The sequence below is a fragment of the Xenorhabdus kozodoii genome, assembly GCF_002632875.1.
In the GTDB taxonomy this organism is placed as follows: domain Bacteria; phylum Pseudomonadota; class Gammaproteobacteria; order Enterobacterales; family Enterobacteriaceae; genus Xenorhabdus; species Xenorhabdus kozodoii.
Map to the genome: position 1 here is coordinate 54,967 of NZ_NJCX01000008.1, position 45,873 is coordinate 100,839.

The window sequence follows — 45,873 nt, forward strand, 5'->3', positions numbered from 1 at the left end:
TAGCCACACGCTATGCCAAAAATAGCGCGTCTTTTCTTGCCGCAGTGCAAATCCGTTGCCTTGTTCTTTGGTTGAAAATTTCATGACGACAGCGCCTAAGTGGCGTTACAGTGCATTCTTTAAATCTAATCTGCTACACCGTTTAAGGGATTTGAACCGTGATCAACTGATCATTTGTGGGGTATATGCTCATATAGGCTGTCTGACGACCGCGATTGATGCTTATTCACATGATATCGAAACCTTCTTTGTATCCGATGCGGTGGCGGATTTTTCAGAGGAAAAACACCATCTGGCGTTGAGGATGGCAGCAGAAATCTGTGCTGTAGTGGCGTCGACGGAGCAAGTCATTACAAATCTGAGAACATAATACGTCAGGGAGATCAAAAAACCTGATAAGACAGATTTTAAGGGGGAATGATGTTGTTGAACGAATTACCACAGGGAGAGTTGCAATCAGAGGATGCGAATAATCTCTTTAGCCATTTAGTGAAGGCGAATAAACCTTTTGCATGTATTTATCGCCCATTATCCGATGCTAAAGACTCTTTTTTATTACTTGAGGGGGAAATAAAATACAGCCGTTCACTTTCAGCGCTAGCACCCGTTTCACTGGAACCCACTCTTTCACTGAAATCAGGCCGTGTCGGTACAGTGGATATAACATCGCCTGAAGAACTGAGCGCTTCTCAATTAATTATCATTCCATTCAATCAGATTGCTGAAAAGGGATTCGCATGCCATAACGACAACGAACCTGTTATTGTGATGAATATCGAAAAACAAGTTCGTTATCAAATAAATAACTGGGGATTTATTAAGAGTGGTAAGCCAATAAAAGCAGCTAATATACATTTCGATATCACAGACAAGGCTTACAGCCTGATAGTGGAACAGGTGATCAACGATGAAATTAGTGCCGGCGAAGGCAGTAATTTTGTTATATCCAGAAGTCTGGAAGGCGATATTGAAGACTTTTCACTGGAAGATGTGCTCTCTCTATTTAATCAATTACTGATAAACGAATGTGGCTCTTATTGGACATGGGTTGTTTATACCGGCGACCGCTATTTTGTCGGTAGCAGCCCGGAGCAACATATCCTGGTGGACGGTAAAGATGTTTCCATGAACCCAATAAGTGGCACGTTAAAATATCCAGAAAAAGAGATAGAACAGGCTTTGTACCACTTTGTTAACGACCAAAAGGAACAGAATGAACTCTTTATGGTCGTTGATGAAGAACTGAAAATGATGAGTCGTATATGTGACAGTGATATTACGGTGATTGGACCTCAATTAAAGATGATGTCTCAGGTTGCACATACGGAATATTTTATCCGAGGTTCAACATCACAGACTATTCAAACTATCCTGAAAGAGTCCTTGTTTGCACCAACCGTTACCGGAAGCCCGGTACAAAATGCGTCTCAGGTCATTAAGCGTAGGGAAAACCGTGGTCGTGGTTATTACAGTGGTGTTATCGGAATGATTGGTGTTAAGAATAACCAACGCTATCTGGATTCCACTATATTAATCCGAGCGGCTGATATTACAAAAAGCGGGCATTTCCGATTGACTTCAGGGGCAACAATTGTTCATGATTCAACGCCGGAAAATGAAGCTGAAGAGACCAAGGCAAAATTGAGTGGTTTAATGAGTTCTTTTTTTGATGAGAAAAAGGACATTAATTTAACCAATAATGCCCAATTACCTGAACATATGTTGAGTAATATCACTGCGATATTACAGCAGCGTAATCATAAAGTTTCGTCTTTCTGGTTAGGAAATTCTCAAAAAAGAGTCTCGGCGCCCCATTTTCTTCCCTCCATTACGCTTATTGATATGGAAGACTCATTTACGGAGATGATTGCCTGCCAGTTACGTTATATTGGCTATCATGTGACGATCGTTTCATGGTCTGAGTCTGGTGCGTGTTTGCCGCAATTAATGGATTCAGGTAAAACAGATATTCTGTTTATTGGTCCGGGACCCGGCGATCCAAATGCTGTAAGTCATGACAAGATGGCAATGGGACGATCGCTGATTACAAATCGTTTAAAACAGAATCTACCACTAATTGGAACCTGTTTGGGGCATCAACTCATTTGTGCTGAATTTGGTTTGCCCATCAAACGGCTTCCGAAAACACGGCAAGGAACGCAATATAAAATAGCCATTGAACAGATAACCAGTCATGTCGGGTTTTATAATAGTTTTGCCGCGATGCACAAATTACCACATTGGTTTACACCAAAATACAATCGATTGGTTTACCTTGAACGATTAGGTAATCACGAAATTATTGCATTGAAATCTAATAATGTGGCATCAATACAGTTTCATAACGAATCTTTTTTAACGACGGATGCATTTCCCATTTATCATTGGATGATTGATAACGCTATGGGATATGCAGATAAAGTATTGTAAAAATTAATATGTTATGGAATAACATATCGTAGAATCTTGTTGGGACAACCGATGTAACCTGTTGAAGAATACACTTGATTGTCCCGCTTAACTAATTTGGCTCTTTATTTTTGCTGGTTTTATTTAGTGACATGCTGACGCAAATAATCAGCGGTTAATGAGTTACCCTCTTCAAACATGGCTTGTGGTGTGCCGTTGAACATCACCCGGCCACCCTCCGTCCCTGCGCCTTCACCTAAATCAATAATCCAGTCCGCTTCTGCAATCACTTCTATATTGTGTTCAATGATCACGACAGAGTTTCCCTGTTCGACAAGGCGGCGAAACAACCTAATAAGTACCGCCACATCAGAAGGATGAAGCCCGGTTGTCGGTTCGTCAAAGACATATACGTCACCTTTATTGTTAAGATAAGATGCCAGTTTCAGTCTTTGGCACTCCCCGCCGGACAAGTGATCAAGCGATTCACCGAGGCGCATATAACCTAACCCGACATGCCGAATATTCTCTAATGTGGGCTGGATCTGGGGGTCTCCCGCAAAAAAGTTTGCCGCTTGGGTAATACTCATATTCATGAGATCAACAATCGTTTTTCCTTTATATTTATAATTTAAGGCTTTTTGATTGAATTTTTGCCCCTGACACGCTTCACAAGGCAAAGATATCGAATCCATAAAAGCCAAATCGGTTTCAATCACGCCTAACCCTTTACACTCAGGACATCCTCCCTTCGCATTTGGCGAAAACCACGATTTATCCACATCATTAGCCAGCGCAAAGCGCTCCCGGATGTGATCAAAAACACCGCTCCACGATGCAATATGCGAGCGTTTCGAGGTATGGATGGGTTTTTGGTCGATAACAACAGCATTGGTACATTGAGGGACAACCTCTCCCATAATTAAGGAACTTTTTCCGGAGCCGGCTACGCCACTGACAGTAAGCATGATTCCCAGTGGGATATCGATAGAGATATCTTTCAGATTATGCAGTGTTGCGTTCCTGACAGGGATATATCCAAGCGGTTTTTTGGGATTTCGATTAAGGCGGGTTGTTTGGGACAGGTATTTTCCTGTTAAGGTTTCCGAAGCGCGTAACCCATTCAGATCGCCCTGATAAGTAATCGTCCCACCGTTATCGCCTGCGCAGGGACCTAAATCAATGACATGATCTGCGATTTTAATGACATCCAGGTCATGTTCGACCATCAAGATAGTGTTGCCCTTGTCACGTAATTGCTGGATCAGTGTATTAAGTTTGGCAATATCGGCCGGATGTAACCCGGTGCTGGGTTCATCAATGATATACGTCATCCCGGTGAGACTGCTGCCTAAGTGCCGCACCATTTTTAATCGTTGTGACTCTCCACCGGATAATGTCGTCGTTGAGCGGTTAAGATTTAGATACCCTAAACCGACAGAGCACATTGATGTTAAACGTTCTTTTAAGGCATCAATGAGCGTGCTCACTGACGGATCAGACAGTGTAGTTATAAACTGGCTCAGTTCTATAATCGGCATATCGACACAATCGCCGATACTTTTGCCCTGAATTAAGCATGACAGGATCTGTTTGTTAAGCCTTTGTCCATGGCAGACGGAACACTGTTTCATTGAAACAATATCCTGAAATTCTTCACTTTTGTACTCTTTATGGTCTTTCACAAGATAACTGCGCGTGAATCTGGGAATGATCCCTTCAAATCGAGCTGATTTAGGCCAGTCGGGTGATGGCGCCGCCGGCGCGATATTATCCGCGTAAAGTAAAAGCTGGCGTTCTTCTGCCGAGTAATCAGCGATTTTCTTATTATTATCAAATAAACCAGAATGTACATACCGGCGCCACCGCCAGGTTCCTGGCGCAAATGAGGGATAGGCAATTGCCCCTTCATTCAGAGACTTGTCTTCATGCAGAAGTTTTTTGACATCTATCGTACTGGCAATGCCCAGCCCTTGACAATTGGGACACATACCTGATGGGTGGTTGAAGGAGAAGACGTTGGAATACCCAACAAAGGGTTTACCGATCCGGGAAAACAGCAGGCGCAACAAAGTGTAAATATCTGATGCCGTCCCCACCGTTGAGCGTACATTTTCCCCAATCCGTTTTTGGTTAATAATAATGGCGGTGGTAAGGTTATTTATCTCATCGACATCAGGCCGGCCATAGTACGGCAGCCGATGCCGGATATAAGGCGGGAAAGTATCATTGAGTTGTCTTTGGGATTCCGCGGCAATTGTACCGAATACAAGAGAGCTTTTACCTGAACCAGAAACACCGGTGAACACAGTGATGACATTCTTAGGAATATGTAAATCAATTCCTTTAAGATTATTTTGCTTCGCACCCCGAATTTCAATCGTGTTTTGTTCATGACTTCTCATTTCATTTATCTCCTTACACGGACTAACATCAGGGATAATAGGGTAACAATCCCACATCCGATTAATACAACAGATATAGGAAACAAAGACACAGATTTGCCAAGACCGGTTAAAAATGCGGTCAAAGAAGCCACACCAAACTGAAGAGCACCGAGGACAGCAGAGCCAGCCCCTCTGACATCAGGAACGGCTGTTAGTGCTAAACTCGCAGCATTGCCAAAAATTAACGCCATCGTAAACATAAGCAGCATGAAAATTACTGTTGTTAACTCAAGCTGATAGATGGTGAGGTAGTTTACAACCAGTAGCAGACAAGATAAGACAAAGGTGGTTACAACACCAATGATGACCAGCGCTTTGGCTCCGATCTTCTCAACCCACCGGGCACTCAGTATGCTGCTGAACATCATAATTCCGGCATTAATCGCAAACACAATGGAAAAAAATCCGGGGGTGAATTTAAACATGGACTGGTAGATAAAAGGGGATGCTGAAATATAGGCAAACAGTGCCCCAAAAGTGGAGGAGAATACGAATGTATATCCCACATAGGCTCTGTTTTTAAACAGTTTTAAAAATGGCTTAACCAAACTGCCCTTACTCCTACCCGATGCGGATTGGCTCGGCAAACTTTCCGGCACATAAATGAACGTTAAGATGGTAATGATCAGTGAAGTCACTGCCATAAAGACAAATACAATCGGCCACGGGAAATAAGCGGCAACGCCGCCCATCAATGGCGCAATGATCGGTGCCGCACCTTGTATTGCCAGCATCAGGTTGAAATAGTAGGCGGTTTTATTACCAAAACTGAGGTCGGAAACAATGGCTCGTGTTAGGACGATGCCTGAGGCTCCACCAGCACCTTGAAAAAAGCGGCTAATGATTAACATCTCAATATTTGAAGAGAATGAACAGGCAACTGATGCCACAGTCAGCAAGATCATGCCGCCTAACAGAAGTTTTCTCCTGCCAATGACATCCGACCAAGGACCAATGATTAATTGCCCAATCGCGAGACCCGCCATAAATGAGGTTAAACTCAATTGAATACCCGCCTGAGTTGTGGCGAGTGCGTGTGACATGGCGGGGAACAAAGGGAGGTACATGTCGGTTGAAAGAGCGCCAATAGCACTCAACATGCCCAGGATCAGAACCAGCTTGAATCCGAGTTCACTTTTTTGGTCAGGTGAAACGCCCTGATCTAAGTAACGATTAGTTAGTATATTTTCTGATTTTTTCACTGTTATTCATCCCATAATATAAACATATGATGAAGACTATAACACCACAGAAAAATGATTTCTATTTTGAAATTAATTTCTTTATGTCGCTAAAAAATACCATTCAAAACTGAATTCTAGTTCATTTTTCATGAATAAATATATAGTATAACCAATTATTAATTAATGGTTTTTATTTTTAATGTCATTTTTCTCATATCATAAGAGCTATAACGCTGCAATAAAATGATTTCAATATGGAAATTATTTTTCTCACCGATGACGAATTCCATGTAAAATAATGGGCTTGTCTATAACCCTATCGCAGCGCGTTGAAGGTGAATTCGAAGAAGTTTTACTGAAAAATTCACTAGAGTTTCCAGATCTCTTTCTGTATATTTATACAGTAATTTAGCCTGGGAGAGATCGGATGCGCAAAATTATTCATATTGATATGGACTGCTTTTTTGCCGCCATTGAAATGCGGGATAATCCATCACTGCGCAATATTCCCATTGCTGTTGGGGGAAGTGCTGATCGAAGGGGGGTTATTTGTACCGCAAATTATCCCGCCCGCCGTTTCGGGGTGCATAGTGCGATGTCCACTGCCATGGCATTAAAACTTTGCCCTCAATTGAAAGTTATCCCTGGCAGAATGGCGCATTATAAAGCAGTGTCCCAACATCTCCGCCAAATTTTTTCCCGTTACACTGAATTGATTGAACCGCTTTCTTTCGATGAAGCCTATCTGGATGTGACGGATTGCCATTATTGTCACGGCTCTGCCACATTGATTGCTCAAGAAATTCGTCAGGTCATTTTTGATGAGTTGCAGTTAACGGCCTCTGCGGGGGTGGCACCAGTCAGGTTTTTAGCCAAGATAGCCTCTGATATCAATAAACCCAATGGACAATATGTCATCTCCCCTGAACAGGTTGAAACTTTTGTGAATTCTCTGGTATTACGCAAAATTCCTGGGGTCGGAAAAGTCACGGCTAAGCGTCTGTCGGACATGGGGTTAGAAACCTGCTTTGATGTGCAACATTACGATAAGCTGGCCTTAATAAAACGGTTAGGTAAGTTCGGTTTGACGCTTTGGGAACGTAGCCACGGCATTGACGAACGGCAAATCACGCCAGAGCGCTTGCGTAAATCTGTTGGGGTGGAAAAAACGTTGGCACAGGATATCCATGAATGGCATGAGTGTGTTGAACTGATTGAAAAACTTTATCCTGAGCTGAGAAAACGGCTAGAAAAAGTCAAACCTGATCTCCGTATTGCCCGTCAAGGTATCAAATTAAAATTCGATGATTTCCAATTGACGACACAGGAACATCTCCACCCTATATTGGATAAACGCGATCTGATTCAGGTCGCAAAACAGGCCTGGGAAACACGCAGGGGAGGGCGAGGAGTCAGGCTAGTTGGGCTACATGTGACATTACAAAACCCACAACTGGAACGCCAGCTTTTATTGGAGTGGTAAACTGCAAAGCGCGAAATCTCCCCCACGAACAGATGGCAGGGGAGATTCGGTTATTTTTTCACTGGAATAGCTTTTAGAATTGCAGTGAGGAGTTGCCAATATTGACCGACACTCTTAATGTGAACTTTCTCATCAGGGGAGTGAGCGCCTCGAATGGTTGGGCCGATAGAAACCATGTCCATATCAGGATACGGTTTTTTAAATAGGCCACACTCTAAACCGGCATGGATCACCATGATATTTGGCGTCTTGTCGAAGAGTTGATGATAAGTTTCACGGACTAAATGCATGATGGGAGAATTGGCATCCGGTTGCCAGCCCGGATAGCTACCACTTGCCACCGTTTCTGCCCCAGCAAGTTTTGCCAGGGAATGCAGCATCCCAGCAACATAATCTTTGCCACTTTCGATCAGTGAACGGATCAAGCAAACAATTTCCGCTTTTTCTTCATTCATTGTCACAACGCCTACGTTCAGCGAGGTTTCTACAACCCCTTTGGCAACATCGCTCATACGAATAACGCCATTAGGCATGCTATTGAGCATGGCGATGAAGCGCGTCTGGCAATCCGTTGTTAACGCTTGTGATGAGGTATCGGTTTCATCCAACAAAAGAGTGAGGTTATTTTCAACGACGGCGTATTCGTTTTTTAATGTTTCCAGATAGCCCTCGGTCAATTGATACAGTTTTTCAACTTTATCGGCAGGCACCGCAATCACGGTAGAGCCTTCACGGGGAATGGCATTGCGCAGAGTTCCACCTTGCAAATGAATTAATTTCAGTTCCAATTCATTTGCATATGCAGCCAGGAAACGCGCCAGTAATTTGTTGGCGTTCCCCAATCCCAGATGAATATCGCCCCCTGAGTGACCCCCTTTTAATCCCTTAAGAGTCAGTTGCAGCGTTTTATAGTTAGCGGGCAGAGCTTCACGGGACAGTTGCAAGAGGGTGGAAAAATCAATGCCACCCGCACATCCCATATAAATTTCGCCTTCTTCTTCTGAATCGGTATTGATCAGAATATCGGCTTGTAGCCAGTTGGGTTTCAGGCCGAATGCGCCATCCATTCCGGCTTCTTCAGTCATGGTCAGTAAAACTTCCAGTGGGCCGTGCTTAACGGTTTCGTCCGCTAATACCGCCAGAGCGGAAGCCATGCCAATCCCGTTATCAGCGCCCAACGTTGTACCCTCAGCCGTAATCCAATCGCCGTCGATATAGGGGCGGATAGGATCTTTGGTGAAGTCGTGTTGGGTATCGTTATTTTTTTGTGGAACCATATCAAGGTGTGCTTGAAGGACAACGGCTTGGCGATTTTCCATGCCTTTTGAGGCTGGCTTTCTGATCAAAATGTTGCCCACTTCATCCCGTTCTGCATGGAACTCTTTGCTTTTTGCCCACTCAATGATATGGGATACGAGCGCTTCTTCATGATAGGAAGGATGGGGGATGGAACAGATTTGGGCAAAAATATCCCACAAGGGTTGCGGGGAGAGTGTTGATAATTCGGACACGGCGGATCTCCTGTAACGGTATCTTGATGAGAAGAAAGGGTAGTTAGGGCGTTTTTGTTATCTGATATCCCTGCTATGCTGGAGAATATCATTTTATTGCCAGCCGTGGGCAGTGAGAATGGGGGCTTACCTTGTTTTTACTGGTTTTTGTCGGTTCAAGTCACTATAATCTCGCGCAACCTTTTTTCCGCAAAAAACGCTTTTCTGAAATATTCTTTAGTTTCCAGGATCTAATTTTATGAGTGAAAAATATGTTGTAACGTGGGATATGTTGCAAATACATGCCCGTCAATTGGCGCAACGTTTACTCCCTGTAGAACAGTGGAAAGGCATTATTGCCGTTAGCCGTGGTGGTCTTGTTCCGGGAGCGTTACTGGCTCGTGAATTGGGCATTCGCCATGTCGATACTGTCTGCATTTCCAGCTATGATCATGATAATCAGCGCGAGTTGAACATATTGAAAAAAGCGGAAGGTGACGGTGAAGGGTTCATTGTTGTTGATGATCTGGTTGATACCGGAGGCACGGCTCAGGCAATCCGTGAAATGTATCCGAAAGCCCACTTTGTGACGATTTTTGCCAAACCCGCCGGCCGCCCCCTTGTAGATGATTATGTTATTGATATTCCCCAAAATACATGGATTGAGCAGCCTTGGGATATGGGTGTCATGTTTGTTCCACCTGTTTGCGATAAACGGTAAAATTTTTCTTTTGTTATGACGAAAAAAAACCTTTCAGAATCGTTGTTTAAGCCTCGGGTTAAACATCGTGAAACCTCGACACTGGTGAAATATATTCGCCCACAATCTATCACTGCCAGTGATAGTATGCTTGGTGGGGAGCGCCGCGAGCGTTGGTATCGCATGATCCATTGGCTCGCTTGGATCTGGAGGGGAGTCAATCCGCTTGAAATTCAGGATGTCCTCAGTCGGATTGCCGTCACAGATGCCGAACGCAGTAGCGAACATTTGTTGGATACTGTGGTCGGCTATCGCAAAGGAAACTGGGCATTTGAGTGGTCCCAACAGGCAATGCACTGGCAGCAGCAAGCATTGCATACTGAGGATACAGAAAAAGCCGGTGCATATTGGTTAAAGGCGGCAACACTATACAGCATCGCGGCTTATCCTCATTTACGCGGTGATGAACTGGCAGATCAGGCCATTGCGCTGGCGAATAAAGCCTATGAAAATGCAGCGCGTTTTTCTGATGAGTATGAATTAAGAAAACTGGAGTTTCAGTTGGACGGGGGCAAAAGCGTAACCGGGTTATTGCACCTACCTACCCATGTACAGGGACCTTGTCCGACGATATTAGTTTGCGCCAGCCTTGATAATGTCCAAAGTGATTGCTGGCGGTTATTCCGTGAATACTTCTTACCTCTTGGTTTTGCCATGTTGACGGTGGATATGCCTTCTGTTGGTTATTCCGCCAAATTTACTTTAACGCAGGATACATGCGCACTTCATCAACAAGTTTTACAACAGCTAAATCGCGTGCCGTGGATTGATCATACCCGTGTTGGAGTATTTGGTTTTCGTTTTGGTGCAAATATCGCGGTTCGGCTTGCTTATCTGGAACCCAAACTGATTAAGGGAGTATCGGTACTCGGCCCAATAGTTCATGAATTACTGCATGATGAAAAATTACAGCAGAAAATTCCGTCAATGTATATTGACGTATTGGCCAGTCGCTTGGGTATCTATCACGTTGATGAAAAGAGATTGCGTTCAGAGCTGAATTGTTACTCATTAAAAAAACAAGGGCTATTGGGGCGTCGTTGCGCTGTGCCTATGTTTTCGGTGTATTGGGAAGATGATATTTTCAGCCCAAGGAAAGACTCGAAACTGATTGCCATGTCGTCCATGGACGGTTCATTGCGGGCTATTCCTGCTACCGCGGTTTATAGTGGTTTCAATAAGGCATTACACGAAATAAGTGTATGGTTGAAAGATAAAGTTTTATAAAACAAAATTTATTACTTGATATTTTTTAATCGTTTGATACAAAGGTGTCCTGTATATAAGGAGACCTTTGTATGACTTTACCTGCAAGTTATTCTAAAAATAGGTTGTTGAAGAGTTTTTCTGCATTAGGGCCGTATGTACGTGAATTAAAGTGCCAAAATGGTTATTTTTTCTTTGACTGTTTAGCCGTTTGTGTCAGTGCAAAAGTGGCACCAGAAAAACGTGAATTTTGGGGATGGTGGTTAGAGTTGGAAGAGCAGGAGCAAGGCTTTGTTTATCATTATCAGATAGGCTTATTTGACAAACATGGCGAGTGGCGTGCCATGGGGATCAAAAAAAAGGCCGATCTTGAGCACCTTGAATCAACCTTACAGGCATTCCACAAACGTTTGGTTGGCGCTTTTGAGGCACTGAAACTGACCTTGATCCCATCAGAGAATACTGTCCCCCTTCAAACGCAAGTGATGGCATGATCCTGTTTTTAACCTGCTTTTGTTAAATTTTGCGTTATGTCAGTTGGCATAACGCCTCTCTCCTGTTAAAACTGAACACCATTTTTTTTCAAATTAATTGTAATGGCAGAAATATGATGAATGGCAGCCAAACATTGGTTGTGAAACTGGGGACGAGTGTATTGACTGGTGGCTCTCGTCGTTTGAATCGTGCCCACATCGTGGAACTGGTTCGTCAATGTGCTCAACAGCATGAAAAAGGCCACCGCATTATTATTGTCACTTCTGGTGCAATTGCCGCTGGTCGTGAGCATTTAGGCTATCCTGATCTTCCGGCGACGATTGCATCAAAACAATTGCTGGCCGCCGTTGGGCAAAGCCGTCTGATCCAATTGTGGGAGCAGCTTTTCTCTATTTATGGCATTCATGTTGGGCAAATGCTCCTGACTCGTGCAGATTTGGAAGATCGTGAACGCTTCCTGAATGCCAGAGATACGCTTCAGGCTTTGCTTGATAATCACATTGTTCCCATCATTAATGAAAATGATGCCGTTGCAACCGCCGAGATTAAAGTGGGCGACAATGATAATCTCTCTGCGCTGGCGGCTATTTTGGGCAGCGCAGATAAATTGTTGCTTCTGACCGACATCGAAGGGCTTTATACCGCCGATCCGCGCAGTAACCCAGACGCAAAATTGATCCCTGAAGTGCATGATATCAGTGATGAGCTGAAAATGATGGCCGGGGACAGTATTTCGGGATTGGGGACAGGCGGAATGGCAACCAAACTTCAGGCGGCAGGTGTGGCTGGGCGTGCTGGCATTGATGTCATTGTTGCCGCGGGTAATAGGCCGGATGTTATTGCCGATGTCATGGCAGGAAAATCGGTTGGGACACGTTTTCATGGTCTGGCCAGTCCAATGGAAAACCGCAAGCGTTGGATCTTTGGGGCACCTCCGGCGGGGGAAATCATTGTCGATCAGGGGGCAGAAGCGGCCATTGTAGGGAAAGGCAGTTCGTTGTTACCAAAGGGGATCAAAAACGTTAAAGGTGATTTTTCCCGTGGTGAAGTCATTTGTATTCGTAGCTTATCGGGCAAAGATTTGGCTCATGGCGTGTGCCGTTATAACAGTGATGCTTTACGTCTGATCGCAGGCCATCATTCACAGCAAATTAGCCAGATATTGGGCTATGAATATGGCGCTGTTGCGGTCCACCGTGACGATTTGATCGTAATTTAATGAATTGATCGTGAGTTAAGGATTTACCATGCTAGAGCAGATGGGAAAAGCCGCCAAAGCGGCATCGTGGCAGTTGGCGCAGTTAAGCACTAACCAGAAAAACCAGGCATTGAATCACATTGCTGATTTGCTAGAGGCAGAAATGGCCGTGATCCTGGATGCCAACCAGCAAGACATGCAGCAAGCCCGCGAACAGGGGATGAATGAAGCGCTACTCGATCGGTTATTGCTGACACCAGCACGGTTGAACGCGATTGCCAATGATGTCCGCCAGGTCTGCCGCTTGGCTGATCCTGTGGGGCAAGTCATCGATGGGCAATTATTGGATAACGGATTACGATTAAGCCGTCGCCGGGTTCCTTTAGGCGTGATTGGCGTGATTTATGAAGCTCGCCCCAATGTGACGATTGATGTGGCCTCGTTATGCCTGAAAACCGGCAATGCGGTGATACTGCGTGGTGGCAAAGAGACTCACCATACAAACCAAGCGATGGTTAACGTTATCCAGCAGGCATTGGAACAAACTGGTTTGCCGGCTGCGGCGGTTCAGGCTATCAATAAACCTGATCGTGAGCTGGTGGCTGAGTTGCTGAAAATGGATCGTTATGTCGATATGTTGATCCCTAGGGGCGGGGCGGGGTTACATAAATTGTGCCGGGAACAATCGACGATTCCCGTGATTACTGGCGGTATCGGTGTTTGCCATACCTTTGTGGATGAAACCGTTAATGTTGAAAAAGCGCTGGAAATCATTATTAATGCGAAAGTCCAGCGTCCAAGCGCCTGTAATTCACTGGAAACATTATTAGTACATGAAAAAATAGCCGCCGATTTTCTGCCCGTTTTGAGTCGCAAAATGAAAGAGCAAGGGGTGACATTGCACGCCAGCCGGGCAGCCATGGCATGGCTGAAAGATGGCCCTGCAACGGTACTCGAAGTGACAGAAGAAGATTACTGCGATGAATGGTTATCTTTGGATATGAATGTGGAGATTGTCAGTGATATCGATCGGGCGATTGAGCACATTCGTACTTATGGCACAGCCCATTCCGATGCGATCCTGACAGCGTCTTTGCAGCAAGCTGATGACTTTGTGCGCCTTGTGGATTCGGCCGCGGTATATGTGAATGCCAGCACGCGTTTTACGGATGGCGGACAATTTGGCTTGGGAGCTGAAGTGGCTGTCAGTACCCAGAAATTGCACTCCAGAGGCCCAATGGGGCTTGATGCACTGACAACGTATAAGTGGATTGGTTATGGTGATTATTTGCCGCGCAGTTGACTATATACGACTTAATTAGCGTTTTGTTGAACTATGTCAGGTCACACTTAAGATTAAGTGTGACTTTTTGATCCATCAAAAATACCTTTTTACACGAGTGTAAATATTTAGTTACTATACTTTATATTTCAGACTTAAACTTATATCCTTCAGGAAAACAACGAAATGAAACAAACGCTATTCATCGTAGGTGCACGAGGAGCAGGGAAGACGACAATAGGTAAGTTGCTGTCTGACGCGCTATCGTATAAATTTATTGACACCGATGAAAGTATCCAGGCTATTAGCAAAATGACGATAGCTGATCTTGTTGAACAATATGGCTGGGAACATTTCAGACAATTAGAAAGCCAAACGTTGAAAGCGGTTAGCCAGAGTGAACGTGTCATTTCAACCGGTGGGGGAATGGTGTTGTCACTGGAGAATCGCCAGTATATGCAACAAAATGGCATTGTGATTTATTTACAGGCATCCGCCGAAGTTTTGGGCAAGCGATTATCCCTCAATCCAGAGAATTCACAGCGCCCTAGCCTGACAGGGAAATCCATCATAGAAGAAATGGAAGAAGTATTGGTTGAAAGGGAGCCGTTATACCGCGAGTGCGCCAGTTTTATTGTTGATGCCAACCTCGCAACAGAAGATATCGTATTTCGCGTTAAATCTTACGTTTTAAACCAGAAAAACAGACCAATTTGATATATCAAGGAGGTTTAGGTTTATTTTCTCACTGGCAGGGAAATTTTATATAACAAATTGCCGGTACAACTTATAGTATCATTCTGTTTACTCACTTTAATTTTATTAATTATATTTGAGATATGGATATGCTCTTAAATTTTATTCGATTACTTGTTCGTGTGCTCTTTAGGGTGACAATCGAAGGTGATACCAAACAATTACAACATCCTAAATGCATTATTACGCCCAATCATATTTCGTTTCTGGATGGTCTTTTAATAGGATTGTTCCTGCCGATAAAGCCTGTATTTGCTGTCTATTCCAATATTTCGGCTCGCCGTTTTCTCAGATTTATTAAGCCTTATGCAGATCTTGTGCCTCTCGATCCTACCAACCCAATGGCCGTTAGGACATTGGTTAAAGAAGTGGATAAAGGGCGCCCGATTGTGATTTTCCCCGAAGGAAGGATCACGGTGACTGGCTCCCTGATGAAAATTTATGATGGTGCCGCGTTTATTGCCGCAAAATCGGGGGCAAAAGTCGTGCCAATCCGAATTGATGGGGCAGAACAAACGATTTTTGGCCGGTTAAAAGGGATCATGAAATTGCATTGGTTCCCCAAAATCACGCTCAAGATTTTACCTGCCGTCGATCTGCCCATGCCAGATGCCCCTGATTCAACAACTCGCCGCCGTTTAGCAGGAGAACACCTCCACGCCATCATGATGGAAGTGAGAATGCAAACACGTCCAAAGGAGACATTGTTCAGCGCTTACCTTACTGCGCAAAAACGCTTTGGCCGTTTCAAGCCTTGCATTGAAGATGTGAACTTTAAAGAAGATAGCTATCACTCATTACTGAAAAAAATATTAGGTATGAGTCGGATCTTAGGGCGTTTTACACAAGAAGGTGAACGAATTGGTTTGCTATTGCCAAATGCGACGGTGATGGCGGCGGCCATCTATGGCGCTTCGTTAAAAGGGCGCGTGCCGGCGCTTTTGAACTATACAGCAGGAAGCAGCGGCATTAAGAATGCTATGCAAGCAGCAACCATCAAAACGATCGTAACATCCCGCCAATTCCTGGAAAAAGGGCAATTGACTCATTTGCCAGAACAGGTAACTGAAGCCAATTGGGTCTATCTCGAAGATTTAAAAGAGGCGATTACGCGGGAAGATAAGTTTTGGATATTGTGGCATGTGATTTTCCCTGCCAAAGCCATTTTGGCTTCGCAACAACCGGATGATGATGCATTAATTCTGTTTACATCAGGCTCAGAAGGTGCACCAAAAGGTGTTGTTCACAGCCATACCAGCCTATTGGCAAACGTTGAGCAAATAAAAACGGTGGCTGATTTTACCCCGTTGGATCGCTTTATGTCTTGCTTACCGCTGTTTCATGCCTTTGGCCTGACAGTGGGGTTATTGACGCCGTTAATGACAGGCAGTCGCGTATTCCTTTATCCAAATCCACTACATTATCGTGTCGTGCCTGAACTGGTTTATGACAATAATTGTACCGTTTTGTTCGGAACTTCAACTTTCTTGGGCAATTATGCACGTTTTGCCCATCCTTATGATTTTTCCCGCCTGCGCTATGTGGTATCTGGGGCAGAAAAACTATCGGAAAACACCCAACGTGTCTGGCAGGATAAATTTGGTATCCGTATTCTGGAAGGTTATGGGGTCACGGAGTGTGCGCCGGTAGTGGCAATCAATGTACCGATGTCAGCAAAAACAGGAACCGTTGGCCGGATCTTACCGGGCATAGAAGCCCGTTTGTTGCCGGTGCCAGGCATTGAAGAAGGGGGACGCTTACAGCTACGTGGGCCAAATATCATGAAAGGCTATCTGCGGGTTGAAGCGCCAGATTGTTTGGAACCCCCATCTGCCGAAAACTCAGAAGGGAATAATCAAGCCGGCTGGTACGATACCGGAGATATTGTCTCTATTTGTGAAGAAGGATTCTGTACGATCAAAGGACGGGTAAAACGGTTTGCCAAACTTGCGGGGGAGATGGTTTCCCTTGAAGCGGTAGAACAAATAGCCTCCTCTATTTCTACGGATGCACTGCATGCGGCTACCGCCAGAAGTGACCAAAGCAAAGGCGAAGCGCTGGTATTGTTCACAACAGATGTGAATCTAAATCGAAATGCCATGTTGGGCGTGGCTCGTGAATGGGGCATGCCTGAGTTGTCGGTTCCACGAGACATTCGTTATATGAAGCAACTGCCTTTGCTTGGTAGCGGCAAACCGGATTTTGTCACACTCAGAAGAATGGCTGAACAGGAGTAAAGAAATGGATGTCACTGTCGAGACACAACCGTTACTAAACCGCGGAATGAAAGCCGTATTGTTGTCACAATTTCTCTCCGCATTTGCTGACAATGCGCTATTTTTTGCCATCCTGGCCCAATTGAAGGCAGAGTCTTATCCCGAATGGAGTTGGCCGATCCTGCAAGTTGTTTTTGTCCTGACTTATATCATACTTGCCCCGTTTGTGGGGCAAGTTGCTGATCGGTTTGCAAAAGGGCGTGTCATGCTCTTTTCTAATGGTATTAAATTGCTTGGGGCTATCAGCATTTGTATCGATATGAACCCTTTTCTCGGATATACCTTAGTCGGTATTGGGGCTGCCGCTTATTCTCCCGCTAAGTATGGGATTTTGGGTGAGTTGACCGATGGTGGGCGTTTGGTAAAAGCCAATGGCATGATGGAAGCCTCTACTATTGCCGCTATCCTGATTGGCTCCGTTGCTGGCGGTTTCCTTTCTGATGTGAATCTGGTACTGGCATTAGGGCTTTGTGCCTTACTGTATGGTGTCGCCGTCATCGCTAATTTCTATATACCTCGTCTGGCTGCGGCACGTGAAGGCAAGGGCTGGAAGCCCAAAAGCATGTTGGTGGATTTTATAGCGGTTTGTGCTTCACTTTGGCGTGATCAGGAAACGCGTTTTTCACTGGTGGGCACCAGCCTATTTTGGGGTGCGGGTATCACGCTGCGCTTCCTGTTAGTTGCATGGGTTCCTGTGGTGCTGGGAATTGATGGCAATACGACCCCGACATTGATGAATGCAATCGTTGCGATCGGTATCATTGTTGGAGCAGGTTTGGCTGCGCGATTTATCACATTGAAAACGGTTCGTCTCTGTATGCCTGCGGGGATCTTAATTGGATTCATGGTTATTCTGTTTGCCACTCAGCAATCCATACTATTTTCCTACCTAATTCTGATCATCCTTGGGGTATTTGGCGGGCTTTTTGTCGTTCCATTAAATGCACTATTGCAAGAACATGGCAAGCATGCGATGGGAGCAGGTAAAGCGGTTGCTGTACAAAACTTGGGTGAAAACAGTGCTATGCTGGTCATGCTCGGTCTGTATTCGCTCTCTGTCATGTCGGGGGTTTCGGTCGTTGCTGTTGGCATGGGGTTTGGTATCTCGCTCTCTTTGGCAATTGGGGGGCTGTGGATTTGGGATCTGCTTCGGAAAAATTAATTTCTTATAGAATTGAAGGCCTGTTATGGATGAAAAAATCCTGAATCAGCTTAGTATTGAACTTGGAAAAAGATTAAAACAGAAAAAATTATCCGTGACCTGTGCAGAGTCTTGCACAGGAGGCTGGATAGCTAAAGTGATCACCGATATTGCGGGAAGTTCGGCCTATTTTAATCGGGGTTTCGTTACTTACAGTAATGAGGCTAAACAGGACATGCTGGGCGTTTCGCCTGAATCATTGGCGCAATTTGGTGCGGTAAGTGAGCAGGCCATCAAAGAGATGGCCGCAGGAGCGCTAATCGCTGCTAAGGCAGATGTTTCTGTTGCTGTCAGTGGCATTGCCGGGCCGGAGGGGGGAAGTGAGGAAAAACCGACGGGCACAGTTTGGGTTGGGTTTGCTTTTTACGTTGATAACAACATCCAGACAGTGACATATCGCCAATATTTTTCAGGCGATCGCAATGCTGTGCGCTTACAAGCCGTCATTTTTTCTTTAAAAACGTTGTTGGATGAAATCATAAAAAATTAGCTTGATGCTGTATGATTATACAGTATAATCATATGGCACTTTGGTATCAAAAACAGTTTATCAGCAGTGGGGCAGCCCCTTCATTGCTTGCGAAGGAGTAAACAATGGCTAACGATGAAAACAAACAAAAAGCACTAGCAGCAGCACTGGGCCAGATTGAGAAACAATTTGGTAAAGGTTCTATCATGCGTTTGGGTGAGAACCGTTCAATGGATGTTGAAACCATCTCGACCGGTTCCCTGTCACTGGATATTGCATTGGGAGCGGGTGGTTTGCCAATGGGCCGTATTGTTGAAATATATGGACCAGAATCTTCCGGTAAGACCACACTGACGTTGCAAGTCATTGCCGCCGCCCAGCGTGAAGGCAGAACGTGTGCTTTTATTGATGCCGAACATGCTCTTGATCCGGTTTATGCGAAAAAACTGGGTGTAGATATTGATAATCTGTTGTGTTCTCAGCCTGATACGGGTGAACAGGCATTGGAAATTTGTGACGCCTTGTCACGTTCTGGTGCTGTTGACGTGATTATTGTTGACTCTGTTGCCGCATTGACACCAAAAGCAGAAATTGAAGGTGAAATTGGCGACTCCCATATGGGGCTGGCTGCTCGTATGATGAGCCAGGCGATGCGTAAGTTGGCAGGAAATTTGAAAAACTCAAATACCCTGTTGATCTTCATCAACCAGATCCGCATGAAAATTGGCGTGATGTTTGGTAACCCTGAAACGACCACCGGTGGTAATGCACTGAAATTCTATGCATCTGTCCGTTTGGATATTCGCCGTACGGGTTCGGTGAAAAATGGCGAAGAAGTGGTTGGTAGCGAAACACGCGTGAAAGTGGTCAAAAACAAAGTGGCTGCGCCATTTAAACAGGCCGAGTTCCAAATCCTCTATGGTGAAGGTATTAACACTTTTGGTGAGTTGGTCGATCTGGGCGTTAAACACAAAATGGTGGAAAAAGCAGGCGCATGGTATAGCTACAATGGTGAAAAAATTGGGCAAGGTAAAGCCAATGCCACTATGTATCTGAAAGAACACCCAGAACTTGCATCCGAATTGGATAAGAAACTACGTGACTTACTGTTGAATAATACAGGGGAGTTTAGTAGCGCTGCAACGGATTACGTGACAGATCTTGAAGATAACGGCGAAGAAGTGAAGCACGAAGAGTTTTAATGACTTTTCATTCAGCTTCTATATTCAGTCGTAATACAGATCCAGTTTGATTTTAAAAACCACACCCACATCAGGTGTGGTTTTTGTTTTAATGGAATAAATAAACATCCTTGAAATAGGCATATTGAAACAGGTGTAACGAACAGACTTTCAGAAAATCTTTGGACGAATTACAATGCTGAAAAGCGAATGGATTTACATGGGATTTTACTTCTTATGGAAGACGCTCTATCTTAACCCTACTTTATTTATTCGTGAGTTGAAATGGTGGTGTGGTATACCACCTCAGCCATTCATAAATCTGTTTTTTCAGCTTGATTTCGGGACAATTATGAGCAAAAGCACCGCTGAGATCCGTCAAGCGTTTCTTGACTTTTTTCATACTAAAGGGCACCAGATAGTACCAAGTAGTTCGTTGGTGCCAACCAATGATCCAACATTGTTGTTCACCAATGCAGGGATGAACCAGTTCAAAGATGTCTTTCTAGGATTGGATAATAGAACTTATTCTAGAGCAACAACGGCTCAGCGCTGTGTTCGTGCTGGTGGTAAGCATAACGATTTAGAAAATGTGGGTTATACAGCCCGTCACCACACTTTCTTCGAAATGTTGGGTAACTTCAGTTTTGGTGACTATTTTAAACAAGACGCAATTAAATACGCATGGGAGTTGCTGACCAGCGAAGCGTGGTTTAGTCTGCCAAAAGAAAAACTGTGGGTTACTGTCTATGAGACAGACGATGAGGCTTATGATATTTGGCATAAAGAAGTCGGCGTTCCAGCAGAAAGGATCATTCGTATCGGTGATAACAAAGGGGCTCCCTATGCGTCAGATAATTTCTGGCAGATGGGAGATACTGGACCATGTGGCCCGTGTACGGAAATTTTCTACGACCACGGTGAACATATTTGGGGTGGCCCTCCAGGCAGCCCGGAAGAAGATGGTGACAGATATATTGAAATTTGGAACATCGTTTTCATGCAATTCAACCGTCATGCCGATGGTACGATGGAACCGTTGCCAAAACCTTCAGTTGATACCGGCATGGGACTGGAACGTATCACAGCCGTTTTGCAACACGTTAACTCCAACTACGAGATTGACCTATTCCAAAGCCTAATTGCTTCGGTTGCAGAAGTGACAGGCACAACCGATTTTACCAACAAATCTCTGCGTGTTGTTGCAGATCATATCCGTGCATGTGCGTTCTTGATTTGTGATGGTGTTATTCCATCCAATGAAAACCGTGGATATGTGCTTCGTCGTATTATTCGCCGTGCTGTTCGTCATGGCAACATGTTAGGGGCAAAAGAGGCCTTCTTCTACAAACTAGTTGCACCACTGATCAAATTTATGGGTGCGGCTGGTGAAGAACTAAAACAGCAGCAGGCTTTGGTTGAGCAGGTATTAAAAACCGAAGAAGAACAGTTCGCCCGTACTTTGGAACGTGGTTTGCAGCTCCTGGATGAAGAGCTGGCGACGTTATCGGGTGATACGCTTGATGGTGAGATCGCTTTCCGTTTGTATGATACCTATGGTTTCCCTATTGATTTAACTGCGGATGTTTGTCGCGAACGTAATATCAAAGTTGATGAAACGGGTTTTGATACTGCGATGGAAAACCAACGCCGTCGTGCACGTGAATCCAGCGGCTTTGGTACAGACTACAATGAATTGATCAAAGTTGATGGACGCAGTGATTTTTGTGGATATGAACATCATTCACAGCAAGCGACTATTATCGCTATCTTCCGCAATGGTCAGGCTGTTGAACAAATTCAAGCTGGTGAAGAAGCGATTGTTATACTTGATAAAACTGCTTTCTATGCTGAATCAGGTGGACAAGTTGGTGATACAGGTAACTTGTTGAACGATAATGGTATATTTGAAGTTATTGATACACAAAAATATGCTCAGGCAGTTGGTCACATTGGTAAATTGGCAAGTGGTCGTTTGAGCGTCAATCATACCGTTAATGCTGAAATTGATGTGGTACGCAGAGACGCCATCCGTTTAAACCATTCGGCAACCCATTTGTTACACGCGGCATTACGTCAAATTTTGGGAGAACACGTTGCCCAGAAGGGTTCTTTGGTCAATGATAAATATCTGCGCTTTGACTTCTCTCATTTTGAGGCCATGAAGCCAGAACAGATCCGTCAAGTCGAGAATTTGGTGAATGAAGAGATTCGCAAAAATTCACCGATTGTTACAGAATTAATGGAGCTGGAAGAAGCAAAAGCCAAAGGTGCTATGGCATTGTTTGGTGAGAAGTATGATGAAAAGGTACGTGTACTTAGCATGGGAAGCTTCTCTACCGAGCTATGCGGTGGTACTCATGCGAGTCGCACAGGTGATATCGGGTTGTTCCGTATATCCAGTGAATCAGGTACAGCAGCCGGAATTCGCCGTATTGAAGCCATTACGGGTCAAACTGCGTTAAATTCTATCTACCAGCAGGCTGATTTACTGCAAAACATTGCTCATCTGGTGAAAGGTGACATCAGTAACCTGGATGAAAAAGTGAAAGCGACATTGGACAGAACGAAACAACTGGAAAAAGAGTTGCAACAGTTGAAATCTCAGCAAGCAGCTCAAGAAAGTTCCTCTTTGGCGAATCAAGCCAAGGAAATTCAGGGCGTTCGTCTACTGGTGACACAATTAGGTGATATAGAACCGAAAATGCTCAGAACGATGGTTGATGATCTCAAAAATCAGTTAGGATCAGCAATTATTGTGCTTTCTACCGTGACTGGTGATAAAGTCAGCCTAATTGTTGGTATAACGAAGGATTTGACTGCTAGAATAAAAGCAGGCGATTTAATCTCTTTTGTTGCCCAACAGGTTGGAGGTAAAGGAGGAGGACGTCCTGATCTGGCTCAGGCTGGCGGAACTGATGTCGCAGCTCTTCCTTCCGCATTGGCTAGTGTAGAAGAGTGGGTAACATTGCGGTTATAGTTGGTATTGCCGTGACAACCGCGGCACCATGAAAGCGTTTTTTATGGTGCCGGATATTTTTTGTTGTGAAATTGTTGAAATGTTGGGCACATACTTATATTTTAGCTATCCTATAGATATAGGAAATGTGTTCAAAACTGCTTATACTTTAAGTAGATATCATTGCTTTACGTTTTCACGGTGTTTGATGGATAATAGCGGGGAAACCTAGAGACCCGACTCTTTTAAATTTTCAAGGAGCAAAGAATGCTTATTCTGACTCGTCGAGTTGGTGAAACACTCATGATAGGCGATGAGGTAACAGTCACAGTACTGGGAGTTAAAGGCAACCAAGTTCGCATTGGTGTAAATGCGCCCAAAGAAGTTTCTGTTCACCGTGAAGAAATTTATCAACGGATTCAGGCGGAGAAGTCTCAGCCTACAACTTTTTAATTCAAGAATGGCGTCCACGCTTTTTTAAGACTTGGGCGCTACTCTGCTTCCTTTCACTTCTTCCTTCCTCCCCATTTTTTGTAAAACTATCACTCTTATCGCTTTTTGATACCTTAATGCTATTTTCTCATGCCTTTTTATTTTCTATCTGTCGAAAAAGCATCGTTCATGAGTCTATAGAAGTGAATAATCATTTTCGTAAATTTTGACGGTTCTTAGACAATTTCATTGTTGATAAAACAGTCCTTTAGATGCTAAACCAAGCATTCTGCGTGTTAAGTATCCAAATAGAAAAAAGTTGCGAAAAATTGTTTGACTTATCAGGCAGGGAAAGTAATATGTGCGCCATCGCAGCGACGAAGAGCTTGAAGAAAAGCTTCTGAGTAAATGTCAGAAGTAAAGATTCTAAAAGTTAAGAAGTGAAAACTTCTAAGTCGCAGGTTTTAAAAATGGTGAGGTGGCCGAGAGGCTGAAGGCGCTCCCCTGCTAAGGGAGTATGTGGTTAAGAGCTGCATCGAGGGTTCGAATCCCTCCCTCACCGCCATTAAATAATGCATCCATAGCTCAGCTGGATAGAGTACTCGGCTACGAACCGAGCGGTCGGAGGTTCGAATCCTCCTGGATGCACCATTTTAAACGCCGCGATTTTTTAGGTATCTCAATTCTGAACAGTTAGGCAATCATTAGCGCCTGAACAGAAATAGAAAACCGACAATGCATCCATAGCTCAGCTGGATAGAGTACTCGGCTACGAACCGAGCGGTCGGAGGTTCGAATCCTCCTGGATGCACCATTTTAGATTTCCCGATTTTTTGGGGATCTCAATTCTATAAAGTCAGGCAATCAGTAGCGCCTGGGCAGAAATAGAAAATCGACAATGCATCCATAGCTCAGCTGGATAGAGTACTCGGCTACGAACCGAGCGGTCGGAGGTTCGAATCCTCCTGGATGCACCATTTTGGATTTCCCGATTTTTTAGGGATCAAAATTTCATACGGTCAGGCAATCTGTAGTGCCTGGGCGAAAAAGAAAATCGACAATGCATCCATAGCTCAGCTGGATAGAGTACTCGGCTACGAACCGAGCGGTCGGAGGTTCGAATCCTCCTGGATGCACCAGTTTAAAACCCCTGCCTTATTAAGGCAGGGGTTTTCTTTTTTTATTTCTATTTAAACGTAACATTTGATTTATTATTTTTGTTTATAATTTAATCGGTAGTGCGTTGCCATCTCTATGTAATCAGCGACAACTTGGCTTGTTTCATATAAAGTAAACTCTTAGTAATCATCTTTTAAACTCCACGGGAGGACAAATTGATCCCGGATGTATCAAAAGCATTGTCATGGTTAGAGGCAAACCCTACTGTACTAAATGGTATTTGTCGTGGCATTGAACGTGAAACATTGCGTGTTACTCCAGACGGTCATTTAGCTAAGACGGAGCATCCAAAATCACTTGGTGCTTCTTTAACGCATAAATGGATTACAACTGATTTTGCTGAATCTCTATTGGAGTTTATTACCCCTGTTGACAACGATATAGATAGAACTATTGCTTTCCTGAAAGATTTGCATATCTATACTGCACGGAATCTGGACAATGAAAAAATGTGGCCTCTGAGTATGCCATGTTTTATCGACGAAGAAGAAAATATCACTTTAGCTCAGTATGGCACATCGAACTTGGGTCGTTTTAAGACCTTATACCGCGAAGGATTAAAAAGCCGTTATGGCGCATTAATGCAAACAATTTCTGGTGTGCATTATAACTTTTCTTTGCCAATGAGTTTCTGGCAAGCATGGCTAGGTATTAATGATGCCGAAACAGGAAAAGAGCAAATTTCAGATGGCTACCTTCGTTTGATCCGCAATTATTACCGCTTTGGCTGGGTGATCCCCTATTTATTTGGTGCATCACCGGCAATTTGTTCTTCATTCTTACGTGGGCGAAATACCGCATTATCTTTTGAGAAAACAGAAAGAGGGACTTGTTACCTGCCTTATGCCACTTCATTGAGGATGAGTGATCTGGGGTATACCAATAAATCACAAAGTGATCTGAATATTACTTTTAATAACCTTCATACTTATATAGAGGGGCTTAAGAAAGCAATCCATAAGCCATCTGAAGAATTTGCGGAAATCGGTATTAAAAGAGAAGATAAATACCTACAGCTCAATACTAATGTTCTTCAAATTGAAAATGAGTTGTACGCGCCAATACGTCCAAAACGAGTCACGGAAGAGGGGGAATCACCTTCAGATGCCTTATTGAGAGGGGGTATCGAGTATATTGAAGTGCGCTCTTTGGATATCAATCCTTTTTCTTCTATTGGGGTTGATGAGACACAAATTCGTTTTCTTGACTTATTCTTGATATGGTGTGCTCTGGCGGATGCTCCTGAAATGGGAAGTGAAGAGCTTGCGTGTTGTCGTGGAAATTGGAATAAAGTTATCTTAGAAGGGCGCAAGCCTGGGTTGTCTATTGGTTTTGGTTGTGGGATTGAACAACAACCGCTTAACGTCGTGGGACAGAAATTATTCAGGGACTTAGAGCGAGTTGCTGAAGTCTTGGATGCTTGTTCAGGATCTCAATATCAATCAGTCTGTAAAGAACTGGTTAGCATGTTTGAAGATCCATCACTCACGTTTTCAGCGCGTGTTCTGGACAAGATGAAATCCCAGGGGATAGTTGGTTTTGGGGTAGAGTTAGCATACCAGTACCATAGCGACTTGATTGAAGAGCATTATTCAATTTTGACTGATGAAAATTTTTCTATTGAGCGTGAAGATTCTGTATCGCGTCAGCATAGCCTTGAGCAGCAAGATAACATGAGTTTTGAAGAATATTTAAAACTTCATGCAGGGAGTTGAAAAAGAAAAGGCCACAATGGTGGCCAAATAAGATATCTTAGAGAATAGGGATGATAACAATTTTGCGCGTCTTCATATCTTATGACCAGCCGCAAATGAAAAGGTTTCATCTATCTGAAAAAATCTTTGTAAAAAATCTAATACCTTGGGAGGTAGTATTATGCCTTTGTTGGATAGTTTTACAGTTGACCATACTCGTATGGCAGCACCTGCTGTTAGAGTTGCCAAGACAATGAAAACGCCTCACGGCGATACTATCACAGTATTTGATTTACGTTTCTGTGCTCCTAATAAAGCAGTGATGCCAGAAAGAGGTATTCACACACTTGAGCATTTGTTTGCGGGTTTTATGCGTAATCATTTGAATGGTGATGGTGTTGAAATCATTGACATCTCCCCCATGGGTTGCCGAACGGGTTTTTATATGAGCTTGATTGGTGTTCCGGAAGAATTGAGAGTGGCTGAGGCCTGGAAAGCGGCAATGGAAGATGTGCTGAAAGTTCAGGATCAGAGCCAGATCCCAGAATTGAACATTTATCAGTGCGGTACTTATGAAATGCACTCATTGAAAGAAGCTCAAGATATTGCTCAGCGTATCCTTGATTCTGGTGTTCGTGTCAATTATAACGATGAATTGGCATTGCCTGAGGAAAAACTGGTAGAACTTCAAGTTTAGATCCGCTTTATGTGATTGAAGGGCTAGCTTATTCTGCTAGCCCTGTATTGGTGTTCTTTTTTGATAGGCGTATTAGCATATTTATTTCCTGATCAGTGAATTAGCCATAAATTACTCCCCTCTCTTTTTCAACACATTACGATGAACCTGTTTAGGACAATATTAACCAACTCCTTGATTTTTTATTCAATTTTATAGAGAAAAACGATATATACCAGTCGCCTTTCAAGATGCGTCTTATATCTCCCCGCGCAGCGGGGAGATATAAGCACTTCCATTGGTTTGCAAACTGCAATTTGAAGTTGGATTGGTATAGATGGTTTCAATTTATTGGTGGAAATTGAAAGTAATATTCATGTTTACCCCAGTAACAGTATCAATAGAATAATTACTCATTCTTTTTTACATGCTTTTATGAGAAAGTCATGTAAATCAGCATTGGATTGGCTTCATGTGGAATTAAATAAATTAAATTCACCCATTAAGGGAGTGAAATTTGTTACAAATTATTTAGATAAGGGTAGGCAATATAACCAAATTAACATATTGGGGAATGTAGGGGCTTATGACATCAATAAATCTTATTCTGATATAGGTTATTCTTACTATCCAATCACATTCTCAGAATTTAATTATTTAAAATCTAATCAAGAATTATTTGAGAGTCCAAATATAGAAAAATTGGAGGTTAAGATGATGATCAATGAGGATGATAATAATAGAAGAAAGCGATTTCATTGTGATATCTTGTAACATGAATTTTAAAAATAGAATTTAACCCAAATTCTGTTTAAGTAGAATTTGGGTTAAATCTGTATGTTCTCCACTATAAATATATGGTTATTCTATTACTTAACCTTTCGTTATACATTAGGAAAATAGGGTTAGGTATTAGTGCATTATGATAGTTGGGTTATTTACTCGATTTTATGCTTTGCCCTGTACTTTTGTTCATTGGTGCTACACGAACCTGCTTGATAACATTATCGTGTACTGCAAGAACCTCGAAATTGTAATCATTGATCTGCACTTGAGCGTTAAATTCAGGAATTTCACCTAATTCTTCCAGGATCATTCCATTCATTGTCCTTGGGCCATCTTCAGGAAGCGCCCAACCGAAGGCCTTATTTAATTCACGGATATTGGCCGTACCATCAACCAGCACAGTGCCGTCACTTTGCGGAAGGACTTCTTCTGCCAAAGTCGGGGACATAGAAGTGGTAAAATCGCCAACAATTTCTTCCAAAATATCCTCAACAGTCACTAGCCCTTGAATATCGCCATATTCATCAACGATCAGGCCAGCCTTCTGTTTATTACGTTGGAAATTAATAAGTTGGATATTTAATGGTGTGCTAACGGGGATGAAGTAGATTTTATCTGCGGCTTTGATCAAATTTCTTTTTGTAAATTCCTTTTTCTCCATCATCAGCCGATAGGCTTCACGCACCCGGAGCATACCGATAGCATCATCGAGGGAATCTCGGTATAACACAATACGTCCATGTGGAGAGTGTGTTAGTTGCCTGATAACGGATTTCCAGTCATCGTTAATATCAATACCGACAATTTCATTACGAGGGATCATAATGTCACCAACGGTGACTTTCTCAAGATCTAATATTGAGATCAACATGTCCTGATTGCGGCGTGATAGGTTGGTGTTTGATTCATTTACAATTGTGCGTAGCTCATCTTTGCTGACTGCATCATTGCGGATATTAGCGGTTTTGATACCCAAACAACGCATAAACAGTAAACTGATCCGATTAAATGCCCAAACAAGAGGCAGCATAATTTTTTCTAAGGGGCGTAACAGAAAGCTACTTGGGAAGGCTACCTTTTCAGGGTAAAGGGCTGCGATGGTCTTTGGCATTACTTCTGAAAAAATGAGAATAATAAACGTGAGTACCCCTGTTGCAATGGCAACACCGACATCACCATAGAGTCGCATACCAACAATAGTAGCCAGGGAGGAAGCTAGGATATTGACAAGATTATTACCGATAAGGATAAGGCTAATAAGTCTATCCGGATGACGCAGCAGAGATTCAACCCTGCGTGCGGGATGGCTTCCTTGCTTAGCTAAATGACGTAAGCGATATCGGTTGATTGTCATCATGCTAGTTTCTGAGGCAGAAAAATAGGCTGAAACAATAACCATGGCAACAAGAATGATAATCAGTGTACTTGTTGAGATGTTCTCCAAAACAGAATTCCTTCCTAATATTTATACAAATTGGCTTTAATAATAATTTAACTTATTAATAAACCATCATTTCCTGTAATAGCCTGCTGCCGAAAAAAGCAAGTGTCAGAATAAATGCCCCAATCAAATTGAACCAAATAACGCGCTTGCCGCGCCACCCTTCATGATAATGTCCCCAAAGCAAAATAACGTAAACAAACCATGCAATGATAGATAAAACAGATTTATGGATATTTTCTTTACTGAAAATATCATCCATGTACATGATGCCAGTGCATAGCGTCAATGTTAGTAAAATGACACCAACTTGGGTAATGTGAAACATTTTTCGCTCAATTGCCATCAATGGCGGGATGCCAGAAGCAAAGGTGAGTTTTTTCTTTTTAAGCTGGTGATCCAACCAACCAAGTTGCAATGCATAAAGCGCGGCGATGAGTAAAGTGGCATAGCCAAGTAATGCCAGCCCGATATGAACAAATAATTCGACGCTATTTTCAAGATGTGTAATGAATTCTCCAGGCATCATGCTAGTCAATATCAAATTGATCATGGCAAAGCTGTAAACAATTGGCAGTAAAAACCATGCACGACCTCGGAACGCGACGACTGTCATGATGATACACATAAGCAAGCTGACAATTGAACCTAAATTCAATAGGGTGAGATTTTGCCCGCTGCTGACATGAAAAACTTGGTATTTCAATGCAATTGCGTGAGCGGCTAACGCGACAATTGCGAAAGAAAGTGCCAGTTTTTGATAACTGTTTTGTTGGCGCAATAAACCTGGCACGATGAGCGTCAGGCTAATGAGATAGGCAAATAAAGCAATAATTGAAAATATCAGCATAACGTTTATCGTTTTCGCAATAGTGTTTAATAGTATATCCTCTACCTTTCAAGCTGCCGTTTTGTTGGCTGTACTTAATCCTTTCTGGTCACATATTCTTTTAATTATATGTTTTGGGGATTACATAGTTAATTATGTGATTATGAATGATTTCCCTTACCGTTTTAGTGCAACTTGAAATCCATTGGGTATGGATTGAACCTGAAATTTAAGTATACCGCTAGCAGGAGCAGCCTCCAACCGTTGTTAATCATACTTGGGAATCTCTTTGCAGAGATCACATGATCATCGTGCTATAATTCGCAAAATTTGCCTTACAGGTAGACCCACTTGTAGATATCTGAGCTGAGACAATGTTTGATAATTTAACTGACAGACTATCGCGCACATTGCGCAATATCAGTGGTCGTGGACGGCTGACTGAAGATAATATTAAAGATACGCTGCGTGAAGTTCGTATGGCTTTGCTCGAAGCGGATGTTGCATTGCCTGTCGTGCGTGATTTTATTGCACGAGTCAAAGAAAGCGCGGTGGGGCATGAGGTTAACAAAAGCCTGACACCCGGTCAGGAATTCGTCAAAATCGTTCAGAATGAATTGGTTAAGGCGATGGGAGAGGTTAACAGTGAACTTAACCTTTCTACACAGCCTCCCGCTGTGGTTCTTATGGCTGGTTTACAAGGTGCCGGTAAAACGACCAGCGTTGCTAAATTAGGTAAGTTGCTAAAAGAGAAAAACAAGAAAAAAGTCTTGGTTGTTTCTGCTGACGTATACCGCCCAGCGGCGATCAAACAGCTTGAAACCTTGTCTGAAACGGTTGGAATTGACTTTTTCCCATCCAATCCACAGGAAAAACCGGTTGATATTGTCAATAAAGCACTCCAACATGCTAAGCTGAAATTCTATGATGTGCTGTTAGTCGATACAGCCGGCCGTCTGCATGTTGATGAAGCCATGATGGATGAAATCAAAGCGGTTCATGCAGCGATCAATCCAATCGAAACCCTGTTTGTTGTCGATGCAATGACAGGTCAAGATGCGGCAAATACAGCAAAAGCATTCAATGAGGCATTGCCATTAACCGGTGTTGTTTTGACCAAAGTCGATGGTGATGCGCGTGGCGGGGCAGCTCTTTCTATCCGCCATATCACGGGTAAGCCCATTAAATTCCTTGGTGTTGGCGAAAAAACCGAGGCACTAGAACCTTTCCATCCTGATCGCATTGCATCCCGCATTTTGGGTATGGGAGACATGCTTTCACTGATCGAAGAAATTGAAAGCAAAGTTGACCGTACCCAAGCGGAAAAATTAGCGTCTAAACTGAAAAAAGGCGATGGATTTGATTTAAGTGATTTTCTTGAACAGCTTAAGCAGATGCGTAACATGGGCGGAATGACTAGCATGCTGAGCAAAATGCCAGGAATGTCGCAGATCCCTGATACAGTCAAATCCCAAATGGATGACAAAGTTCTGGTTAAAATGGAAGCCATTATTAATTCCATGACGCGTAAAGAGCGTGAAAAACCAGAAATTATTAAAGGTTCTCGTAAGCGTCGTATTGCGATGGGTTCGGGTACACAGGTACAGGATGTCAACCGCTTGCTGAAACAGTTTGATGAAATGCAGCGTATGATGAAAAAAATGAAGAAAGGTGGCTTGGCAAAAATGATGCGAGGCATGAAAGGTATGCTGCCACCGGGAATTATGGGGCGATAATCAACAAAGTTGCGAAAGAAAATGTTCTTTGGATTGCTTTTTGCGCCAAAGTGAGTAAAATTTTCGGGCTTTTTAATGGACAGCCGGACTCCGTTCCTCGATGGAGTCTGGTTGTTTTGCTAACTAATGAGGATGTTATGGTAACAATTCGTTTAGCTCGTGGCGGCGCAAAAAAGCGTCCGTTTTATCAAGTAGTCGTGACCGATAGCCGCAATGCGCGTGATGGTCGTTTTATTGAGCGTGTTGGTTTCTTCAACCCAATCGCTTCAGGACAAGCAGAAGCTCTGCGTTTAGATCTGGACCGTATCGAACACTGGGTTGGTCTGGGTGCATCTGTGTCTGATCGTGTTGCTGCACTGATCAAAGACGCTAAGAAAGCAGCTTAATCTGTCGCGGTGGTAACAATGAGCAAACAATCTGGCCTTAAGCACCCTGTTGAGCCAATTGTATTGGGGAAATTGGGGTCTGCGTATGGCATTCGTGGTTGGCTCAGAGTTTTTTCTTCCACCGAACATGCCGAAGACATTTTTGAATATCAACCGTGGTTTATTCAACGCTCAGGCCAATGGCAGCACATTGAGCTGGAGGCGTGGAAATACCACAATCAGGATATTATCGTCAAAATCAAAGGGTTTGACGATCGGGATGCGGTGAATTTACTCACTAACTGTGAAGTTATGGTGGATTCTAGCCAATTACCAGAACTGGAAGAGGGTGATTATTACTGGAAAGACCTTGTTGGTTGCCAAGTGGTAAACACCGTCGGTTATCACCTTGGAACCATTCATGACATGATGGAAACAGGGTCTAACGATGTGATGGTCATAAAAGCAAACCTGAAAGATGCATTCGGTATCAAGGAGCGGCTGGTTCCGTTTCTTGATGGGCAGGTTATCAAGAAAGTCGATCTTTCTACCAGAATCATTGAGGTAGACTGGGATCCTAGTTTTTAATCTCCGGTAAAAACGGTTCAAATGAGTGGGACGCAGTATGTGGATTGGGGTTATTAGCCTGTTTCCTGAAATGTTCCGCGCAATAACCGATTACGGGGTAACTGGTCGGGCAGTAAAAAATGGCCTGCTGAGCATCGAATGCTGGAATCCACGGGATTTTACCTACGACCGGCATCGTACTGTTGATGATCGCCCTTATGGCGGTGGTCCAGGCATGCTGATGATGGTTCAACCATTACGCGAAGCCATTCATGCAGCTAAAGCTTCGGCGGGTGATGGTGCAAAGGTGATTTATCTTTCACCTCAGGGGCGCAAACTCGAACAACAGGGAGTTTGTGAACTAGCCGCAAATGAGAAGTTAATTCTGGTTTGCGGGCGTTATGAAGGTATTGATGAGCGTATTATCCAAACCGAAATTGACGAAGAATGGTCTGTCGGTGATTACGTTCTTAGCGGGGGAGAGCTTCCTGCAATGACGATGATTGACTCAATATCGCGGTTTATTCCGGGAGTATTGGGGCGTCAAGCATCGGCAGAAGAAGACTCGTTCGCTGATGGATTGTTGGATTGCCCTCATTATACTCGCCCTGAGATGTTAGATGGTATGGAGGTTCCGCCAGTTTTGCTGTCGGGAAACCATGCTGAAATTAATCGCTGGCGAATGAAACAGTCGCTTGGCCGAACTTGGTTGAGAAGGCCCGAACTTCTAGAAAGCCTAGCTCTGACTGACGAGCAAAGGATGTTGCTATCTGAATTCCAACGGGAATATCAAGAACAGGCAACGAATTAATCCAGACATATCCTGTGAAGGGATGTCTTTGATATATCAGTTTACCTAGGGTAAGAGAGTTATTATGAGCAACATTATTAAACAAATTGAACAAGAGCAGATGAAGCAAGACGTACCTTCATTCCGTCCGGGTGATACTGTGGAAGTTAAGGTATGGGTCGTTGAAGGTTCTAAAAAGCGTCTGCAGACATTCGAGGGCGTGGTTATTGCGATTCGTAACCGCGGTCTGCACTCTGCATTCACTGTTCGTAAGATTTCTAACGGCGAAGGTGTTGAGCGTGTATTCCAGACTCACTCCCCAGTCGTAGACAGCATCAACGTTAAACGTCGTGGTGCTGTTCGCAGAGCTAAACTGTACTACCTGCGCGAGCGTTCTGGTAAGGCTGCTCGTATTAAAGAGCGTCTGAACGCAAAATAATACGCTTTTGCTACATCCGAAAGTTATAGTTAAAGGCCAGCGTATATGCTGGCCTTTTTACATTCTAAATCAAGGTAGTTATCTGTTTCAGTTGAGGGTTACAGTAAATTACATAAAAGTACTGACTAAAATATACCCTACCGCACAGGCACTACTGACACCAATCAGCCCAGGTAAAATAAAGCTGTGGTTGATAATGAATTTCCCGATTTTTGTTGTACCTGAACGGTCAAAACCAATACAAGCCAGATCGCTTGGATAAGTAGGCAAAACAAAATAGCCATAAGCAGCAGGGAAGAAAGCAATCAGAAGTTTAGGATCAACCCCAAGTTGCAACCCCATCGGTGCAATAGCTGTTAAGGCTGCGGCTTGGCTGTTAACCAGTTTTGATACCAAAAACAACACAAGGGCATAAGTCCATGGTTGTGCCTGGACAACATCTTCTAAGACCAGCTTTAATTCACCTAAATGTGAGTGAAAGAAAGTATCACTCATCCATGCCACACCAAAGACAGAAAAAATCGCAACCATACCCGCTTTAAACACGGCACCATTGGCGATTTCACTGGTTTTGACTTTACAGGTCATCAGTATGATAGAGCCTGCAATTAGCATCATCATCTGGATCACCAGGTTCATGGAAAGGGGTTTTAATACGCCTTTTACTTCAAAAGAAGGGCGTAAATTAGTAAATGCACCGAACAAGACGACGACGGCAATGGCGGCAAAGAAAATCCAAGTCGCCCAATAAGCCTGTTTAGGAAAAACTTGATCTAACAGGGTGTCTGAACCACCATAAATAAACTCACGTTGTTTGGGATCTTTGATTTTCGTTTGGAATTCTTCATCCAGATCAAGATCTTTTCCCCGACGTAAACTCCATAATGCCGCAAGCATTACCCCAGTGAGTGACGCAGGTATTGAAACAACCAAAATTTCCAGCATCCCGTATGCCTGGCCAATACCATGACTGGCAGCAATAATTGACACCAAAGAAACAACGGCAACAGAGACAGGAGAAGCTGTAATTGCCATTTGGGAAGCGACAGAGGCAACAGCCATTGGCCGTTCAGGACGAATACCCTTTTTCAAGGCAATATCGCCAATGATTGGAAACATGGTATAAACCACATGACCAGTTCCACAGAGAAAAGTGAGCATCCAGGTTGTCAACGGTGCCAAGATGGTGATGTGTTGCGGATGGCGGCGTAGCAAGCGCTCTGCAAATTGCATCATGACATTAAGGCCACCTGCTGTTTGTAGAACAGATGCACAACCGATCACGGCAAGAATGGTGAGCATCACATCGACAGGGGGTTTACCTGGTTCCAAGCCAAAGATAAATGTCAGTATAAAAAGCCCAATACCACTGATCAGTCCCAACCCCATCCCCGCATAACGCGTACCTATCAATAAGCATATGATTATTATGGCAAATTGTAGCGTTATCATATCAGTCCTTAATAATTGATTAAAAATAAATACAAGTTGGTCATACAGGCTTTTGTATCTGCATAATTTATACCCTCATCTTCCAGGCTGTTGGTTGTAGCTTGAAATCTATTGGGTATAGCTATCATGTGTAAAAATTGTTTTATAGTTTCATAACAACACTAAAAATACATATTAATATTATTAGAATATTTATATAAAAATGAGATTGAGATCTTGTTTTTATTATTTGATTTATAAAGATATTTACTTTTGTAGTAAATGAGTTGCAAGTGGTTAATAAAACATTTCCATTTGAGTTTGATTGTTAGTTTTAATTTACATCGTATTAACGTTAAAGAATGTTTATATATTGTTTAATGAAATTAAGTCTTAATGATTTATTATCCTGTTTATAGTATCAAGAACTATAATGTGTAATTTATTATTTACACATATCTTGATATGTTTACATTTTTGGATTGTATTCTTTACGGTGTGTGGTATGTTATCCCCTAGACACTTAAAGAAGCATTAAACAGACGAAACAAAGCAAGGCAGGTAGAAATGATCATACAAAAAGACGCTCTGAATAACGTTCATATTCTTGATGAACAGGTTCTCATCACTCCAAAAGAGTTGAAGCAGAAATACCCATTGAATAGCAATGATCTACATGCCATCACAAACGCACGTAATACGGTTGCTGACATTATTCAGCATCGTGATCCTCGTTTATTAGTGGTATGTGGTCCATGTTCAATTCATGATGTGGATGCTGCCCTGGACTATGCCCGCCGTTTGAAAGTGCTCTCTGCTGAACTGAGTGATTGTCTGTATATTGTTATGCGTGTCTATTTTGAAAAGCCCCGTACAACCGTTGGTTGGAAAGGCTTGATTAGCGATCCTGATATGGATGGTTCATTTGATATGGATGCAGGGTTGCATATTGCTCGCCGTTTGTTGTTGAACCTGGTAGAAATGGGATTGCCATTGGCTAATGAGGCACTTGATCCCAATAATCCACAATACTTAGGGGATCTGTTTAGCTGGTCAGCCATTGGCGCCAGAACAACGGAATCTCAAACTCATCGCGAAATGGCTTCGGGATTGTCTGTACCCGTCGGATTTAAAAATGGCACTGATGGTAATTTGAATACCGCAATTAATGCCATGAAAGCAGCAGCAATGCCTCATCGCTTTATGGGAATAAATCAGTCAGGTCAAGTGTGTTTGCTACAAACTCAGGGGAATCCGAATGGGCATGTCATCTTACGTGGTGGTGCAGTGCCTAATTATAGTGCAGAACATGTCGCTGATTGTGAGCGCCAAATGATAAAAGCAGGGTTGATACCATCGTTGATGATTGATTGCAGTCACGGTAATTCCAGTAAAGATTTTCGTCGCCAGAGCGTCGTTGTGGACTCGGTTGCTGAACAGGTTATGTCTGGAAATCAATCCATCATTGGTATTATGTTGGAAAGCCATATTAACGAGGGCAATCAACCCTCCGAACAGCCCCGTTCTGAGATGAAATATGGTGTTTCTGTAACGGATGCTTGTATTAGCTGGCAGACTACGGAGCAAATCTTGAAAAAATTGCATCAAAAAATCGCTCCACATTTGGCTAATCGAAATATGACAATGAAAAAAACAGGATAACCACTATCATGGCAGCAGAATTGTCACAATTGAGGATTCAAATTGATGAGGTAGATAAGGCCTTATTATCTTTACTGGCGAAAAGAATGCATTTAGTCGCACAAGTTGGAGAAGTTAAGAGTCAACTTGGCTTACCGATTTATGCGCCTGATAGGGAGGCTGAAATGCTGGCTTCCCGCCGTCAAGAGGCGGAAGATATGGGAATTCCGCCCGATTTGATTGAAGATATCTTACGCCGAATTATGCGGGAGTCTTATGTCAGTGAAAACAACAAAGGCTTTAAAAAACTCGGTACTCATTTGGGACCTGTGGTCATTATAGGTGGTTCAGGCAAAATGGGGCGGTTATTCAGTCGGTTGTTGACATTGTCTGGCTATGAAGTCAGGGTGCTCGAAGCGGATGATTGGGATAATGCTGAACATATATTAGCCGGAGCAGGAATGGTGATCGTCAGTGTTCCCATTCACTTGACAGAGAAGATTATTCGCCAATTACCTCCTTTGCCGGAACAGTGCATTTTAGTTGATTTGGCTTCGATCAAGCAAAGGCCATTAAATGCGATGCTTGAAGTACATCAAGGGCCTGTTTTAGGGTTGCACCCTATGTTTGGGCCAGATGTAGGTAGCTTTGCTAAGCAAGTGGTTGTGTATTGTGATGGGCGCTATCCAGAGACATATCAATGGTTTTTAGAACAGATATCGGTATGGGGAGCGAGATTGCATCAAATCACCGCGGAGAAGCACGATAAAAATATGGGCTTCATTCAGGCATTGCGTCATTTCACGACTTTCTCTTACGGGCAGCATCTGGCGAAAGAAAATATCGATTTACAGCAATTGCTTGCACTATCTTCACCGATATATCGATTGGAGTTGGTGATGGTAGGGCGATTATTCGCGCAAGATCCTCAACTGTACGCTGATATTATTATGTCTAGCCCTGAAAATATTGCACTTATTCGTCGGTATTACCAGCGCTTCGGGCAGGCGCTGGAAATCTTAGAACACCAGGATAAGCCTGCTTTTATTGAGAGTTTTAACCAAGTGAGTGATTGGTTTGGTGATGAAGCCGCTCGATTTATGAAGGAAAGCCGAGTGCTTTTACAGCAGGCCAGTGACAGCCGAATGTAGGTTTTAAACAGATATAGTGAATTAATTAAGTTTAATGCATTGAAATAATGGCAAGATCCTAAAAACCGGATAAAAATATCCGGTTTTTTTGCTTTAGACCGGATCGATAGGAATGATATTTTCTGATGGGTAAGATCCTAACACTTTCAGAAAGCGCGTAATTTCTGTCAATTCTTTCAATGCCTGTTGCATTTTTATAGAACGCAGATTGGCTTGCACATCAATATAAAACATCTCTTCCCACGGCTTACCGTTTATTGGGCGAGACTCTAATTTACGCATAGGGATATCATGTTTCTTTAAAATAATGAGTGCATCGACCAGCGCCCCTGCTTGCTGTCCGGTTGACATAATAAACGTGGTTTTAGCCGGAACTTGATCGGATACATCAATAGGCATACGGGAAACTACAATAAAACGAGTGCTATTCTCTTGCTGATTTGCCAGATTATTCTCTAAAACATGTAATCCATAGAGCGCTCCACCGGCCTCACTACCTAATGCCGCCACTTCTGGCGAGTTAAGCTCAGCCACTTTTTGCATAGCCGCGGCTGTGCTTTCACAGTAGATGATATTCCAGTCAGGATATTTATTGAGGTATTGGCTGCATTGTTGAAAAGGTTGGGAGTGGCTATAAACCGTTTTTATCCTTGAGACATCCGTTTGTTCGGCAATCAATAGACAGTGATTGATTGGCAACGTTATCTCTCCAACGAGGGATAAGGGGGTATGTTGCAATAAATCATAAACCTCATTAATTGCCCCTGAACTGGTATTTTCCAGTGGCAGGATGCCGTAATCAGCCTGGCCAATCTCAACCAGTGAAAAAATATCTGAGAATTTATGACAACTGCATTCAACTAACTGATTAAAGTGGCGGGCAGCAAATTGTCGAGCTGCAATATGAGAATATGAACCTCTTGGCCCCAGAAAAGTAATGCGGGCAGAATCGTAAGGTGTCTGATTCAGGTGTTGCTGTAATAATGCCTGTTGAGTGAGGACAGAATCCTCAATGATCATCTGAAATAATCGGGTGATGTAAAACCCATCTAAACCACGTGATTTGCCTTTATCAATCAAAACGTTCAATAGCTCTCGTTCACGGTTTTTATCTCGGATAGGGCGATGATCAAGCAGTTTTGTCTTGGCGATATCACTGGCTAATTGTCGGCGTTTAGCCAGTAGATCCAACAAGTTAGCATCAATATGACTAATTTCTTCTCTTAAGCTAATTAAATTTTTTTCCATAGTATGTTCCTGACATTCTTATCATGAGTATAGCCTGTGTATCGTGGACATCTTTATGATCAATAAAACAAAAAAACCTCCCTACTGGTGGGAGGCTTTTATTCGTCTTCTGATATTTTCTTTAAAACGAAACCACCTCCTCATGAGAAGGTGAAAAAAAAGAAAAATAAGGAAGACAGTTTGATAATCATTTGGCCTGTTTGCGCGTCACTTTATGGCTTCAATAGTATATTTTAATTAACCTATTTAGCATGGAGTGTCAACAGACAGTAAAAACGCGCTCATTGAGCGCGTCAGGAAAGGAATAAGCGATGATTATACTTCTAAGTTGAAATTGGACTCTTTAACACTATTGTCTGCACGACGCGCTTCCGCTTTATGCTGCACTTTATTGAGTTGGCGCTCTAATTTTGTCAGTAGTTCATTGATTGCTGCGTACATATCTTCATGTTTGGCACTAGCCACTAACGTGCCGTTTGGCGTACCAATGGTGGCATCAACCAAAAATCCTTGTGGTTCTTTTGATAGTACGATATGTGGATTGATCAGATTGGCTTGCCATTTGCTCAACTTATTTAGACGGTCTTCCACATGGCTACGAATTGCGGGGGTAATTTCCATTTGTTTGCTGGTAATGTTCACTAACATATATAGTTACCTCTTTGATGTTGCTCCGTCTTTGATGAATTCAGCATAGCGCGATTTTGCATAAAAAGAATGATCTAAATCACTTTTATTGAGTGATTTTGGTGGCAAGTGACAGAATTGTGATAGCCAAGGAAGATATGGAGAATATTTGTTGCGAAGGGAGTAATTATGCGTCATTATTGGTCAGTTATGGGATTATAAATTGAGTAATAGTTACAACTCATAAATTATTTTCAGGGCGAAAATAATGAGGATATAGCCAAATATAACCAAAATGTACTAATGCTTCCCATTTTCTGGCTAAACAGAACAAAAAGACAAGCCTCACAAAAATCACGTTCCCGACAGAGGCAATTTCATTGCATAGATAAAAGTGGATAAAAAAACAGCAGCCATTTAGCTACTGTTTTTAGTCACCTGTTCTAATTTGATGAGATTGGAGATTTTATACAGGATTGGCAGCGATTAGTTGCGCCACTTTATTGGCTTCTGCCGTCAGTCCCAATTTCTTATAAGCTAATTCCATATAAGAGAGGGCTTCCTTGGTTGCGCTAGTATCAGGATAGTCTCGTAACATCTGTTCTACCCGATTGACGACAGCGACGTAAGCACCGCGTTTAGTGTAATATTGCACAACAGCCAGTTCATATTTGGCTAAACGCTCTTTGAGAAATATTAATCGCTTAGTCGCATCGGTTAAATACTGACTATTTGGATGATAACGCACCAGTTGGTTGAAATCACGGAATGCGGCACGGGCATGTTCAGGATCACGATTCGATCGATCAATGCCGAAAAAGCCTTGTAATGGGCTGTCATCCAGAGCTTGTGAAACCAAACCACGCATATAGAGTACATAGTCAATATTAGGGTGGGTTGGGTTCAGGCGCATGAAACGGTCAATAGATGCGAGAGCCAGTGGGTATTCCGCTGATTTGTAATAGGCGTAGATCAGATCAAGTTGGACTTGCTGAGAGTACGGGCCAAAAGGATATCGGTTATCAAGGGATTCCAATTGCTTGATAGCCGCTTTATAGTTACCTTCTTGCAGCTTTTCCTGGCCAATTGAATAAATTTGAGATGGCGGGATATCGGGAACAGCATCCTTGTTGCTGGAGCATCCAGATAGAACCAGGCTCAATGTGGTCGCTGCCACCAGATATTTCATGCGAATCATCACGTGTTGATTATCCTCTGAGTGTTTTCTGGGAGACTGTCCGTGAAGCTCCCGGCAAAATATAAGGTTACAATAGCACACTATTTTAAATGAAACGGCCTCGCCGTCAAAACTCAACGTAAAATATAGAAGTTATATATGGCTCAACAAATCCGACTTAATGCAATAGTCGCTGAATCTCAGCTTGGTCAACGTTTAGATCAAGCTTTGGCTGAATTATTCCCTGATTACTCCAGGTCACGTATAAAAGAGTGGATCTTGGATAATAAAGTTCAAGTGAATGGCAAATTAATTAACAAACCAAAAGAAAAGGTCTTGGGCAGTGAAGAAATTTCCATCGATGCTATCATTGAAGAAGATGCACGTTGGGAACCGCAGGATATTGCACTGAATATTGTCTATGAAGATGACGATATTTTGGTCATCAATAAACCACGTGATTTGGTTGTCCATCCGGGGGCAGGTAATCCTGATGGTACGGTATTGAACGCTTTATTATATCATTATCCTGAAATTGCAGATGTTCCCCGCGCAGGCATTGTTCATCGTCTTGACAAAGATACGACAGGGTTAATGGTTGTGGCAAAAAATGTTCCGGCACAAACTCGCTTGGTAGAGTCGTTGCAATTACGCGAAATAACCCGTGAATATGAAGCGATTGCCTTAGGGCGTATGACGGCTGGCGGAATGGTAGAAGAACCGATTTCCCGCCATCCAACAAAACGGACACACATGGCCGTACATCCTATGGGAAAACCTGCTGTTACCCATTATCGCATTATGGAACATTTCCGGGCGCATACCCGCCTGCGTCTGCGTTTGGAGACAGGCAGAACACACCAAATTCGCGTGCACATGGCACATATAAAGCATCCGTTGGTGGGTGATCCTCTTTACGGCGGGCGGCCTCGTCCCCTAAAAGGGGCTTCTGATGAGTTTCGCGAAGTGATGCGCAACTTTGATCGTCAGGCATTGCACGCAACCATGTTACGTCTCTATCATCCAATCACTGGAATTGAGATGGAATGGCATGCTCCACTACCGGATGACATGGTTAAATTGGTTGAAGTGATGAAAGCGGATGCCGAAACTTTCAAAGATGAAATGGATTGGTAGGTAAATGACACCACTGATTTTTCCTGATTGGCCACAGCCTGATAATGTTGGCGCTTGCACGACTACCCGTTTTGGCGGTGTGGGGCAGCCCCCGTATGATAGTTTAAATTTAGGTACTCATGTTGGGGATGTTCCAGAACATGTAGCGCGGAATAGGGCGCTGTTGGTGGATTATGCCCAATTGCCGCAGCAACCTACATGGCTGGAGCAGGTACACGGAACACGTGTTATCACACTTGATGGCCAGTCATTGGTAAATAATCAGGCCGATGCCGTTTACGCGAATATACCTGGGCAGGTTTGTGCTGTGATGACAGCAGATTGTTTGCCCGTTCTTTTTTGTAGTATGTCTGGTGATGAAGTCGCCGCGGCTCACGCAGGATGGCGCGGATTATGTGCAGGAGTGTTGGAAAATACCGTGTCTCGATTTAGAGCAAAACCTAACATGATCCGTGCGTGGTTGGGGCCGGCTATTGGCCCTGAAAAATTTGAGGTGGGAAGCGAGGTTAGGGACGCTTTCATCACAACTCATGCTGATCTGGCGCAAGCTTTCACACCTTATGGCGATAAGTTTCTGGCAAATATTTACTTACTGGCTAAATTAAAGTTGCAGTCAATAGGAATAACCGAGATTTTTGGTGGAACCGCATGTACTGTCACGGAGGAAAAAAACTTTTTCTCCTATCGTCGTGATGGTAATACAGGGCGAATGGCAACGTTAATCTGGTTGCGATAGCCTACTTCACAGGACGATCTTTGGCGTATAGCGGTAAGTTTCCAATTAACTTTTCAGAATACCTTGAATATTTAAGGAATGACCTTATCTAGTCTCCAGTAGCAAATTCTGACCAGCATTGGAGGTGTTATGCGTCTGGATCGTCTAACCAATAAATTCCAGCTTGCTCTCGCTGACGCCCAATCTCTCGCATTAGGGCGTGATAATCAATTCATCGAACCTATCCACTTGATGAGTGCGTTAATCAATCAAGAGGGCGGTTCAGTTCGTCCTTTATTGGCTTCGGCAGGAGTGGATACGGGAAATTTCAATCATCAACTGAATCAGGCTCTGAACCGATTGCCAAAAGTAGAAGGCAATGGTGGGGATGTACAGGTATCCAACGAACTGGGACGTTATTTAAACCTGTGTGACAAACTGGCACAAAAAGCAGATGATAATTTTATTTCTTCTGAACTTTTTCTCCTGGCAGCAATAGAAGAACGTGGAACATTAAGTGACATGTTGAAAGCTGCGGGGGCAACCAAAGATAAAATCACGAAGGCAATAGAACAAATGCGCGGTGGTGAAAAAGTGAATGAGCAAGGCGCAGAAGATCAACGTCAAGCACTAAAGAAATATACCATTGATCTGACTGAGCGTGCTGAACAAGGCAAATTAGATCCTGTTATTGGGCGTGACGAAGAAATTCGTCGAACTATTCAGGTATTGCAACGTAGAACCAAAAATAACCCTGTTCTCATTGGCGAGCCAGGGGTTGGGAAAACCGCTATTGTCGAGGGTTTGGCACAGCGTATTGTTAATGGTGAAATTCCAGAGGGGCTAAAAAATAAACGTGTACTGTCCCTTGATATGGGGGCGTTATTAGCGGGTGCTAAATACCGTGGTGAATTTGAAGAGCGTTTGAAAGGTGTTTTAAACGATCTTGCTAAACAGGAAGGTTCAGTCATTCTGTTTATTGATGAATTGCATACCATGGTAGGCGCAGGTAAAGCTGAAGGCGCAATGGATGCCGGTAACATGCTAAAACCTGCTCTGGCTCGTGGAGAATTGCATTGTGTTGGAGCAACAACACTTGATGAATATCGCCAGTATATAGAAAAAGATGCAGCCCTAGAGCGTCGTTTCCAGAAAGTTTATGTGGCAGAACCGACGGTTGAAGACACGATTGCAATTTTGCGTGGATTAAAAGAGCGATATGAATTGCATCACCACGTTCAGATTACTGATCCGGCAATCGTGGCGGCTGCAACGTTATCTCATCGCTATATTTCTGATCGTATGCTACCTGACAAAGCCATTGACCTGATTGATGAAGCAGGGGCAAGTTTGCGTATGCAGATGGATTCTAAACCAGAAGCATTGGATCGCCTTGAACGCCGCGTTATTCAATTAAAGCTTGAACAACAGGCACTGAAAAAAGAGTCTGATGATGCCAGTAAAAAACGTTTAGAGATGCTAAACGAAGAATTGACAGAAAAAGAACGTGAATATTCTGAATTGGAAGAAGAGTGGAAGGCGGAAAAAGCGGAACTTAGTGGCACTCAGAATATCAAGGCTGAATTAGAAAGTGCCCGTATTGAATTAGAAAAAGCTCGTCGTGGCGGTGACTTAGCCAAAATGTCTGAGATTCAATATGGAAAAATTCCTGAATTGGAAAAACGTCTGGCAACAGCAGCAACCGCAGAAAATCGTCATATGAAGCTGCTGCGTAATAAAGTCACAGATGCTGAAATCGCTGAAATACTCGCCCGCTGGACGGGAATTCCTGTATCCCGAATGCTGGAAAGTGAAAAAGATAAGCTACTGCGCATGGAGCAAGAACTGCATAAGCGCGTGATTGGACAGAATGAAGCGGTTGATGCCGTATCGAATGCAATTCGCCGTAGCAGAGCGGGATTATCTGATCCTAATCGTCCAATCGGTTCTTTCATGTTCCTGGGGCCAACAGGGGTGGGTAAAACAGAATTGTGTAAGGCGCTGGCTAATTTCTTGTTCGACAGTGACGATGCGATGGTGCGCATTGATATGTCGGAGTTTATGGAAAAACATGCAGTTTCAAGGCTGGTGGGAGCACCTCCCGGATATGTTGGATACGAAGAGGGTGGATATTTGACCGAAGCGGTGCGCCGTCGCCCTTATTCTGTCATTTTACTGGATGAAGTAGAAAAAGCTCACCCAGATGTTTTCAATATCTTGTTGCAGGTATTGGATGATGGCCGTTTGACTGATGGTCAGGGCAGAACGGTTGATTTTCGCAATACGGTAGTCATTATGACCTCTAACTTAGGCTCCGATATGATCCAAGAACGCTTTGGTGTATTGGATTATACGGGGATGAAAAATATGGTGATGGAGGTAGTTGGTCATCATTTCAGGCCTGAATTTATCAACCGTGTTGATGAAGTTGTTGTGTTCCACCCCTTAGGTAAAGAGCACCTGAAAGCGATCACGAATATCCAATTGCAGCGTTTGTATCAGCGTTTGGAAGATCATGGTTATCAGGTGGAGATAACACCTTCAGCTCTGGAAAAACTAAGCGAAGCTGGTTTCGATCCGGTATATGGTGCTCGCCCATTGAAACGGGCTATCCAGCAAGAGATTGAAAATCCGCTGGCCCAGCAAATTCTTTCAGGCAAATTGATCCCAGGTAAATTAGTGACTTTGGCGTTAGAAGACAATCGTATTGTGGCAATACAATGATATTGATAGCGTAGACAGTTTTGAAGAGGTGCTTTTTGCACCTCTTTTTTCTTTTTGTAGATTGTAAAAACACCAAATTAAGGGGTTTTGGGCGAGAAGTGAGCGGTTGGTAATTATTTTCAAAAAAACTATTGTCAGCGCCGAAAAACTCCCTATAATGCGCCACCACTGACCGACGACGAGCTGAAACAGACCGCGGCGGACAGCCGGAAGAAAGCGAAAATAAACGCTTGACTCCTGAGGCGAAACGCGTAAGATACGCAGCCTCGCAACCCGGAAGAGCCTTCCCGGT

At 43.3% G+C, this 45,873-nt stretch carries 37 protein-coding genes, 5 tRNA genes, 2 pseudogenes and 1 other annotated feature (1 of these 45 only partly in view); of the genes and pseudogenes, 34 read left to right on the forward strand and 10 right to left on the reverse strand.

Annotated features, from left to right (window positions below; genetic code table 11):
• From Xkoz_RS06840 to Xkoz_RS06850, 3 genes and pseudogenes are all read left to right on the forward strand, one after another.
• A pseudogene (locus Xkoz_RS06840) lies at positions 1-86 on the forward strand (IS5/IS1182 family transposase); the annotation flags it as partial.
• Positions 86-370: pseudogene (locus Xkoz_RS06845) on the forward strand (isochorismatase family protein); the annotation flags it as partial. The pseudogenes Xkoz_RS06840 and Xkoz_RS06845, both read left to right, overlap by 1 nt.
• 50 nt (positions 371-420) lie before the next feature.
• Entirely contained in the window at positions 421-2,430 is a 2,010-nt protein-coding gene (locus Xkoz_RS06850; protein ID WP_099141461.1) for a chorismate-binding protein, read from the forward strand.
• A 119-nt stretch (positions 2,431-2,549) separates the two neighbouring features.
• On the opposite strand, the gene Xkoz_RS06855 is transcribed toward Xkoz_RS06850, so the two are convergent.
• The gene (locus tag Xkoz_RS06855) at positions 2,550-4,814 is read right to left on the reverse strand and encodes an ATP-binding cassette domain-containing protein (protein WP_099141462.1); all 2,265 of its coding nucleotides are present in this window, start codon (positions 4,812-4,814) and stop codon (positions 2,550-2,552) included.
• A 5-nt stretch (positions 4,815-4,819) separates the two neighbouring features.
• A complete protein-coding gene (locus Xkoz_RS06860) occupies positions 4,820-6,058 on the reverse strand; it encodes a multidrug effflux MFS transporter (RefSeq protein ID WP_099141463.1) in 1,239 nt (412 codons plus the stop codon).
• A 409-nt stretch (positions 6,059-6,467) separates the two neighbouring features.
• Between Xkoz_RS06860 and dinB the strand changes: the two genes are divergently transcribed.
• Positions 6,468-7,523 (forward strand): DNA polymerase IV, encoded by a 1,056-nt coding sequence (dinB, locus tag Xkoz_RS06865; RefSeq protein ID WP_099141464.1) that lies wholly within the window; start codon positions 6,468-6,470, stop codon positions 7,521-7,523.
• Positions 7,524-7,573: 50 nt separating this feature from the next.
• On the opposite strand, the gene pepD is transcribed toward dinB, so the two are convergent.
• Positions 7,574-9,034, reverse strand: a complete 1,461-nt coding sequence (gene pepD / locus Xkoz_RS06870; protein WP_099141465.1) for a beta-Ala-His dipeptidase — start codon at positions 9,032-9,034, stop codon at positions 7,574-7,576.
• A 238-nt stretch (positions 9,035-9,272) separates the two neighbouring features.
• On the opposite strand from pepD, the gene gpt reads away from it, so the two are divergent.
• The 20 genes from gpt to Xkoz_RS06970 all read left to right on the forward strand — a co-directional run bounded on the left by gpt (position 9,273) and on the right by Xkoz_RS06970 (position 27,551).
• On the forward strand, positions 9,273-9,734 hold the full coding sequence (gene gpt, locus Xkoz_RS06875; RefSeq protein ID WP_099141466.1) for a xanthine phosphoribosyltransferase: 462 nt from the start codon (positions 9,273-9,275) through the stop codon (positions 9,732-9,734).
• Between the two features lie 15 nt (positions 9,735-9,749).
• Positions 9,750-11,000, forward strand: a complete 1,251-nt coding sequence (frsA, locus tag Xkoz_RS06880; protein WP_099141467.1) for an esterase FrsA — start codon at positions 9,750-9,752, stop codon at positions 10,998-11,000.
• A 71-nt stretch (positions 11,001-11,071) separates the two neighbouring features.
• Positions 11,072-11,473, forward strand: coding sequence for a sigma factor-binding protein Crl (gene crl / locus Xkoz_RS06885; protein WP_099141468.1), 402 nt, complete (start codon positions 11,072-11,074; stop codon positions 11,471-11,473).
• A 116-nt stretch (positions 11,474-11,589) separates the two neighbouring features.
• Entirely contained in the window at positions 11,590-12,693 is a 1,104-nt protein-coding gene (proB, locus tag Xkoz_RS06890) for a glutamate 5-kinase (RefSeq protein ID WP_479688404.1), read from the forward strand.
• A gap of 28 nt (positions 12,694-12,721) precedes the next feature.
• Positions 12,722-13,975 (forward strand): glutamate-5-semialdehyde dehydrogenase, encoded by a 1,254-nt coding sequence (proA, locus tag Xkoz_RS06895; protein ID WP_099141470.1) that lies wholly within the window; start codon positions 12,722-12,724, stop codon positions 13,973-13,975.
• 165 nt (positions 13,976-14,140) lie between these two features.
• Entirely contained in the window at positions 14,141-14,671 is a 531-nt protein-coding gene (gene aroL, locus Xkoz_RS06900; protein ID WP_099141471.1) for a shikimate kinase AroL, read from the forward strand.
• A 128-nt stretch (positions 14,672-14,799) separates the two neighbouring features.
• Positions 14,800-16,947, forward strand: coding sequence for a bifunctional acyl-ACP--phospholipid O-acyltransferase/long-chain-fatty-acid--ACP ligase (aas, locus tag Xkoz_RS06905; protein ID WP_099141472.1), 2,148 nt, complete (start codon positions 14,800-14,802; stop codon positions 16,945-16,947).
• A gap of 4 nt (positions 16,948-16,951) precedes the next feature.
• The gene (gene lplT / locus Xkoz_RS06910) at positions 16,952-18,148 is read left to right on the forward strand and encodes a lysophospholipid transporter LplT (protein WP_099141473.1); all 1,197 of its coding nucleotides are present in this window, start codon (positions 16,952-16,954) and stop codon (positions 18,146-18,148) included.
• A 25-nt stretch (positions 18,149-18,173) separates the two neighbouring features.
• Positions 18,174-18,677, forward strand: a complete 504-nt coding sequence (pncC, locus tag Xkoz_RS06915) for a nicotinamide-nucleotide amidase (RefSeq protein WP_099141474.1) — start codon at positions 18,174-18,176, stop codon at positions 18,675-18,677.
• 104 nt (positions 18,678-18,781) lie between these two features.
• A complete protein-coding gene (gene recA, locus Xkoz_RS06920; RefSeq protein WP_099141475.1) occupies positions 18,782-19,858 on the forward strand; it encodes a recombinase RecA in 1,077 nt (358 codons plus the stop codon).
• A gap of 331 nt (positions 19,859-20,189) precedes the next feature.
• On the forward strand, positions 20,190-22,817 hold the full coding sequence (alaS, locus tag Xkoz_RS06925; RefSeq protein ID WP_099141544.1) for an alanine--tRNA ligase: 2,628 nt from the start codon (positions 20,190-20,192) through the stop codon (positions 22,815-22,817).
• Between the two features lie 246 nt (positions 22,818-23,063).
• Positions 23,064-23,249 (forward strand): carbon storage regulator CsrA, encoded by a 186-nt coding sequence (gene csrA, locus Xkoz_RS06930; protein ID WP_010845367.1) that lies wholly within the window; start codon positions 23,064-23,066, stop codon positions 23,247-23,249.
• Positions 23,250-23,700: 451 nt separating this feature from the next.
• A tRNA-Ser gene (locus tag Xkoz_RS06935) sits at positions 23,701-23,793 on the forward strand.
• A gap of 9 nt (positions 23,794-23,802) precedes the next feature.
• A tRNA-Arg gene (locus tag Xkoz_RS06940) sits at positions 23,803-23,879 on the forward strand.
• Between the two features lie 86 nt (positions 23,880-23,965).
• Positions 23,966-24,042 (forward strand) — tRNA-Arg (locus Xkoz_RS06945).
• Between the two features lie 86 nt (positions 24,043-24,128).
• Positions 24,129-24,205: transfer RNA gene (locus Xkoz_RS06950), tRNA-Arg, on the forward strand.
• Positions 24,206-24,290: 85 nt separating this feature from the next.
• Positions 24,291-24,367, forward strand: a tRNA-Arg gene (locus tag Xkoz_RS06955).
• 195 nt (positions 24,368-24,562) lie between these two features.
• Positions 24,563-26,122, forward strand: coding sequence for a glutamate--cysteine ligase (gene gshA, locus Xkoz_RS06960; RefSeq protein WP_099141476.1), 1,560 nt, complete (start codon positions 24,563-24,565; stop codon positions 26,120-26,122).
• Between the two features lie 160 nt (positions 26,123-26,282).
• A complete protein-coding gene (gene luxS, locus Xkoz_RS06965) occupies positions 26,283-26,798 on the forward strand; it encodes an S-ribosylhomocysteine lyase (RefSeq protein WP_099141477.1) in 516 nt (171 codons plus the stop codon).
• A 333-nt stretch (positions 26,799-27,131) separates the two neighbouring features.
• Positions 27,132-27,551 (forward strand): hypothetical protein, encoded by a 420-nt coding sequence (locus tag Xkoz_RS06970; RefSeq protein ID WP_141554398.1) that lies wholly within the window; start codon positions 27,132-27,134, stop codon positions 27,549-27,551.
• Between the two features lie 160 nt (positions 27,552-27,711).
• Here Xkoz_RS06970 and Xkoz_RS06975 read toward each other — a convergent pair whose 3' ends face one another.
• Positions 27,712-29,007 carry an HlyC/CorC family transporter gene (locus Xkoz_RS06975; RefSeq protein ID WP_099141479.1) on the reverse strand — a complete coding sequence of 432 codons (1,296 nt, stop codon included), beginning with the start codon at positions 29,005-29,007 and terminating at the stop codon, positions 27,712-27,714.
• A gap of 55 nt (positions 29,008-29,062) precedes the next feature.
• A complete protein-coding gene (locus Xkoz_RS06980) occupies positions 29,063-29,854 on the reverse strand; it encodes a cytochrome C assembly family protein (RefSeq protein ID WP_099141480.1) in 792 nt (263 codons plus the stop codon).
• Positions 29,855-30,207: 353 nt separating this feature from the next.
• On the opposite strand from Xkoz_RS06980, the gene ffh reads away from it, so the two are divergent.
• From ffh to rplS, 5 genes are all read left to right on the forward strand, one after another.
• Positions 30,208-31,569 carry a signal recognition particle protein gene (gene ffh / locus Xkoz_RS06985; RefSeq protein WP_099141481.1) on the forward strand — a complete coding sequence of 454 codons (1,362 nt, stop codon included), beginning with the start codon at positions 30,208-30,210 and terminating at the stop codon, positions 31,567-31,569.
• Between the two features lie 137 nt (positions 31,570-31,706).
• Positions 31,707-31,955, forward strand: coding sequence for a 30S ribosomal protein S16 (rpsP, locus tag Xkoz_RS06990; protein WP_099141482.1), 249 nt, complete (start codon positions 31,707-31,709; stop codon positions 31,953-31,955).
• An 18-nt stretch (positions 31,956-31,973) separates the two neighbouring features.
• Entirely contained in the window at positions 31,974-32,522 is a 549-nt protein-coding gene (gene rimM, locus Xkoz_RS06995; protein WP_099141483.1) for a ribosome maturation factor RimM, read from the forward strand.
• Between the two features lie 37 nt (positions 32,523-32,559).
• Positions 32,560-33,312, forward strand: a complete 753-nt coding sequence (gene trmD, locus Xkoz_RS07000) for a tRNA (guanosine(37)-N1)-methyltransferase TrmD (RefSeq protein ID WP_099141484.1) — start codon at positions 32,560-32,562, stop codon at positions 33,310-33,312.
• A 64-nt stretch (positions 33,313-33,376) separates the two neighbouring features.
• Complete coding sequence (gene rplS, locus Xkoz_RS07005; RefSeq protein WP_038262425.1) at positions 33,377-33,730, forward strand: 50S ribosomal protein L19; 354 nt, start codon at positions 33,377-33,379, stop codon at positions 33,728-33,730.
• A gap of 108 nt (positions 33,731-33,838) precedes the next feature.
• On the opposite strand, the gene Xkoz_RS07010 is transcribed toward rplS, so the two are convergent.
• Entirely contained in the window at positions 33,839-35,182 is a 1,344-nt protein-coding gene (locus tag Xkoz_RS07010; RefSeq protein WP_099141485.1) for an anaerobic C4-dicarboxylate transporter, read from the reverse strand.
• A 546-nt stretch (positions 35,183-35,728) separates the two neighbouring features.
• Here Xkoz_RS07010 and Xkoz_RS07015 point away from each other — a divergent pair.
• The gene (locus Xkoz_RS07015; protein WP_099141486.1) at positions 35,729-36,823 is read left to right on the forward strand and encodes a 3-deoxy-7-phosphoheptulonate synthase; all 1,095 of its coding nucleotides are present in this window, start codon (positions 35,729-35,731) and stop codon (positions 36,821-36,823) included.
• 8 nt (positions 36,824-36,831) lie between these two features.
• Positions 36,832-37,953, forward strand: coding sequence for a bifunctional chorismate mutase/prephenate dehydrogenase (tyrA, locus tag Xkoz_RS07020; protein WP_099141487.1), 1,122 nt, complete (start codon positions 36,832-36,834; stop codon positions 37,951-37,953).
• A 93-nt stretch (positions 37,954-38,046) separates the two neighbouring features.
• Here tyrA and pheA read toward each other — a convergent pair whose 3' ends face one another.
• The 3 genes from pheA to bamD all read right to left on the reverse strand — a co-directional run bounded on the left by pheA (position 38,047) and on the right by bamD (position 41,017).
• On the reverse strand, positions 38,047-39,201 hold the full coding sequence (gene pheA / locus Xkoz_RS07025) for a bifunctional chorismate mutase/prephenate dehydratase (protein WP_099141488.1): 1,155 nt from the start codon (positions 39,199-39,201) through the stop codon (positions 38,047-38,049).
• 315 nt (positions 39,202-39,516) lie between these two features.
• Positions 39,517-39,849, reverse strand: a complete 333-nt coding sequence (gene raiA, locus Xkoz_RS07030) for a ribosome-associated translation inhibitor RaiA (RefSeq protein WP_099141489.1) — start codon at positions 39,847-39,849, stop codon at positions 39,517-39,519.
• A 445-nt stretch (positions 39,850-40,294) separates the two neighbouring features.
• Positions 40,295-41,017 carry an outer membrane protein assembly factor BamD gene (gene bamD / locus Xkoz_RS07035; protein ID WP_208615221.1) on the reverse strand — a complete coding sequence of 241 codons (723 nt, stop codon included), beginning with the start codon at positions 41,015-41,017 and terminating at the stop codon, positions 40,295-40,297.
• Positions 41,018-41,164: 147 nt separating this feature from the next.
• Here bamD and rluD point away from each other — a divergent pair, with 147 nt between their 5' ends.
• The 3 genes from rluD (at position 41,165) to clpB (ending at position 45,581) form a co-directional block, all read left to right on the forward strand.
• Positions 41,165-42,142 (forward strand): 23S rRNA pseudouridine(1911/1915/1917) synthase RluD, encoded by a 978-nt coding sequence (gene rluD / locus Xkoz_RS07040; RefSeq protein ID WP_099141491.1) that lies wholly within the window; start codon positions 41,165-41,167, stop codon positions 42,140-42,142.
• A 4-nt stretch (positions 42,143-42,146) separates the two neighbouring features.
• A complete protein-coding gene (gene yfiH / locus Xkoz_RS07045) occupies positions 42,147-42,878 on the forward strand; it encodes a purine nucleoside phosphorylase YfiH (protein ID WP_099141492.1) in 732 nt (243 codons plus the stop codon).
• Between the two features lie 129 nt (positions 42,879-43,007).
• Positions 43,008-45,581, forward strand: a complete 2,574-nt coding sequence (gene clpB, locus Xkoz_RS07050) for an ATP-dependent chaperone ClpB (protein WP_099141493.1) — start codon at positions 43,008-43,010, stop codon at positions 45,579-45,581.
• Here the strand turns inward: clpB and Xkoz_RS21550 are convergent.
• On the reverse strand, positions 45,549-45,873 hold a 325-nt coding region (locus tag Xkoz_RS21550; RefSeq protein WP_208615218.1), incomplete at its 5' end, for a hypothetical protein. The genes clpB and Xkoz_RS21550 overlap by 33 nt on opposite strands.
• Positions 45,823-45,873, forward strand: a sequence feature (mutual gap in cmsearch alignment for this rRNA model is longer than 100) (it continues 2,937 nt past the right edge of the window). Its footprint overlaps the gene before it by 51 nt.

Excerpts from the sequence above, each read along its gene's own strand:
- trmD (WP_099141484.1), top strand. The coding sequence starts at position 32,560 with ATGTGGATTGGGGTTATTAGCCTGTTTCCTGAAATGTTCCGCGCAATA.
- crl (WP_099141468.1), top strand. The coding sequence starts at position 11,072 with ATGACTTTACCTGCAAGTTATTCTAAAAATAGGTTGTTGAAGAGTTTT.
- proB (WP_479688404.1), top strand. The coding sequence starts at position 11,590 with ATGAATGGCAGCCAAACATTGGTTGTGAAACTGGGGACGAGTGTATTG.
- bamD (WP_208615221.1), bottom strand. The coding sequence starts at position 41,017 with ATGAAATATCTGGTGGCAGCGACCACATTGAGCCTGGTTCTATCTGGA.
- Xkoz_RS07015 (WP_099141486.1), top strand. The coding sequence starts at position 35,729 with ATGATCATACAAAAAGACGCTCTGAATAACGTTCATATTCTTGATGAA.
- Xkoz_RS06850 (WP_099141461.1), top strand. The coding sequence starts at position 421 with ATGTTGTTGAACGAATTACCACAGGGAGAGTTGCAATCAGAGGATGCG.
- recA (WP_099141475.1), top strand. The coding sequence starts at position 18,782 with ATGGCTAACGATGAAAACAAACAAAAAGCACTAGCAGCAGCACTGGGC.
- alaS (WP_099141544.1), top strand. The coding sequence starts at position 20,190 with ATGAGCAAAAGCACCGCTGAGATCCGTCAAGCGTTTCTTGACTTTTTT.
- proA (WP_099141470.1), top strand. The coding sequence starts at position 12,722 with ATGCTAGAGCAGATGGGAAAAGCCGCCAAAGCGGCATCGTGGCAGTTG.
- rplS (WP_038262425.1), top strand. The coding sequence starts at position 33,377 with ATGAGCAACATTATTAAACAAATTGAACAAGAGCAGATGAAGCAAGAC.
- rpsP (WP_099141482.1), top strand. The coding sequence starts at position 31,707 with ATGGTAACAATTCGTTTAGCTCGTGGCGGCGCAAAAAAGCGTCCGTTT.
- rluD (WP_099141491.1), top strand. The coding sequence starts at position 41,165 with ATGGCTCAACAAATCCGACTTAATGCAATAGTCGCTGAATCTCAGCTT.
- gpt (WP_099141466.1), top strand. The coding sequence starts at position 9,273 with ATGAGTGAAAAATATGTTGTAACGTGGGATATGTTGCAAATACATGCC.
- Xkoz_RS07010 (WP_099141485.1), bottom strand. The coding sequence starts at position 35,182 with ATGATAACGCTACAATTTGCCATAATAATCATATGCTTATTGATAGGT.
- pncC (WP_099141474.1), top strand. The coding sequence starts at position 18,174 with ATGGATGAAAAAATCCTGAATCAGCTTAGTATTGAACTTGGAAAAAGA.
- csrA (WP_010845367.1), top strand. The coding sequence starts at position 23,064 with ATGCTTATTCTGACTCGTCGAGTTGGTGAAACACTCATGATAGGCGAT.
- raiA (WP_099141489.1), bottom strand. The coding sequence starts at position 39,849 with ATGTTAGTGAACATTACCAGCAAACAAATGGAAATTACCCCCGCAATT.
- lplT (WP_099141473.1), top strand. The coding sequence starts at position 16,952 with ATGGATGTCACTGTCGAGACACAACCGTTACTAAACCGCGGAATGAAA.
- yfiH (WP_099141492.1), top strand. The coding sequence starts at position 42,147 with ATGACACCACTGATTTTTCCTGATTGGCCACAGCCTGATAATGTTGGC.
- clpB (WP_099141493.1), top strand. The coding sequence starts at position 43,008 with ATGCGTCTGGATCGTCTAACCAATAAATTCCAGCTTGCTCTCGCTGAC.
- dinB (WP_099141464.1), top strand. The coding sequence starts at position 6,468 with ATGCGCAAAATTATTCATATTGATATGGACTGCTTTTTTGCCGCCATT.
- Xkoz_RS06980 (WP_099141480.1), bottom strand. The coding sequence starts at position 29,854 with ATGCTGATATTTTCAATTATTGCTTTATTTGCCTATCTCATTAGCCTG.
- luxS (WP_099141477.1), top strand. The coding sequence starts at position 26,283 with ATGCCTTTGTTGGATAGTTTTACAGTTGACCATACTCGTATGGCAGCA.
- aas (WP_099141472.1), top strand. The coding sequence starts at position 14,800 with ATGCTCTTAAATTTTATTCGATTACTTGTTCGTGTGCTCTTTAGGGTG.
- aroL (WP_099141471.1), top strand. The coding sequence starts at position 14,141 with ATGAAACAAACGCTATTCATCGTAGGTGCACGAGGAGCAGGGAAGACG.
- frsA (WP_099141467.1), top strand. The coding sequence starts at position 9,750 with ATGACGAAAAAAAACCTTTCAGAATCGTTGTTTAAGCCTCGGGTTAAA.
- Xkoz_RS06855 (WP_099141462.1), bottom strand. The coding sequence starts at position 4,814 with ATGAGAAGTCATGAACAAAACACGATTGAAATTCGGGGTGCGAAGCAA.
- pheA (WP_099141488.1), bottom strand. The coding sequence starts at position 39,201 with ATGGAAAAAAATTTAATTAGCTTAAGAGAAGAAATTAGTCATATTGAT.
- tyrA (WP_099141487.1), top strand. The coding sequence starts at position 36,832 with ATGGCAGCAGAATTGTCACAATTGAGGATTCAAATTGATGAGGTAGAT.
- ffh (WP_099141481.1), top strand. The coding sequence starts at position 30,208 with ATGTTTGATAATTTAACTGACAGACTATCGCGCACATTGCGCAATATC.
- rimM (WP_099141483.1), top strand. The coding sequence starts at position 31,974 with ATGAGCAAACAATCTGGCCTTAAGCACCCTGTTGAGCCAATTGTATTG.